Origin of the sequence: Pseudomonas proteolytica (genome assembly GCF_007858275.1) — a bacterium.
Lineage (GTDB): Bacteria > Pseudomonadota > Gammaproteobacteria > Pseudomonadales > Pseudomonadaceae > Aquipseudomonas > Aquipseudomonas proteolytica.
On the sequence record NZ_VFEV01000027.1, the window covers coordinates 1 to 56,451 of the forward strand.

The window sequence follows — 56,451 nt, forward strand, 5'->3', positions numbered from 1 at the left end:
CAACATTTCCATGCTGATCACCCTGTGTTCTCCTGCTCAAAAAGTGAGCAGAAGCAGTTGAACACCTGGGTCAGTTTTCAGTCGGCAGAACAGCCTCTACTGGGTCAGTTTTCGGTCAGCGGCAACATTGCATTTGCGCCCCTTACATTCCATCGTTGACCTGATGACGCGGAGAAGCCCGAGCGCCACGGTCGCAATCTACCTAAACCGCCTCCATCCGCCGTATCAGACCGGTCGGCGCAGGCGAAGCACGCGGCTGACTCTACGCGATGAAACATGTTTAGGCGATTATCTGCTCAGCGTGTGCGCCCTGGGACTCCTCCCAATCAGCCACATCTACCCGAGGGCCCATCAAGTCAGGGCCTCCAGCCGCCAAGGAGTGACGAATGACCGGCATCGAGAAGGAACTAGCAGACATAAGAAAGTTGACCAGGATCACCCTCCCGGAAAGCGACAGTTACTTGTATCGCCTATGCGAGCCCTGATTCAGTAGCATCTCAGTGGTATATCGATCTGCTTTGCGCAGATGGGTGGTAACTGAGATCCTGCCCAGCCGGGCGTGATAAGCGTCCACGCGGGGGCCATCGGAGACGGAGATTGTGGCCGTAGAGCAGCGTCCGCTCGAACGCATCCTGCGAATAATATGGATGCTCAAACTGTTGCGCTGTCAACCCAATGTAGAGAACAGTCCATGTATAGAAAAGCTATTGTTACATTTCTAGACGTATTAGGCTTTCGAAGCCTGATAAAAAATGAAACCTGTGACTCCATAGATTCTATTTTGGAGAAGATGAGTAAATACGCCGCACCCATAGCCGACCCTGACGATGATCCTTACCATCCGGTCACCACTGCATTTTCCGACTGTGTCATGCGTATTAGCTTCACAGACTCTAAAGCAAACTCCGACTATCAAATAGGTCTACTATTCTACGAATTACTTGCGTTGGTACATGCGCAGAGTGAGTTGATAGACAACGATGTGATCGTGCGCGGCGCTGTTGCCTTCGGAGATATCTCCTATAAAAATGAGCGTGTGTTCGGGCCAGCGATGGTTGACGCGTATGAGCTTGAATCAAGCAAAGCTGTATTTCCTAGGATCATCATCAGTCCTACCTGGATGGACGTCCTGAAATCTGATCGTCTCATACGCTCGAAAAATCACACATTGAAGGAAGAGCTGATCTATATCAACAAGCTGATTAGAAAGGATGAAGATGGCCTCTATTTTATCGACTACATCCGAGCTATCCGCAGCGAACTCGATGACCCAGAAGCGGGCTATATATCATTTTTAAAAAGGCATCAACGCTTAATCAAAAACAACCTAAAAAAACATGTAACCCAAGACAGGGTGCTAGAGAAATACAAGTGGCTTTCGCGTTATCATGATGAGCTAATCAATGAACTTAATGAAGATTTCTTAGAATATTATGGACACTCAAAGAAATCTTTGCTGACAGCGGATCTAGAATAAATCATTGGATTGTCGTCACGGTGGTCTTGAGCACTATCCATCAGCAACTAGAGCAGAGAGCAGCCGCCACGTACTTGACAGAAGGGGACTGCCAGATTTTTTGTGTACGGGCGGTTAACGCCCGTCACTTGACGGACACTTAGAGTTGACGCATCAGCTCTCGAACCAGTCGCTCGAACTCATCCACCGAGGAGGCCTTGGCGTCCAAAGGCCGGATGCGTATGAGCTTGGTGTTGGCCGCGCGAAAAATGGCGTCCTTCAGCTGGTCATTCGCTTGCGCCTGGGGATCATCGTGGAAGCTGCTGTCCAGCTCAATAAAGTACTTAGGCACGTAGCCACTGCCGACATCGAATACGACGCTATCGACTATCCCCCGGAAGAAGTATGACCGGGCCGGCTCCAACAGCTGTCCCTTGATGGCCTGATAATCCAGAATGCAGCTCAAGGCGACGTTAGGGTATGGGTGGTAGGTCGGGAAGACCCGCCGCACCGCCTCATAGAAATTCTCTTCCTGCTTGGACTTAAACAGTCGGATGGTCTTGGGCTCTCCTGGTGTCACTTCCGTTCCACGGACGGTCATATTCGTCCGCAGGCTCGCTGAAACCGCTTCCGGCTTGGCCCGGAGGAAGGACTGGATGATTTCTTTGGCCAGCGGGCGGTGCTGGTGCGTTTGAGCATAGTTGAGCAGGGCTGTGTGCTTGGTCTCTTGCATCAGCTTCAGTCGTTCATCAACGAAGCGATCCACAAAGCCCTGGCTGAAGCCATGCTGGTTCAGCTCAATGATCAGATTGGTGTATTCGAATTGCCTGGAGCGCTCAGCAGGTGGCAGTGGCTCAGCGAAAGTGAAGAACTCCGACTCAAAGAAGCCGGTCATTTGCGTCAAAAAGAGATCCTGCACCTTGGCTTTCTTCTTCTGGTAGATGATTTTGCCAATCGCCTCCCAGTCCTTCTGCGCCAACAACGTAAACCATTGCTCTCTGTCTTCCATGGCTGCGCTCCACGCTTGATGCCGGACATCGAGCTAGGATATGTCCGGGGTCGAAGCGCGTGCAACATCAGCGAGAGCGAAGGTTCCGTGTAGGTACTGTGCTTGCAGCCTCGCCCCCGTCTCGAACAACCTCAAATAGCCTTTAACTACACTGCTGCGCACTCAATCTTGAAATTGTCGTTACGGAGAGTTCCGCGTATGCCCCTTGATCTATTTTCCCCTCAGGTCGCCACCGCCGCGCTGCATCCGATCTTCAAAATGATGTCTGAGGAAATCTATGGCCCTGAACGCGCAGTGCTATCTCAATGGGCCGAAGGCTTCGAAGATCGTGATAGGAAGTTCGTAAAGGAGCTTCAAACCACCTTTGAATCTTCATTTTGGGAGCTGTACCTGTTCGCAGCGCTGAAGGAATGGGGGCTGCCGACTGATCCTCGTCACCATGCGCCTGATTTTGTCGTCGAGGGTGAAGTCCCATTTTGCCTAGAAGCGACAATCGCAAATCCCCCGGCTGGCGGGCAGCCAGCTTACGGCTTCTCTATGGCTCATCCCCCTAAGGACTTCACCGACTTCAACATCGAGTCCACCTTGCGAATCTGCAACAGCTTCGATGCGAAAGTCAGGAAATACAGGAACAGCTACTCAAAACTGGAGCACGTTCAAGACAAGCCCTTCGTCATCGGTATCGCATCATTCGACAGGCCGCACGCGCATTTTGCAGCTGGGCGCCCGATCATGGCTGCGCTTTACGGGCTCTATCATGATGAAGCCGCGACAAGGCCCGGGGATACTCACGTTGAGTCTTACAACGTCACAGCAGCCCCAAAAAATGCCAAAACCAACATCGAAGTGGGATTATTTTGCGATGACACTTATGCGGACGTTTCCGCTGTCGTCTACAGCAGTCTCGCGACCTGGGGGAAATTGAGGGCGTTGGCTGACAATCCTGATGCACTCTCTGCGTACTGCACGCTTTACCCCAATCCGGGCAACCTGTTACCAATCATTCGTTCCGTAATGAAGAAGGACTACAGCGAGCACCTGATGGATGGGCTGTATGTGCTCCACAATCCCTTCGCTCGGCATCCCCTGCCATCGGGACTGCTGAGCCACCCTCGCCTGTGCGAAGTCAACGTCGCTTCGGACGGTGAGCTCATCATGACTGCCCCTGACGATTTCCTACTGCTGAGAATGATCAAAACAATGAAAGTGACTGACGTTCCCGAGCAGCCGTGACCATAGCCACCGCTTCAGGGTGGCGTGACGGGCGGCTAGCCTCCCCCCGCCCGCAGAGAGGCTGCTAGTCGCGCGGGAATAGCGTGCCGGTTGTCATGATGGCAAAGCGGCACTAGATTAGGCCTTTTTCAATAGAGCTTACATATGGATATGCCTGTCAGGAGTCCGGTAGACCTCAAGATTGCGCTTGCGATTCTCTACATCAACTTCGCCACCTATAACTCACACAAGCGGATACTGAGTTCATCGCAGTTGCTCCTGTGCTGGAGAAAGGCGCCGGGGGGGATGTTCATTGATGTCCTGCACGACAGAGTCACAGGCAGCAGGGCCAAGATGGCCTTTACGCAGCTCATCCAACGAGTAGATGAGCTGAAATTGCTGACAGACGTCGTGGAAGCTAAACGGCTACTGAGCGAGGGCTACGCGTCGACGTTGTCCACGATCCGGCAACCAAGCTTCAAAGCCGCAGTCAAGCTAGTAATCAGCGTCCCTGAAGATATGGTGGAGTACGAAGAACTCATCGCCCAAGCAGACTACAGCATTGGGGCCTCGCTCAGCAGCGAACGGTTCCCCACCCACTATAGCCGAGCTCCGGTCGATCAAAAATTTACGAAATACGCCGTCCACTTCGGAACGGATCGCCTGTTGGAATCGCCAAGGACTGTGAGGTTTGGCGGGTTCCGCAGTGATGATGTCGTGTCTTATGGCATCGCAGAGGTGTCCATCCCTCACCTCCATAAGGAAGGCAAACTGGAACGGCCCGTGTTGTGGCCTTCTACCTCAAAGGGGAACCCCAACAAGCATATCGTCATCCACGAGTCTGCTCTTTTTGAGCTGGAAGAGTGGTACGACAACGCCAAGACCTATCTCGCGAAGATCAGCGAAACATCCACTAGCCATGAAGGCTTGCTATTCATCCACGGATACAACGTGAGTTTCGACGCGGCATTGTGGCGGTCGGCGCAGCTGTGCCATGACCTCAAATTCCCAGGTCTAATGCTGTGCTTTTCCTGGGCGTCGCTTGGCAGTACGACTGGCTACCCTGCCGACGAGGCGACGGTAGATTGGTCAGCAGCCCATCTGAAGGAATATCTGACGAACGTCACAGAAAACCTGGGCCTGACGTCGTTGCACATTGTCGCCCACAGCATGGGTAATCGGGCGCTTCTCGCTGTACTGGAAAACTGGGAGAACAAGCCGGGCGCTACCGCGATCAGCCAGATCATCCTTGCTGCTCCTGACGTCGACGCCAAGCGCTTCAAGCAATTTGGGCGGGTGTTTAACCTGTACGAGCAAGTAACGCTTTATGCGTCCCGCAACGATCGAGCGATCACTGCGTCTAAGCTTGTGCACAGCAATCCAAGGGCGGGCGGCGCCAATCCACCTCTGGTCATGGATCACCTGTCGACTATCGATGTCTCCAGTGCTGGTAGGGACATGTTCGGGTTAGGCCACAGCTATGTAGCCGACGTGACGAAAGTGTTCCGGGATCTGTTCTACATCGTCCGGCATCGGCACAAACCTGACCAGCGCGCAGGAATCACGAAGAAAGATGAGGGTCACTGGGAGCTGAGCTAAGCCCATAAAATCAGACCAAACGTGGCGCAGGCCTATTCGCTCCCCGCCACCACTTGAAAGCCACCGCAAGGTGGCTTTTTGTATCCGCTTGCCTTAGGGATTCTCCGAACAAGTCCGTAGATGTGCTGAAATATGCCCGTCCCCTGATCCGAGCTACCCATGAGCCAGATGAGCTTTTCCGACTTTGAATACGCAGGCAAGCGCAAGCAGACACGTCGTGAACGCTTCCTCACCGAGATGGATCAGGTCGTGCCCTGGAGCGCTTTGCTAAAGCTGATCGAACCGTATTACCCGAAGGCTGGCGGTGGTCGAAAACCCTATCCTCTGGAAACCATGCTGCGGATTCATCTGCTGCAAAACTGGTTCTCCCTGAGCGACCCGGCCATGGAAGAGGCGCTCTACGAAATCACGCCCATACGCCAGTTCGCGGGTTTGACTCTGAGTGCGCCAATCCCTGAAGACACCACGATCATGAACTTCCGGCACTTGCTGGAGAAACATAAGCTCGCGCCTGCAATCCTCGCTGTCATCAATGGCTATTTGCAGGACAAAGGCCTGTCGCTGCGCCAGGGCACCATCGTCGATGCGACCATTATTCATGCCCCCAGCTCGACAAAGAACAAGGAGGGAAAGCGCGATCCCGAGATGCATCAGACCAAGAAAGGTAATCAATATTTCTTCGGGATGAAGGCTCATATCGGTGCTGATGTCGAATCCGGTCTGGTTCATCACGTCCATGGCACCGCTGCCAATGTGGCCGATGTCACACAGGTCGCCGAGCTGTTGCATGGCGAAGAAAACGCGGTGTATGCGGATGCTGGATACACCGGTGTCGAGAAACGTAAAGAGCATGAAAATCGTAAAGTGATCTGGCAAATCGCGGCTCGCCGCAGCACCTATTCCAAGTTGAATAAACGCAGTCTGCTGTACAAGGCCAAACGCAAGATCGAGTACTGCAAAGCTCAGACGCGGGCCAAGGTCGAGCATCCTTTTCGGGTGATCAAACGGCAGTTCGGTTATATGAAAGTACGCTTTCGTGGGCTGATGAAAAACACGGCCCAGTTGACCACGCTGTTCGCCCTGTCGAACCTGTGGATGGCTCGAAAAAAACTGATGGGTATGGGCGAATTGCGCGCTTAACACCGAAAGCCGGACAAAAACGCCCTCAATACCCGATGCACTGTTCGCTTTTCAGCAAATAGCGGGGCGCTTCGGGAAAATTGCGACTGGCCGCCGGCATACGGCAAGTTGATCGGAGCATCCTTAGGGGCATAAACCAAAGCTGGGCAAACCAAATCTTGACTTACTTAGAGTTGAAGCTAGCTTTGACTTGCTCCAAGAACCCCAGCACGTGATCATTCACTTCACCACGAAATATATCTGAGTAGTCTATTTTAACAAATCCAGGTTCTACGCTGGCCGTGAATGCCTTACACAAAAAATAGAAATCATTTTCGTATTTCTTGATAAAAGGTATAGTCATGGCGCCTTTCTCAGTCTTGTAGTTTATCAGGAAGCAAAGGAAATGCCCCCTAAACCTCAACTCATCGACATCATCTTCAACCGTAGTCTCTTCATAGCGTGATATAGGCGCGATCGTGAATGTTCGGTCATTAACAGGAACATACTCATCGAAGTCCTCATCAAATTGCAATTCAACACTCCTGATTTTTAAGTCTTCCCCTTTATATTCGGACTTAATCAGACATTTTGGAAAGTCGACTTGCAACATCCCCTCAGCGTCAAGCTCTGCATCCGCAAAGGCATAAACGATGTTAGATATCTTTTGAAACCGTCCATCATAAAATGCCACTACTTCGTAACCGCCTCCAAACAGATTCGCAATCGACTCCGACTTATACTTGTTCTCAAATTCACTCTTTAAATGGCTTGCAAATTGATCGAGAGCCATGCAAGTGCCATGCACCACAATATTTTCTTCAAGAACATCAAACGCATGTGGTGGATAATCCTGATAATGCGCCTTTACATGACCCGCACCAGACCCACCAACCCAAAGCTCAAAATTTTCATTGCGATGCCCGCAATCCGCATAAACATTAGATATGTGAATTTCATCCTCTTCAACACTTAGGGCGATAATTCTGATCTTTTCACTATCAATGGTATCGTCGGCAAGTACTGCATTCGAAAAACGCTTCCCCGTCAATACGGGGTGCTCATCTACTAGCCTCTCAATAAGCCGTACAACCGCCTGAATCGATCGCACATCCCCGGCGAAAGCTATGGCGAAGTGATCGTTCACCACAAGAATTTTTTGACACAAACCAGCCACGGCGTGAGCACGCAACGCAGGGCTTCCGGCATCAGGCTTGAACGATGGGATCTGCGATGGACGCCCCCTCTTACTTGAGCTGGTAAGCAGAATGTCAGCCTGAAGGAAACCACCTTCCTTCAACTTGTAGCCCGAAATCATCGTCATGTGCAGATCCTTATGCGTGTGTGAATGACCAAGGTACAACGCCATCATAGTGACACCAAAGTCATTTCTGCGACTAAGAACTGCGAAATTGATCCGTCACCTAGGACACCGTTTGGGTGCGTACCATGGGCCGAAGCTGAGGTGTCTGCTGATGAGTGTCTACACATACCAGTATGAGATGGCGTTGTTGAACTCGGGGCTGGTGTAAGACGTAATCGGGTAATCCGGATTAGAGACCTTGGCACCTACCGGGGGTAGGATTGGGGATCTCTCTTGGGTTGGTTAGGGAGGGACAAGCGATAAAAAGGCTGGGGATATATCCTAGAGGGAGGTCAGTTGTGGCAGGAGAATGTCCTGTGCCTTGACAAGATTCCAGGGTATTTCGGTGCAAATGGCAAAACATGGAATTCGTCGAAGATCAGCAAGCCCACGCCATCGAGTGCCGGATCATCCTGCAGGCGGCGGGTGAGGATGCCTTCGGTGACCACTTCGATACGGGTGTTGGGGCCGACCTTGCTGTCCAGGCGGATACGGTAGCCAACGGTCTCCCCGACCTTCTCCCCCAGTTCACTGGCCAACCGCTCGGCGGCGGCACGGGCGGCGAGCCGGCGGGGTTCAAGCATCAGGATGGTTTGCCCGGCCAGCCAGGTTTCATTCAACAGCGCCAACGGCACCCGCGTGGTTTTACCGGCGCCGGGCGGTGCTTCGAGCACGGCTTCATGGCGCGTCGCCAAGGCTTCACGCAAGGCGGGTAAAACATCATCGATTGGCAACGAATTCATACTGGCTCCAAGGCAGAGCGGCGAGTATAACGGCGAACTGCTGGATACCGCTGGAGTGCCGCCTCCAATTGGAATGCGACTAAAAGTAGGCGCTGGCCCCCACATTAGAGGGGTGGCGCGCGGTAGATCTGCTTTATAGTCACCCCATACAAGTTCAGGAGAATCCCATGCGTATTGCTTCCCGTGTCATCGGCGGTGTTGTGGCCGTCACCCTGTTGAGCCAACTGACGGCCTGCGGTTCGATTTTCTATCCTGATCGCCGTGGCCAGATCGACGGCAAGATCGACCCGGCGATTGCCGTGCTCGATGCGGTCGGCCTGCTGTTCTACGTGATCCCCGGCCTGATAGCCTTTGGCGTGGACTTCGCCACCGGCGCGATTTACTTCGAGCCGGGCAAGAGCGCACAAGTGGCCCCCGAGAAGCTGCAAGAAGCCATCGGCGCCGACGGCAAAGTGGATAACACCAAGCTGCAAACCATCATCGAACACGAAACCGGCCGCAGCTTGCCGCTGGACGACCCACGCCTGATCCAGTTCAAAGGCAGCGTGCAACAACTCGCGTCTCTGGGCCTGCAACCTGCCGCGTAAGGATTTGACTGCCCCATGAGCACCAGCACCGAACACGCCCGCCTCTTGCGCCTGGCCACCCGCGCTTCGGTCGGCGTGGCCAGCATCCTGATTATCGGTAAAGCCGTCGCATGGTGGTTCAGTGGTTCGGTGAGCATGCTGGCCGGGCTGACCGATTCGCTGCTCGACGGCGTGACGTCGCTGCTCAACCTGCTGGCGGTGCATTACGCGCTGCGCCCGGCGGATGACGATCACCGTTATGGGCATGGCAAGGCAGAATCCCTGGCGGGCATGGCCCAGGCGCTGTTTATCGCAGGCAGTGCAGTGTTGATCGCCTTCCAGGCTTACCAGCGCTTGCAGCACCCGGAACCGGTGGGCGCGCCATGGCTGAGTATCGCGGTGATTGTGCTGTCGCTGGCGCTGACCGTGGCGCTGCTGATCTTGCAACATCGGGTGATCCGCGAAACCGGCTCGAACGCGGTGCGCGCGGACTCGCTGCACTACCGGTCGGACCTGCTGCTCAATGGCAGCATCCTCCTGGCGCTGGTGCTGGCGGCTTTTGGCTTGCATCAAGTCGATGCCTGGTTTGGCCTGGGGATCGCCGCCTACATCTTGTGGAGCGCGATCCAGATCGCCCGGGAAAGCTTTGCCGTGCTGATGGACGAGGAGCTGCCGGCCGAAGTCAGCCAGCACATGCTCGAACTGGCCCGTGGCGTGCCCGGCGTATTGGGTGCCCATGATTTACGCACGCGGATTTCCGGCAACCACTGGTTTGTGCAGTTGCATCTGGAGTTACCGGGAGAGTTGAGCCTGTCGGTGGCCCACGGCATCAGCGACCAGGCCGCCGATGCCATCCATCAGGCCTACCCACGGGCCGAGGTGCTGGTGCACGCCGACCCGCTGGAAGTGGTCACCGGCAACAAGGCTTAGTAGGTCACCTGATAGCCGCGGCTGCCCAGGCAGTTGCCCTGGGCCTGGCGGTAGGTTTGCACCACCGCTGGCGCAGGCGCGTAGGTGACGGTCTGCGGGTCGAAGCCACTCTGCTGCACCGCCCAGCGATAGCAATCGTAACCGTCCTGCTGCACCTGGGCAGGCGATTGACCGTTGGCGGGATAGGCCACCACGTCATACCCATTGCCCTGGGGCGCCGGCTGCGGCGGCAGGCTGGCCACCGGCGGTTGCACCACCACGTACTGCTGGGTACTGCTCTCGTAACTGTAATAGGCGCCAGCGGCGAGGAAAAACAGCGCGCTGCCTACCCACACTTCCCGCGCATAGTCCGGCAGGTAATGCACACGAATCCCGTAGGGTGGCGCGACCACTACATAGCGCGGGCCTTGGGGCCGATACCAATAACCACCCGAGAAGAAATAATCCTGGCCGCGATAGGGCACGCGGTAATTGCGGTCGGGGAAGCGGTCCACCGTGTAGCCCGGCCGATATTGCGGGCCGGGCCCCCAGCCATTGCCATGCCCGTCGGGGCGGCCTGGCCAGCGATTGTCATTGGGGTGGCCGTTGTAGCCTGGGCGCGAGCCGGGGCCGCCGGCTTGCCAATGCGGGTTGCCGTCGTTGCGCCTGGGAATGTCACGGTAATTGCCCTGGCGCGGCTCCTGGGTCTGGCCTACGGAATCGGGCCGGCCCTGGATTGGCAGGTTGCTACCGGCCTGGGGCGCCGGGCGTGGTGCGTCGTGGCCTTGCGGACGCGCCTGCCACTGGCCATTCTGGCCACCGCGCTCACCCTGCGGGCTTGGCTGGATGTGTTCCGGGCGCGGCGGGTTGGCTGAATGCCCTCGCTCTCGCTGCCCGTCACCGCCCTGCGGGCCTTGCCCCTGCCGTGGTGAGTTGTCTCGTTCCTCGGCCATCAACTGCGTGCCGAAGGTGACCATCAACACCCCTACACCTGCCAAACGCCAGATGCGCTTCATGCTATTCCTCACTGCGGATTAGGGCCTGTGCATGAGACTGGAAAAGCCGGGCCCGGTTCTGCAACAGGTTATCAGTCGCCAGAACAATTTTCGCCGGCAAAAGAAAAGGGGCGACCCGTCGGTCGCCCCTTGAGAACTTCGTCCTGGCTCAACGCTTATGACGTTGGCTCACCTCACGCCGTCTTGTGGACAGTGTGCAGCCCGGGGGCCGGCCCAACCCGGTGGGGTTGGCGGGCCGCAGCCGGCCTGATTGGGCGGGCTGCAGTGGACTCTATGTCCGGGCAGTGATTCTGTTGGTAATCATAGGCGTGAGGCGCCGACAGATGATTGCGAAGATTGCGTCAATAAACAGTGCTTGCGCAATTTTTAACCCTGGATAGATAATTCACAGCAATAGTTACGACAAAGGCCATCCCCATGAGCAAACTTGACCGATACGACCTGAGTATTTTGGCGGAATTACAGCGCGACGCGAGGATCTCCAACCAGGAGCTGGCCGAGCGGATCGGCCTGTCGCCGTCACCCTGCTCGCGCCGGGTCAAGCAATTGGAAGACGACGGCTATATCTCGCGCCAGGTCGCCCTGCTCGACCGCAAGATGCTTGGCCTAAGCCTCACGGCCTACGTGTTGATCGGCATGGACCGACACACCCCCGAGCGTTTCGAGAACTTCGAAGCGGCCATCCGCACCTTGCCGCAAGTACTGGAATGCAGCCTGGTCACCGGGATGGATGCCGACTATCAGTTGAAAGTGGTGGTGCCGGATATGGATCACTATCAGAAACTGCTGCTGGGCCACCTGACCCGGATTGAAGGGGTGACCAGCGTGCGCTCAAGCTTCGTGCTCAACCAGGTGCTTAACAGCACCGAGTTGCCGTTGACTCACCTGCGTACCTAAGACTCACCACTAACCCCATGTAGGAGATGGCTTGCCTGCGATAGCGGAATTTCAGTCGCTGATATGCCAGCTGACAGTCCGCTATCGCAGGCAAGCCAGCTCCCACATTTTGAGCGCGCTCAGGCAGTGACACCTGGGTGCGACGCACCGACGCAGGTCAACGTTGCACCTGCCGCCTTGCCTTATACTGCGCGCCTGCCTTTGTCGGAAACTGCCCAATGAATTCGATTGACCCCGTGCTGTTTGAAGAGTGGATGATGACCGGACTGGTCACCCTCCTAATCGTTTTCATGGGCTTTATCGTCTGGGACCTGGCGAAGAAATCCAAAGCCGGGCGCTTTGGCTCGATGATTCTGTTCTTCGTGCTGGGCCTGGGCGTGGCCGCGTTCATCATCAAGAGCGTAGTGATCGGCCTGATCGAATCCGGGGCGTTATAAGCGCGCCGGCACTTCGCGGTATTGGCCCTGGTCCAGGCCTTCAATCGACCAATCACCGATTTTCACCCGCACCAGGCGCAAGGTCGGCAAGCCCACGGCGGCGGTCATGCGCCGCACCTGGCGGTTGCGCCCCTCGCGAATCACCAGTTCCAGCCAATAGGTCGGCAGGTTTTTACGAAACCGCACCGGCGGGTTGCGCGGCCACAGTTCTGGCTCCTCCAGTCGCCGGGCCTGGGCCGGCAGGGTCATGCCGTCGTTCAACTCCACCCCCGCGCGCAGGCGTTGCAGATGCTCCTCGGTGGGCTCGCCTTCCACCTGTACCCAGTAGGTCTTTGCCAGTTTGTGCTTGGGGTCGGCAATCCGCGCCTGCAACTGGCCATCGTTGGTCAGCAGCAACAGGCCTTCACTGTCCCGATCCAGGCGCCCGGCGGGGTAGATGCCGGGGATATCAATGAAATCCTTGAGGGTCGCGCGCCCGCCTTCGTCACTGAATTGGGTCAGCACGTCGAAGGGTTTATTGAACAGGATCAACTTCGGCTCGGCCGGCGGCGCCTTGGCGACACGGCGAGCAGCGGCATGTGGCGGTTTCACGCCAGGGCGGCGCGAGTCGGGACGGGCAGGACGGGACATGGCAACGGAATATCTAACGGTCAGGACCGACCATGCTAGTGGCCTGACCGTTAAATAACCACCCTGCTATTTAGCGGAACGGCGGCTCGTCAAAGCTGCGCAGTTTGCGCGAATGCAACGAGTTGAGCTCGGTGCGCAACAAGTCCACCGCCTCGATGCCGATCTTCAAGTGCTGGCTCACGGCCCGCTCATAGAACGCGTTGGCCGAACCTGGCAACTTGATTTCACTGTGCAGCGGCTTGTCCGACACACACAGCAATGTGCCGTAAGGCACCCGCAAACGGTAGCCTTGCGCGGCGATGGTGCCGCTTTCCATATCCACCGCCACCGCACGCGACAGGTTGATCAACGGCCGTTCCTGGGCCCAGCGCAGCTCCCAGTTGCGATCGTCGTAGGTCAACACGGTGCCGGTGCGCAGGCGTTTTTTCAGCTCTTCGCCCTTCTCGCCGGTGACGTTCGCCGCCGCTTGCTGCAACGCCATCTGCACTTCGGCCAGCGCCGGGATGGGGATGTTCGGCGGCACCACGCGGTCGAGAATGCCGTCGCGCCGCATGTAAGCATGGGCCAGCACATAGTCGCCGATGGTCTGGGATTGGCGCAGGCCACCGCAGTGACCGATCATCAGCCAGCAATGGGGACGCAACACCGCCAAGTGGTCGGTGATGTTCTTGGCATTGGACGGGCCGACACCGATGTTGACCAGGGTCACGCCATGGCCATCGCTGGCCTGCAAGTGGTAGGCCGGCATCTGATAACGGTGCCAGACCACGCCTGCGGCAATGGCAGACGCTTCGCCATGGTCCATGCCTTTTTCGATGATCACGTTGCCCGGCAATACCATGCGGATAAAGCGTGGGTCGCTGCGCAATTGTTCCAGGCCATGGACGATGAACTGGTCAACGTAACGGTGGTAGTTGGTCAGCAGAATCCACGGCTGCACATGCCGCCAATCGCTGCCGGTGTAGTGCACCAGGCGGCGCAGGGAGAAATCCACGCGGGCCGCATCGAAGAGCGCCAGGGGCAGCGGATCGGTGTTCTCCCAGTCATACAGACCATCGGCGATACCATCGGTGGCGGCGGACAGATCGGTGCTCGGGAACACCCGCGCCAGGGTCGCTGCGGTCACGCCGGAGCCGGCCAACTCGTCGCCCTGCTCCACCACGTACGGGTACGGGATATTCTGCTGGCTGACGCCCACTTCTACCGTCACGGTGAAGTCGTGCATCAACGGCACCAGTTGTTCCAGCAGGTATTTGCGGAACGCCGCCGGATGGGTGACGGTGACGCTGTAGGTGCCCGGCAACTGCACCTTGGCGTAAGCGCGAGTGGTCTGTGGGACTTCGCCATGGCAGTGGTAGGTCAGGCGCAGTTCGGGGTAGCGAAAGAGCGCACGTTGTGCGGCGTCGGGCTCGACGCGATCCTTGAGGTATTGCTTGAGAGCCTGGTTGAGCGCGCCGGTGGCTCGCTCATGCAGAGCTGCCAGCCGATCCACGGCCTCTTCGGCAGTTTGGACGACAACAAAAGCTTCGGTCACGGTAAGCATCCTGTGTTCTGACGTGCAGGCCTTCATCTTGCCTGCATCGCCGCCAGACGCAAACTCTGAATTGGCATGCCTGGTTATCCACAGGCCGACCTAACCACCTCTGAATTGGAATGCGTTCAAATGTAGGAGCAGGCTTGCCTGCTCCAATTACATGGGATCGCGTTTAGGCAGGGGTTGAACGGGCGACGATGGCCTGCACATCCACACCCCGTGGCAAGGTGCCATACACCCGCCCCGACGACTCACCCAACCGACTGCCGATAAACCCATCGCTGACACTGGCGTTGCCCGCCTCCAGCAACAACTTAGCCTGCAACGCCACGGCGATATCCTCAGTCAGTTGCCGCGCCCGGTACTGGATGTCCTGGGTGTCCATAAACGCCGACTTCAATTGCTCGATATGCCGCGCCAGGCGCTTATCGCCATGCCCATCGCCCAATTCGACGAACAATGTCTCCAGCACCCCAGGCTCCTTCGACAAGGCACGCAGCACGTCCAGGCATTGCACGTTGCCAGAACCTTCCCACGTAGAATTGACCGGTGCCTCACGGTACAGGCGCGGCAAGATGCTGTCTTCGACATACCCGGCGCCGCCCATGCATTCGGCGGCTTCGTTGATCATGGCCGGCGCGCGCTTGCAGATCCAATACTTGCCCACGGCTGTCACCAACCGGGCGAACTTGGCTTCTTGCTCATCCCCCAGATGGTCCAGCGCCCGGCCCATGCGCAGGCTCAAGGCCAGGGCCGCCTCGCTTTCCAGGGCGAGATCGGCCAGGACGTTTTGCATCAAAGGTTGTTCAATGAGCACGCGGCCACCGACCGAACGATGGGCACAATGATGGCTGGCCTGGGTCAGGGCCTGGCGCATCAAGGCGCTGGAACCGACCATGCAATCGAAACGGGTCATGGCGACCATTTCGATGATGGTCGGCACGCCCCGGCCCTCTTCGCCGATCATCCAGGCCAGGGCACCCCGGAATTCCACTTCGCTGGACGCGTTTGAGCAATTGCCGAGTTTGTTTTTCAGGCGCTGGATATAGAACTGGTTACGCGTGTCATCCGGGCGGTGCCGGGGCAGCAGGAAACAGGTCAGGCCCTTGTCAGTCTGGGCCAAGGTCAGGAAGGCATCGCACATCGGCGCCGAGCAGAACCACTTGTGCCCCACCAATTCATAGGGCTGGCCAGGACCGCCAGCACCCACGGGGTAAGCGCGGGTGGTATTGGCACGCACGTCGGTGCCGCCCTGTTTCTCGGTCATGGCCATGCCGATGGTTGCGCCGGCCTTGTGGGCGATGCCGACGTTGCGCGGGTCATATTCGGTGTTGAGGATTTTTGCCAGCCAGGTGTCGGCCAGGTCCGGTTGCAGACGCAGGGCCGGCACGCAGGCGAAGGTCATGGTCAGCGGGCAGCCCGTGCCGGCTTCGGCCTGGCTGTGCAGGTAGGTCAGGGCCGCTCGGGCGACATGGGCGCCCGCCTGGGGATGGGCCCAGGGCAGCGACGGCAGGCCATGTTCAACGGCGGTGCGCATCAGTTGGTGATACGCCGGGTGGAACTCCACCAGGTCAATGCGGTGACCATAACGATCATGGCTGCTGAACACCGGCTTGTTCTGATTCGCCAGGAACCCGGCCTCCATCAGCGGCCCGCCCGCCAAGGCGCCATAGGCATCGATACGCGCCTCGGCCCAGCCCGCGCCAAAGCGCCGCGACCATTCCTGCAGGGGCAGGTCGAGGCGATACAGATTGGCGCCGTCCAGGGACGGCGGCTGATTGGTAACGTCGTGGGTTTCGGCGAACTGGTGCAGATTCATGACGGGCCTCCTGATAAAAGGCCACGCTGATTGAGGCCTTGAATTCAGTTAAGCATCGTCACTGCGCTTAAAAAAGTGGCATATGCGCCTAACTGCCGGCGCTTTCGCCCTCTAGCGGGCACAGCAGGCGCCGCTGTAATACGGCCTGCAACAGCTCAAAACGTACTGGTTTGAGCAACTGCTCGGAAAGGCCAATGCCATGACAATGCTGACGTGCGCCGCCCAGGGAGTCACTCAGGCCGATCACCGGCAGTTCAGCGCAGCCGGGCAAGGCCCGGATCTGGCAGCACAGGGAGAAGCCATCCTCGGGCACATCCAGCAACACCGCATCAAACGCCCCATCCTGCAGCATGGCCAGGGCCACGGGGCCGCTGTCCGCCACTTTTACCCGGTAACCGAGCTTGAGCAACATGCCGCGCAAGACCAATTGCGTGACGCTGTTGTCGTCCACCAGCAGTACTGTGCAATCCTGGGGTGCGCGGTGCAGATCCACGGCCCGGGCCGGCTCCGGTGGCACCGCAATGACGGCCACCTCCAACTGGAAACGGCTGCCTTTGCGCGGCTCGGAATGATGGGTCAGGCGCCCGCCGAGCAATTCGATCAACTGCCGGCAGATCGCCAGGCCAATGCCCAGGCCGCCATATTCACGAGTGGTCGAGCCATCCACTTGGAAGAAGCGCTGATACAGGGTCGCTTCATCCAGGTGCGCAAAACCGATTCCGGAGTCGGTGACGATAAAGGTCAGATCCAGATGACCATCAGGCCGGGGCACACCCACTACCCGCAGGCGCACGGCGCCTTCATGGGTGAACTTGAACGCGTTATCCAGCAGGCATTCCAGGCACTGCATCAGCTTGCCTGCGTCGCCCTCCAGGCGATCGGGCAACTGCCCCGCCACATCGATGGAGAACTCCAGGCCCTTACCTTGGGCATTACCCTGGAATTGCTGGCGCAAGGTATCGAGCACCCCACGCAGGCTGAACACTTGCGCCTGCGCGCTGAGGCGGCCGGCTTGCAATTCGGTGAGGGTGAGGATGCCATTGACCATGCGCATCATGTCCCGTGCCGAGCCGGCGGCGGTGTGCTGGTATTGCGCCAGGTCCCCGGCCAGGGGCACGGTCTGCATCAACTCCAATGAACCGATCACCCCATTCATCGGCGTGCGCAGTTCATGGGTCAGGGTCGCGAGGAATTCGTCTTTCAACTGGTTGCTGTGGGCCAGTTGCTGGTTGAGCACTTCCAGTTTCTGGCTGGCATCAAACAGGATTTGCGCCTGCTGTTCGCGCATCGCGTTGATCCGGTCAGCCAGGGCCAGGGACAACAGGGCGACTTCGATGGCCGAGCCGATCTGGCTCGCATACATGGTGAGAAACACATTGGGCAGGTAGCCCAGCACCATCATCGTGTTCACCACCCCGCCGATCAGGAACGCCGACCAGGCGATGATGAAATACCGCGCCACGCGCTGGCCGCAGCACCAGGCCTTGATCCCGGCGACAAAGATGGTCACGGTGAAAACCAGGGCCAGCGCGGTCGCCAGGCGCAGGGCCAGGGCGTAGCTGGTCATGAGCGACAACAACATCACCACCGCCCCCGTGCCCACCAGCACCAGCAGCAACCGGTCCAGCCAACGACTATAGAGGGCGGTGTGCAAGAAGCTGCGGGCAAACAGGCTGCCGAACAACGCTGACGCGCCGATCAGGAACGGCGTCGCCGCATTCGCCCACCAGGGGTTGTCAGGCCAGAAATACTCGACCGCCGCGCCATTCACCGAGAGCTGGTACATGCCGAACGAGGCGATATAGAGGATGTAATAGAGGTAACTGGTGTCGCGCACGCTGAGGTAAATGAACAGGTTGTACACCAGCATGCCCAGCAGCACGCCATAGATCAGGCCCAGCACATAGAGGCGCAGCGGCTGGTCTTCCAGGTACGCAGTGCTCGACCACAGCGTCAATGGCGCCTGGATCGAACCTTCGCTTTGCAGGCGCAGATAGAGTGTTTTCTGTTCACCCGCCTTGAAGTCGACAGTGAACAGGTAGTTGTTCTGGCGAATCTCACGGCTGGCAAAGGGCAATGCATCCCCGGTGCGCCCGGCCAGGCGATAGCCACCGGCATCGTCAGGGACGTACAGCTCCAGATGATCAAGGGGCGGATAGGCCAGCTCCAGTAGCCAGGTGCGCTGGGCCTGGGGATCCTTGGGCAGGTAATGCAGGTCGACCTTGAGCCAGAACGCCGAGCGTGAATAGCCGGCATTGAGGGTGTCTTTATCATGGCGGGTGTAACGAGTGGCCATTAGCGCAGAACGGGCATCGGCAATGGTGACGCTACCACTTGGGTCTTCGAGTACTTGCATGACCCGGCCCAAGGGAAGGCTTCGGGTGGCCTCGTTGAACTCGACGGCGCCGGCCAGCAGCGGCAGCCCACACAAGAGAAACATCAGCAAATAGCGCATAGAGCCCCAGCGTGGCCTGTCCGGTTATGTCAAAAGCCCCCCATTCCTTTTGAGAAGACGTACACCGGCGATACATTAAGTTGTTTGGATCCACTTTAGCATAGCCGGTAAAGGCCAAAAGACACCATTGAAATAATTTTCCGGATGGCTCTAGGACGGGACTTTCAGAGCATAAATTGCTGAAAATGAATGATAGCCCGTAGCCATCTTTCCAAGTATTTCCCCATGAAATACAGGCGCCGCCCGACAGCCACGCAAAAAGCGTTTGGTGGTAAGCTCGCGCACCATGAATATCTACAGCTCTCGTCCCGTTGTCCTCTGTCTCTCCGGCCATGATCCCAGTGGTGGCGCCGGCTTGCAGGCAGATATCGAAGCCTTGCTCGCCCAAGGCTGTCACGCGGCCCCGGCCGTGACCGCGCTGACCGTGCAGAACACCGTGAATGTCAGTGACTTCCGCGTGCTCGATCGTGAGTGGGTATTGGCCCAGGCCAACGCCGTGCTTGGCGACTCCGAAGTCGCGGCGGTCAAGCTGGGCATGCTCGGTTCTACGGTGATGGTTGATACCGTGGTCGAACTGCTACAGCAGCACCCGCACCTGCCGGTGGTCTGCGATCCGGTGCTGCGCGCCGGTGGCGGCGGCAGCCTGGGCAAGGATGAAGTCGGCTATGCGATGCGCGAGCGGCTGTTGCCGTTATCGCTGATTGCCACGCCCAACCTGCCTGAAGCACGCATCCTCGCCGAACTGCCCGATGGCACGGCAGACGAATGCGCCGAGAAACTACTGCCGTTCATCAAGCACTTGTTGATCACCGGCGGCCACGGCGACGAGCATGAGGTGCACAATCGCCTGTACAGCCGCGACGGCACGCGCCGCACTTTCACCTGCCAGCGCCTGCCCGGCAGCTATCACGGCTCCGGCTGCACCCTGGCCAGCGCCCTCGCCGGCCGCCTGGCCCAGGGCGAAGGCCTGGCCAGCGCCGTGGAGTCGGCACTCAATTACACCTGGCGCACCCTGCGGGACGCCGAACAACTGGGCCAGGGGCAGTTTGTGCCGCGTCGCCTGCCACTGGATTTCTGTTCGTAATATCAAGGGGCCTGCTCGATGAAACTATGTGGCCTGTATGCCATTACCGACAGCCAACTATTGGCCGGTAAGTTCCTGTCCTACGTCGAGGCTGCGCTGGAAGGCGGCGTGACCTTGCTGCAGTACCGCGATAAAAGCAGCGACGAGGCCCGCCGCCTGCGCGAAGCCGAGGCCCTGCGTGAACTGTGCTCGCGCTACAAGACCCAGTTGATCATCAATGACGATGCCGAGCTGGCCGCGCGCCTGGGCGTCGGCGTCCACCTCGGCCAGACCGACGGCCCGTTGACCCCGGCCCGGGCGTTGCTGGGGCGCAATGCAATCATCGGCTCCACCTGTCATAGCCAGATCGAACTGGCTGAACAGGCCGCGCGCGAAGGCGCCAGCTATGTCGCCTTTGGCCGCTTCTTCAATTCCAGCACCAAACCCGGCGCCCCGGCAGCCACCCTCGAAATGCTGGCCCAGGCCCGCGCCCGCTTGCAGGTGCCGATCTGCGTGATCGGCGGCATCTCCCTGGAGAATGCTGCGCCTCTGGTGGAGCACGGCGCCGACCTGCTGGCCGTGGTCCACGGCCTGTTCGGTGCCGACAGCCCCCAGGAAGTGACGCGCCGCGCCCGCGCCTTCAACGAACTCCTTAAATCCTGAATTCAGAGAGCCTGCCCATGTCTCGTTCCGAAACCCTGTTTGCCAATGCCCAGAAACACATCCCCGGCGGTGTGAACTCCCCCGTGCGTGCGTTCAAGAGCGTTGGCGGCACCCCGCTGTTCTTCAAGCACGCCGAAGGCGCCTACGTCACCGACGAAGATGACAAGCGCTATGTGGACTACGTGGGTTCCTGGGGCCCGATGATTCTCGGCCACAGCCACCCCGACGTGCTGGACGCGGTGCGCAAGCAACTGGAGCACGGCCTGTCCTATGGCGCGCCAACCGCCATGGAAACCGAGATGGCGGACCTGGTGTGCTCGATCGTGCCGTCGATGGAGATGGTGCGCATGGTCAGCTCCGGCACCGAGGCGACCATGAGCGCAATCCGCCTGGCCCGTGGTTTCACCGGCCGCGACAGCATCATCAAGTTCGAAGGCTGCTACCACGGGCACTCCGACAGCCTGTTGGTAAAAGCCGGCTCCGGCCTGCTGACCCAGGGCGTACCGAGTTCGGCCGGCGTGCCGGCAGCGTTTGCCAAGCACACCCTGACCCTGCCGTTCAACGACATCGCTGCTGTCGAAAAAATGCTCAGCGAAGTCGGCCAGGACGTAGCGTGCATCATCGTCGAGCCGGTCGCCGGCAACATGAACTGCGTGCCACCGGCGCCGGGGTTCCTCGAAGGCCTGCGCGAGCAGTGCGACAAGCATGGCGTGGTGTTGATTTTCGATGAAGTGATGACCGGTTTCCGTGTTGCCCTCGGCGGTGCCCAGGCTTACTACGGTGTCACACCGGACCTGAGCACCTTCGGCAAGATCATCGGCGGCGGCATGCCTGTAGGCTGCTTCGGCGGCAAGCGCGAAATCATGCAGCACATCGCGCCACTGGGCCCGGTCTACCAGGCCGGCACCCTGTCCGGTAACCCGCTGGCCATGGCCGCCGGCCTGACTACCCTGCGCCTGATCAGCCGCCCGGGCTTCCACGCCGAGCTGACCGACTACACCACGCGCCTGCTGGACGGCCTGCAACAACGCGCCGATGCGGCGGGCATCCCGTTCGTCACGACCCAGGCCGGCGGTATGTTCGGCCTGTATTTCAGTGGCGCCGACGACATCGTGACCTTTGACGATGTGATGGGCAGCGATGCCAACCTGTTCAAGCGCTTCTTCCACCTTATGCTCGAAGGCGGTGTGTACCTGGCACCGAGTGCCTTTGAGGCCGGTTTCACCTCCATCGCCCATGGCGACGCCGAGCTGAAGCTGACTCTGGACGCCGCCGAACGTGCCTTTGCCGCACTGAAGTAAGCCAGCCACAACCTGACGTCGCCCGTGGCGGCGTCAGATTTGCTACCTTGCTTACAGAAATTTCCTTCTTTTTTCGAGAAATCACCTGCAATCCGGCAGATAACTTGCCCACGCAGCAGAAAAACGAGTAAAGACTTTGTAAGCAGAGGTCTGCTTATTTCATAATGCGCGCTTATTGGATCCCCACGTGGCTCCACGCGCCCCGTCAGAGGTAAGTCGATTCCCATGAAACGCACCGGCCGCACCCTGGTTCTGGGCTGCCTGTTGCTCCTTCAACCGCTGCTTGCACTTGCACAAGCGGGCGGCAACTCGTTGTTGATCCCAGCGATGGGTCGCTGCACCCTCAATACTCAGCCAGAAAGCCAGGCCGAGGCGCTGAGCGCCTGCCAGACGCTGGCCGACGGTGGGGATGCGCAGGCGCAATACGAGTTGGGCGAATTCTTCTATGACGACAAAAACCCTGCCCGCGACCTGAACAAGGCCTTGAGCTTCTTCGAGAAAGCCTCGTTGCAGGGCCATGCCCAGGCGCAATTCAAGCTGGGCAGCATGTTCTTCCATGGCGAAGGCGTGCCGGCCAATAACGTGCAGGCGTACATCGTGCTGAAAATGGCCGCGGTCAACGGCGCCGAAGACGCGCTGGACACTGCCGACGAAGTCGCCGAACACATGCAGCGCGATGAACTGGAAGTAGCAACCCAGGTGCTGGGCCAGATTTTCCGCAACTACCTGCAGGAATTGCAGAGTGCGGATGGGCGTTCGCCTTTCTCGCCACTGCCCTGACATTATCTAAACCCTTCTGACGCCATCGCAGGCAAGCCAGCTCCCACATTTGAATGTGTTCACAAATCAAAATGTGGGAGCTGGCTTGCCTGCGATGGGCGCGATGCGGTCTAGAAGACTACTTCTCAGGCATCGGCATCGGAAACGGCATGACATTGCTCATGCCCCGGGCCTCGCTGATTTTTGGCGTGCCCAGGCGCTCGACTTCATCGATGCGCACGATCGAATGCATCGGCACAAAACTGCGCACCACGCCTTCGAACTGGGCCTTGAGCTTTTCCTCGCCCGGATCGACGACCAGTTGCGTGCGCTCGCCAAAGACGAACTCTTCCACTTCCAGGAAGCCCCACAGATCACTTTGATAGATCTGCTTGGCGTACATTTCGAACACCTGGCCCTGGTTAAGGAAAATCACCTTGTAGATTGGAGCTTCACGTTTGGTCATGGGGGGTGGGCAGCACATCGGCGGATATAAATGAGGGCGCGAACTATAGCATGGCACCCGATGCACAGTGCTAGGAACCAATGGGCATGCCCCCTATAATGCGCGGTTCTTTACCACCAGTTGACGATTCCCATGGCCAAGAAGCTTTACATCGAAACCCACGGTTGCCAGATGAACGAGTACGACAGCTCGCGCATGGTCGATCTGCTGGGTGAACATCAGGCCCTGGAAGTCACGGCTCGCGCCGAAGATGCCGACGTGATCCTGCTCAATACCTGCTCGATCCGCGAACGGGCCCAGGACCGGGTCTACTCGCAGCTGGGCCGCTGGCGCGAACTGAAACTGGCCAACCCGGAGATGGTGATCGCCGTCGGCGGTTGCGTGGCCAGCCAGGAAGGCGCCGCCATTCGCGACCGCGCGCCCTATGTCGACGTGGTCTTCGGCCCGCAGACCCTGCACCGCCTGCCAGAAATGATCGACGCCGCGCGCATTACCAAGCTGCCGCAGGTGGACGTCTCGTTCCCGGAAATCGAAAAATTCGACCACTTGCCCGAACCACGCATCGACGGCCCGAGTGCTTATGTGTCGGTGATGGAAGGTTGCAGCAAGTACTGCACCTTCTGCGTGGTGCCTTATACCCGTGGTGAAGAGGTCAGCCGCCCGTTCGACGACGTGCTGGCGGAAATCATCCACCTGGCCGAAAACGGCGTGCGCGAAGTGACCCTGCTGGGGCAGAACGTCAACGGCTACCGGGGCCAGACCCATGACGGGCGCCTGGCGGACCTGGCCGAGCTGATTCGCGTGGTCGCGGCGGTGGACGGTATCGAGCGCATCCGCTACACCACCTCGCACCCGCTGGAATTCTCCGACAGCCTGATCCAGGCACACGCCGAAGTGCCAGAGTTGGTCAAACACCTGCACTTGCCGGTGCAATCGGGCTCGGACCGCATCCTGTCGGCGATGAAGCGCAACCACACGACCCTGGAATACAAGTCCAAACTACGCAAACTGCGCGCCGCCGTGCCGGGCATCTGCATCAGTTCGGACTTTATCGTTGGCTTCCCCGGCGAGACCGAGAAAGATTTCCAGCAGACCATGAAGCTGATTGAAGACGTCGGTTTCGACTTCTCCTACTCCTTCGTCTACAGCCAGCGCCCCGGCACCCCGGCTGCCGACTTGGCGGACGAGACCCCGGAAGCGCTGAAAAAGGAGCGCCTGAACGCCCTGCAACATCGCCTTAACCAACAGGGTTTCGAGATCAGCCGACAAATGGTCGGTTCGACCCAGCGCATTCTGGTTACCGATTACTCGAAGAAAGACCCGGGCGAATTGCAGGGGCGTACCGAGAATAATCGGATCGTGAACTTCCGCTGCGACAACCCGACGCTGATTGGCCAGTTCGCCGACGTGCACATCGACGCGGCGCAACCGCACTCGCTGCGCGGCTCGTTGATCAACTGACGGAGCAGATCCGAAGGCAAATGCAGATCAAATGTGGGAGCTGGCTTGCCTGCGATAGCGATGTAACAGGCAGTATCTCTTTCGAACGGGGCGGCCCTATCGCAGGCAAGCCAGCTCCCACAGTGGATCTTCGTTGTTCCTGAGAGCCAAGCCCGTCCATTTAAGTGCTTTCGCACACCGGCGGCTGGCGTTATCCTCTATTTCACCTAAACAGCCAAAGGGCGGCTAAAAGCAACCTTGAACGCACCCATAGCAGAACCCCATCGTTTCCTCCTCGAGCCGTTTGAGGCTCGTCGTTTCGCCAATCTGTGCGGACAGTTCGACGAGCACCTGCGCCTGATCGAACAACGCCTGAGCATCGAGATCCGCAATCGCGGCAATCAGTTCGAGCTCATTGGTGAACCCCAGCACACTACGTCTGCAGAAAACCTGCTGCGTCGCCTCTACCGCGAAACCAAGGGTAGCGAGCTGTCGCCGGAGACGGTGCACCTGTACCTGCAGGAATCAGCCGTGGAAGACCTGGCCAACAACCCGGTGGCCGAAGCCAGCGTGGCGCTGCGTACCAAAAAAGGCATGATTCGCCCACGCGGCTTGAATCAGCAGCGCTACGTCAAGGAAATCCTCGGCAACGACATCAACTTCGGCATCGGCCCGGCCGGTACGGGCAAGACCTACCTGGCCGTGGCCTGTGCGGTGGATGCCCTGGAGCGCGAACAGGTGCGACGCATCCTGTTGGTGCGCCCGGCAGTGGAAGCGGGCGAGAAGCTGGGCTTTCTACCCGGCGACCTGGCCCAGAAGATCGACCCGTACCTGCGCCCGCTGTACGACGCACTGTATGAAATGCTCGGCTTCGAATACGTGGCCAAGCTGATCGAGCGCCAGGTGATCGAGATCGCCCCACTGGCCTATATGCGCGGCCGCACCTTGAACAACAGCTTCATCATCCTCGACGAAAGCCAGAACACCACGGTCGAGCAGATGAAGATGTTCCTGACCCGTATCGGGTTCGGCTCAACGGCAGTGATCACCGGTGATATCACCCAGGTCGACCTGCCCAAGGGCACCAAGTCGGGCCTGGGCCAGGTCATCGAAGTGCTCAAGGACGTACCGGGGATCAGCTTTACCCATTTCATGCCCAAGGACGTGGTGCGTCACCCGCTGGTGCAGCGCATTGTCGAGGCCTACGAGCGCTTCGAACACCGCGACGATGGCCTGTCGAAGGACAACCGTCGCGATGCTTGAGCTTGACCTGCAACTGGCCACCCAAGCGCCAGCCCCCAGCGAAGCACAGTTCCGCCAATGGTGCGCACTGGCCCTGCGCCAGCGTACCGCCGACTCGGAACTGACCATCCGCCTGGTGGATGAGCCTGAAGGCCGCGAGCTGAATCACACCTGGCGCCAGAAAGACTACGCAACCAACGTGCTGTCGTTCCCCGCCGATGTACCGGATGAATTGCTGGATATCCCGCTGCTGGGTGACCTGGTGATCTGCGTCGAGGTGGTGGAGCGCGAGGCAAAGGAACAAGGCAAGGCCCTGGAGGCCCACTGGGCCCACCTGGTCATGCACGGCTGCTTGCATCTATTGGGTTACGACCATATAGATGATGAAGAAGCCGAAGAAATGGAAGCACTGGAACGAACGTTGCTTGCAGAGTTGGGTCATCCTGATCCCTATGCGGACGACGAACACTAATCGACACTCAACTGAAACAATCAAGGATTTAGAGTAATCGCTATGAGCGAAGACCGATCGAGCAACGGGCAAAAGTCATGGCTGGGTAAACTGACCCAGGCTTTTGCCCACGAGCCGAAAAACCGCCAGGAGCTGCTGGAGCTGCTGCGCGAAGCCCATCAAAACAAGTTGCTGGACAGCGAAGCGCTGGCCATCGTCGAAGGCGCCATCCAGGTGGCTGACCTGCAAGTCCGGGACATCATGGTCCCGCGCTCGCAGATGATCAGCATCAAGGCGACCCAGACCCCACGGGAATTCCTCCCGGCCGTGATCGACTCGGCGCACTCGCGCTACCCGGTGATCGGCGAAAGCCATGACGACGTCATGGGTGTCCTGCTGGCCAAGGACTTGCTGCCGCTGATCCTCAAGGAAAACGGCGACAGCTTCAACATCAAGGACCTGCTGCGCCCTGCGACCTTCGTGCCTGAGTCCAAGCGCCTGAATGTGCTGCTGCGCGAATTTCGCGCCAACCACAATCACATGGCCATCGTCATTGACGAGTACGGCGGCGTCGCCGGCCTGGTGACTATCGAAGACGTGCTGGAACAGATCGTCGGCGATATCGAAGACGAACACGACGTCGAAGAAGACAGCTACATCAAGCCGCTGCCCAGCGGGGATTTCCTGGTCAAGGCGCTGACGCCGATCGAGAACTTCAATGAGTTCTTCGATAGCGAATTCTCCGACGACGAATTCGACACCGTCGGCGGCCTGGTGATGAGTGCGTTTGGCCACCTGCCCAAGCGCAACGAAACCACCGAGATCGGCGCCTACCGCTTCCGCATCCTGAATGCCGATAGCCGTCGCATCCACCTGATCCGCCTGACACCTATTGCCCGCTAAGGACTGATATGCGCCGTCTCACCGCACCCGGCTGGCCCGGTAACCTGCTGGCCGTGGTGGCCGGTGCTATCACCACCCTGGCGCTGGCGCCGTTCGATATCTGGCCGCTGGCACTGGTGGCGGTCGGGGTGTTCTATGCCGGCATGCGCCAACTGACACCACGCCAGGCCTTCGGGCGTGGCTGGTGTTTCGGTTTTGGCCTGTTTGGGGCGGGCACCAGCTGGATCTACTACAGCATCCATCACTTTGGTGGCGCTTCGGTGTTGCTGGCCGGGTTGTTGATGCTCGCGTTCACCGCAGCGATCGCCCTGTTCTTTGCCCTGCCCGCCTGGCTCTGGGCGCGGTGGCTGCGCCGCAACGAAGCGCCCCTGGCCGATGCCTTGGCGTTTGCCGCGCTGTGGGTGGGCCAGGAAGCGTTTCGCGGCTGGTTCCTCACCGGTTTCCCCTGGTTGTACTCCGGTTACAGCCAACTCGACGGGCCGCTGGCCGGGCTCGCGCCGCTGGGCGGGGTGTGGCTGATTTCGTTTGCCCTGGCCCTGAGCGCTGCGCTGATCGTCAACCTGCCCCGCATGCTGGCGGCCCGCCGCAACGTGTTTGTCGGCGCCGGCCTGGTACTGCTGGTCGCACCGTGGGCCATTGGCCTGGCACTCAAGCACCATGCCTGGACCAGCCCCGCAGGCGAGCCGCTGACCGTCGCCGCGATTCAGGGCAATGTCGAACAGAGCATGAAGTGGGACCCGGCGCAGCTCAACGAGCAACTGGCGCTGTATCGCGACATGAGTTTTGCGTCCAAGCGCGTCGACCTGCTGATCTGGCCGGAAACCGCCGTGCCAGTGCTCAAGGAGTCCGTCGAGGGCTACCTGGGGATGATGGGCAAGTTCGCCGCTGACCGAAACGGCGCAATGATCACCGGCGTGCCGATTCGCCAGGAAGTGCGCCATGAAAAGCGCTACTTCAATGGCATCACCGTGGTCGGCCAGGGCGATGGCACCTATCTGAAGCAGAAGCTGGTGCCCTTTGGCGAATACGTACCGCTGCAGGATGTATTACGCGGCCTGATTGCGTTCTTCGACCTGCCGATGTCGGACTTTGCCCGCGGCCCTGAAGACCAGGCGCTGCTGCAAGCCAAGGGCTATCAGATCGCGCCGTACATCTGCTACGAAGTGGTCTACCCCGAGTTCGCCGCCAGCCTCGCCGCCCGCAGCGACTTGCTGCTGACCATCAGCAATGACACCTGGTTCGGCACCTCCATCGGCCCCTTGCAGCACCTGCAAATGGCCCAGATGCGCGCCCTTGAGGCTGGCCGCTGGATGATTCGCGCCACCAACAACGGCGTGACCGGCCTGATCAACCCGTACGGGCAGATCACCGAGCAGATCCCGCAGTTCCAGCGGGGCATCCTCTACGGTGAAGTGGTACCGATGCACAACCTGACGCCGTACCTGCAATGGCGCTCGTGGCCGCTGATCATCCTGTGCCTGGGGCTGTTTGGCTGGGCGTTGCTGGCCGGGCGCATGGCCAAGACGGTCTAGGCAGAAAAACACAAAACCCAATGTGGGAGCGGGCTTGCTCCCGAAAGCGGTGGGTCAGTCAAATATCCAATAACTGACCCACCGCTTTCGCGAGCAAGCCCGCTCCCACACAAGCCCACTCCCACATTTTGATTTGCGGCGTTAACGGTAGAACAGCCGGTAACCTACCTGCCCCACCGCCTCATTGATCAACTGCCCGCTCTGCCAGATCGACTTGAACTCCGGCATCCAGCCACCCAGCGGCCGGGCATTGTCCACACCCAGGAAGCCGACCGGCGCCGGCACTACGGTAAAGCCGGCCTTCTCGAAGCTCCACACCGAACGGGGCATATGCCAGGCCTGGGTCACGAGCACCACGCGCTTGACGCCCTGGGGCAGCAGGATTTCGGCACTCATCTGCGCATTTTCCCAGGTCGTGCGGCTGCGTTCTTCCTTCCAGCGCACGGCTACGCCAAAGTCTTGTTGCATCGACACCGCCATCAACTCCGCCTCGCTGGGCGGCGTGCCATAGTGCAGGCCGCCGGTGGTCAGCACCGGCAACCCCGACGCCTTGGCCAAGCGCGCCGCATACCGCTGGCGTTCAAGGCCGACACCGGTCGGTTGGTCTGCGCCCCAGGCCGGATCGCCCCGCTCGCGACCCGAGCCCAACACCACAATGGCATCGGCCCGTTGCGCCAGGCTGGCCCAGTCGTCCACGGCCAATGGTGGTTCGGTTTCCAGCGCCCGTGCGCCCCACTCCCCCATCACCGGCAGGCTGATCAGCCAAATCCCGCCAAACCCCAAGGCAAAGCACAGCCCGGCCAAGCGCGGGCGGCTGCGACGAAACCACCAGGCAAGGGCCAGCAGCAGCAAGAGAATGCCGGGCGGCAGCAATAATTGTTTGATGAAATAACGAATAGGCATCGAGCATCTCCAAAGATGCCCGAAGCCTAAGGTGTAACGGGGTTTAGCGACAATCTTTACACGCGGTGGATAACGCTGATCAGGTTACTTGAATCGTGCAGACCGCAGCTTTTCCGGGCCACGGCTGGCCGACAAGTCCTTGAGCCATACCACCTTGGACGATCGCACCGCCTCCCTGGCTGGCACAGGAGCCACCCATTGCGGGATTGGGCGCGCGTTCAAGTCCAGGTAGGCCTTGATCACTTCAAACTCTGCGGGGCTCAAGCCTCGCAGTTCCAGCTCATCAGGCCGTTCGTCACGCAATCGGCCAGCGGTTCTGGCTGCGTCCAGTGCTCGACCCAAACGGTCGATCAGTCCTTCATACACGTCAGGTTTCGTTCTCATTCGCTGCGAATCAACCATCCCCTCACCTCATTAAAGATAAGTCTCACTCCCCAATAAACAGCGTAGCTGCGCTGACGCAACCAACCGCGCGCCGCGACCAACGGCCTGTGCTGCGCAATCAGGGTTTCCCTCGATAGAGTGGGGTCATGTATGCTACGGCGCTTCCTGTAACTCCACTTCCCGCAGGGTTTGGGCACGGACGCGCCGCTTTTTGGTGTCGATCAACCCGGACAATGCACCGAAGAGGATTAGGCCACCCCTATTCAGTTCAAAAGTAGCCATGCACGAACAATATCAGCCCCGTGAAATAGAAAATGCCGCCCAAACTTTCTGGGATGAGCAAAAGTCCTTTGAAGTCAGTGAACAGCCAGGCAAGGAGACTTACTACTGCCTATCGATGTTCCCTTACCCCAGCGGCAAACTACACATGGGGCACGTGCGTAACTACACCATCGGCGACGTGATTTCCCGCTATCAGCGCATGCTCGGCAAGAATGTCCTGCAACCTATGGGTTGGGACGCCTTCGGCATGCCTGCGGAAAACGCCGCGATGAAAAACAACGTAGCGCCCGCCAAGTGGACCTACGAAAACATCGCCTACATGAAGTCCCAGCTGCGCAGCCTGGGCCTGGCCGTGGACTGGTCCCGCGAAGTGACCACCTGCAAGCCGGACTACTACCGCTGGGAACAATGGCTGTTCACTCGCCTGTTCGAAAAAGGCGTGATCTACAAAAAAAGCGGCACCGTGAACTGGGACCCGGTCGACCAGACCGTCCTGGCCAACGAGCAAGTGATCGACGGTCGCGGCTGGCGTTCCGGCGCGCTGATCGAGAAGCGCGAAATCCCGATGTACTACTTCAAGATCACCGCCTACGCGGATGAACTCTTGTCGAGCCTCGACGACCTGCCGGGCTGGCCTGAACAGGTCAAGACCATGCAACGCAACTGGATCGGCAAGTCCAAGGGCATGGAAGTGCAGTTCCCGTACAACGTCGATTCCATCGGCGCCGAGGGCGCACTGAAAGTCTTCACTACCCGTCCGGACACCCTGATGGGCGCGACCTACGTCGCCGTGGCCGCGGAACACCCGCTGGCCACCCTGGCCGCCAAGAACAATCCTGAGCTGCAGGCTTTTATCGCCGAATGCAAAGGCGGCAGCGTGGCCGAAGCCGACGTCGCCACCCAGGAGAAAAAAGGCCTGCCGACCGGCCTGTTCGTCGAGCACCCGCTGACCGGTGAAAAACTGCCGGTGTGGGTCGCCAACTACGTGCTCATGCACTACGGCGATGGCGCAGTAATGGCCGTACCGGCCCACGATGAGCGCGACTTCGAATTCGCCACCAAGTACAACCTGCCGATCAAGTCGGTGGTACGTACCAGCTCCGGCGACAGCAACCCGGCCCCGTGGCAAGACGCCTACGGCGAGCACGGCACCCTGATCAACTCCGGCGAGTTCGACGGCCTGGACTTCGCAGGCGCTTTCGACGCCATGGAAGTCGCCCTGATCAAGAAAAACCTTGGTGCCTCGCGCACCCAGTTCCGCCTGCGCGACTGGGGTATCAGCCGCCAGCGCTACTGGGGCTGCCCGATCCCGATCATCCACTGCGAAAGCTGTGGCGATGTGCCAGTGCCGGAAGACCAACTGCCGGTGGTACTGCCAGAAGACGTGGTGCCAGACGGCGCCGGCTCGCCGCTGGCGCGCATGCCCGAGTTCTACGAGTGCACCTGCCCCAAATGCGGCCAGCCTGCCAAGCGTGAAACCGACACCATGGACACCTTCGTCGAGTCCTCGTGGTACTACGCCCGCTACGCCTCGCCGCACTATGAAGGCGGCCTGGTGGAAAAATCCGCAGCCGACCACTGGTTGCCGGTGGATCAGTACATCGGCGGTATCGAACACGCGATTCTGCACCTGCTCTACGCGCGCTTCTTCCACAAGCTGATGCGCGACGAAGGCCTGGTGAGCTCCGACGAGCCGTTCAAGAACCTGCTGACCCAAGGCATGGTGATCGCCGACACTTACTATCGCCGCGAAGCCAATGGCGCCTACACCTGGTTCAACCCGGCGGACGTCGAGTTGGAGCGCGACAGCAAGGCCAAGGTGATCAGCGCCAAGTTGAAATCCGACGGCCTGCCGGTGGAAATCGGCGGCACTGAGAAAATGGCCAAGTCGAAGAACAACGGCGTTGACCCACAGTCGATGATCGATCAGTTCGGCGCCGATACCTGCCGCCTGTTCATGATGTTCGCCTCGCCGCCCGATATGAGCGCCGAATGGTCGGACTCCGGCGTCGAAGGCTCGCACCGCTTCCTCAAGCGCGTCTGGCGCCTGGCCCATGCCCATGTCAGCCAGGGCTTGCCGGGCAAACTGGACGTGGCGTCGCTGAACGATGAGCAAAAACTGATTCGCCGCAGCACTCACCTGGCCATCAAGCAAGCCAGCCAGGACGTGGGCCAGCATCACAAGTTCAACACCGCTATCGCCCAGGTGATGACGCTGATGAACGTGCTGGAAAAAGCCCCGCAGGTCACCGAGCAGGACCGCGCGCTGGTACAGGAAGGCCTGGAAACCGTCGTGCTGCTGCTGGCGCCGATTACTCCGCACATCAGCCACGACCTGTGGAGCCAGCTGGGCCACAGCGTCGCGGTGATCGACGCTACATGGCCGGTCGCGGATGACAGCGCCCTGGTACAGGACACGCTGCAACTGGTGATTCAGGTCAACGGCAAACTGCGCGGCCAGATCGACATGCCCGCCAGCGCCAGCCGTGAAGAAGTCGAAGCCGCTGCTCGCTGCAATGAGAACGTGCTGCGCTTCACCGAAGGCCTGACGATCCGCAAAGTGATCGTGGTGCCCGGCAAACTGGTCAATATCGTCGCTAGCTAATCGGATCGGGCGCCGGGGCAAGAACCCTGGCGCCGAACAAAACCTCCAGGGCCTCGATAAGGCCCACATGGTTTCAAGGGGAGCAATAAAATGATCAAACGCAACCTGCTGGTTATGGGCCTTGCCGTATTGCTGAGCGCTTGCGGCTTCCAGCTGCGCGGCACCGGCACCACGGAACTGGCGATCAAGGAACTGGATGTCAGCGCACGCAACGCCTATGGCGAAACCGTGACCCAACTGCGCCAAACCCTGGAAAACAGCGGCGTAAAAGTCTATCCCGGTGCGGCTTACAAGCTGGTGCTGACTGACGAGAAAGAAACCCAGCGTAATCTCAGCTACGCTAGTGCCGGCCGCTCTTCGGACATCGAGCTGAGCAACATTCTCATGTTCCAGATCCAGGGCCACGACCAACTGCCGCTGATCAGCGACAAGTTGCAAGTGCAGAAGGTCGTGACTCATGACGGCAACAATCTGGTCGGCTCGGACACCGAGGTCAATCAGGTGCGCACTGAAATGCGTCGTGACCTGGTCCAGCGTATGGTGCTACGCCTGCAAATGATCAGCCCGGCCCAACTGGATGCCCTGCAGCAGACTGCCGACGCCAAGGCCAAGGCGGACGCCGAAGCGCTGAAAGCCGCGCAAGACTATGAAAACAGCATCCCCAAGCAATCGCCTGTTGAAGTCCCAGCCGAGTAAACCAGACGGGGCGCGTCAAGCGCCCCGTTCACCCTGCCTATGAAACTCGCTCCCGCCCAACTCGCCAAACACTTGCAAGGCAACCTCGCGCCTGTATACATCGTCAGTGGCGATGATCCGCTGCTGTGCCAGGAAGCCGCCGACACCATTCGCCAGGCTGCGCGCCAGCAAGGCTTTGATGAACGCCAAGTGTTCAGCGCCGATGCCAGCTTCGACTGGGGCACCCTGCTCCAGGCCGGGGCCAGCATGTCGCTGTTTGCCGAAAAACGCTTGCTGGAGTTGCGCCTGCCCTCGGGCAAGCCTGGGGATAAAGGCGCGGCAGCCCTGATGGAATACTGTTCACGCCCCGCCGAGGACACGCTGTTACTGATCAGCCTGCCCAAGCTCGATGGCAGCGCGCAGAAAACCAAATGGGGCAAGGCCTTGGTGGAAGGGGCGCAAACCCAGTTCATCCAGATCTGGCCGGTCGACAGCAGCCAGTTGCCGCAATGGATTCGCCAGCGCTTGTCGCAAGCCGGGCTGTCTGCCACCCAAGATGCTGTCGAGCTGATTGCGGCTCGGGTCGAAGGCAACCTGCTGGCCGCCGCCCAGGAAATCGAAAAGCTCAAGCTGATGGCCGAAGACGGGCAGATCACCGTCGAAACCGTGCAAGGTGCGGTGGCCGACAGTGCAAGGTTTGACGTATTCGGGCTGGTGGACGCGATCCTCAATGGCGAACCGGCGCATGCCCTGCGCATGCTCGAAGGGCTGCGCGGCGAAGGTGTGGAGCCGCCAGTGATTCTCTGGGCCCTGGCCCGCGAACTGCGCGTGCTGGCCAATATTGCCCTGCAATACAGCCAGGGCACGCCACTGGACAAGTGTTTCAGCCAGGCCCGCCCGCCGGTCTGGGACAAACGCAAGCCCCTGATGAGCAAGGCACTGCAACGGCACTCGGCGCAACGCTGGGCGCAATTGTTGCTCGAAGCCCAGCGCATCGATGCGCAGATCAAGGGCCAGGCTGCCGGGTCGCCGTGGATGAGTTTGAGTCGTTTGTCGCTGCTTATGTCCGGCCAACGCCTGACACTGCCTGCCGAATAATAAATCCTCCAGAGCAACACAAAACCAATGTGGGAGCGGCATTTCACATTCAGATCGAGGCCATGTCCTACATCGCGCCGGGCTGGACAGCCGGCCAACTTCGGCAGATGATTTGTACCGCATTACCCACCCCATCGGAGAGTCCCGATCATGAGCAAAAAGCCATCCAAGCATGGCCCCAACAAGGCCAAATCCATCATCGCCCAGCCGTTGTTCCGCAGTCGCCAGGAACGAGCCGGCAAAGGCAAAGGCAGCTACCGCCGCGAAGCCTTCCAGTCTAATAGCTGGGAGGCTTCTTACTTTCTGGCTGCCTGAAGGCAAGTGCCCCTCTGGCATGATAAGGTCTGCACCTGATTCGTATTTCCTGGACCTGTGCATGCCCTCTAGTCTTTCCCGTCGTTGGCACCTTCGCCAATTGATTGCTGCCTCCAGCCTGATCCTGTTAGTCGCCTGCGCCGAAAAACCCACCGCCGCCGACGCTCAGCCCCTGCCCACACTCCAGACCGCACCGGTTGCTGCACCCGCCGTAGTTGCGCCCCTGGCCGTGACCAATCTCGATATCCAACCGACCCAGACCTTCGCCGAATGGCAGGCGGGTTTTCGCGTCGAAGCCCTGAAGGCCGGCATTACGCCTGCAGTGTTCGACAGCGCCTTCGCCAACGTCACCCCTGACATGGCGATCATCCGTGCCGACCGCAGCCAACCGGAGTTCTCCCGGCCGGTGTGGGAATACCTCAACGGAGCCCTGTCGGCGTTGCGCGTGCGCAATGGCCAGGCATTGCTGATCAAGCATGCCGATATCCTGCAAAGCATCGAACAACGCTACGGCGTGGATCGCCAGGTGCTGGTCTCGGTGTGGGGCATGGAAAGCAACTTCGGCTCCTTCCAGGGCAACAACTCGGTGATCCGCTCCCTGGCGACCCTGGCCTACGAAGGCCGCCGCCCGGCATTCGCCCAGGCGCAATTGCTGGCTGCGCTGCAAATCATCCAGCATGGTGATATCCCGGCCGAACAGATGCGCGGTTCCTGGGCCGGTGCCATGGGCCAGACTCAGTTCATTCCGACCACCTATAACACCCACGCGGTGGACTTCGATGGCGACGGTCGCCGCGATATCTGGAATAGCTCGGCCGACGCCCTCGCCTCCACCGCGCACTACCTGCAGAGCTCGGGCTGGCAGAAAGGCCAGCCGTGGGGCTTTGAAGTGCAGCAATTGCCAACGAATTTCGACTACGCCCTGGCCGATGGCGTGGTGCGCAAGCCGGTGGGCGAATGGTTGAAACTCGGGCTGCAGGTGCCGGCCGGCGCCAGCGTGCCGCCCAACGTAGACACCCTGTCCGCTGCCCTGCTACTGCCGGCAGGCCACCGTGGCCCGGCATTCCTGGTGCTGGATAACTTCCGCGCGATCCTCAAGTACAACAACTCGTCGTCCTACGCCCTGGCAGTCGGCCTGTTGTCCGAGCGTTTTGGCGGGGGCGGCGTGATTCGCGGGGATTGGCCAACGGACGAACTGCCACTGACCCGCTCCCAGCGTATCGAGTTGCAGACGGTGTTGAGTGCCAAGGGTTATGAGGCGGGCAACCCGGATGGGATCATCGGCGCCAATACGCGCAAGGCGATTCGTGCGGCGCAGCAGTCGTTGGGCTGGCCGGCGGATGGGTACCCGACGGTGAAGTTGCTGGAATCCTTGCAGAGCCGCTAGAACTGCGTAAAGCGGCCGCCTTCGCGAGCAAGCCCGCTCCACAGGGGCAAATGCGGGCTTGCTGGCGATAACGGCCTGACAGACGACTAAATACTCAGGCTTTGAGCACCACTTCCTGCTCCAGCACCAACCGCTGTTCCCCCGCATCCAGGCGCACCAAGGCGCCCATCGGCAAGGTCAGGTTCGGGTCGCAATGACCGCTGCGCCAGCCCGCCAGGACCGGGATGCACAACGGCTCGAAGGTCTGCTTCAACAGCCGCTCCAGTGCAACGCCATCCACCCCCGCCACATCCCCCACCAGCACACCGCGAACCTGCGCCAACTTGCCCGCCAGGCGCAAATGCGTCAGTAGGCGGTCGATGCGGTAGATCGGTTCGTTGACGTCCTCGATAAACAGGATGATGCCCTCGGCATCGATTTCGAACGGCGTGCCCATCACGGCCGCAATCATTGACAGGTTGCCCCCCAGCAGGCGCCCACTGGCGATGCCTGGCTCAACGGTGGTCAACGGGTAGGCCACCGGGTGCGCCAGCACACTGCCAGCCCCCAGTTGCCCACGCAGCAGGCTGAACAGCGATGATTCGGTGGGTTGTTGCTTGTCACCGAGCAGGTCGGCATTGAGCATCGGGCCGTGGAAGGTCACAAAACCGGCGTAGCGGCTGATCGCCAAGTGCAGCGCGGTGATATCGCTGTAGCCGACGAAGGGCTTGGGGTTGGCGGCCAGCAGGGCGAAATCCACGCCGTCGAGCAAACGTGGAGTGCCGTAGCCACCGCGCAGGCAGAAGATGGCGTCGATATCGGGGTCGGCGAAGGCTGCATGCAGGTCGCGCAGGCGTACTTTATCGCTGCCGGCCAGGTAGCCGTCGCGCTCGTACACCCCCGAGAAGATCCGCAGCTCGTAGCCGCGGGTACGCATCCATTGCCCGGCCTTTTCCACATCCAGCGCGGCAGGGCCGGCGGGGGCGATCAGGCCGATAGTGCCTTCAGCTCGCAACGCGGGTACGACGGCACTCGCTTGAGCGGTCATCCATGTTCTCCCTATCTGTAGCGCAGAACCCAATGTGGGAGCGGGCTTGCTCGCGATGCAGGCGCCTCGGTATATCAGTTGCACCGAGGTGATGCTATCGCGGGCAAGCCCGCTCCCACACAAGCCAGCACTCCACATTGATTGCGGTGCGGCTTACGAAACCAGGCTCGCCTTGACCAGCTTGGCCTGCTCGTCGGCATGGTACGACGAACGTACCAGCGGACCCGACGCGACGTTCTTGAAGCCCATCTTGTAGCCTTCTTCGGCGAACCAGGCAAAGGTGTCCGGGTGCACGAAGCGCTGTACCGGCAAGTGGCTACGCGATGGCTGCAGGTACTGGCCGAGGGTCAGCATGTCGATGTCATGTTCGCGCATGCGCTTCATGACTTCGATCACTTCATCGTCGGTTTCTCCCAGGCCCAGCATCAGGCCGGACTTGGTCGGGATGTGCGGCATCATCTGCTTGAATTTCTGCAGCAGGGTCAGCGACCACTGGTAGTCCGAACCCGGGCGCGCAGCCTTGTACAGGCGTGGCACGGTTTCCAGGTTGTGGTTGAACACATCTGGCGGCTCGGCAGCGGTGATTTCCAGGGCGACATCCATGCGGCCGCGGTAGTCCGGGACCAGGGTCTCAAGCATCACGTTCGGCGACAGCTTGCGGATTTCGCGGATGCAGTCGGCAAAGTGCTGGGCACCGCCGTCACGCAGGTCGTCGCGGTCTACCGAGGTGATGACCACGTACTTGAGCTTCAGGTCGGCAATGGCGATGGCCAGGCTTTCTGGCTCGTTGACGTCCAGTGGCTTCGGCCGGCCATGGCCTACGTCGCAGAACGGGCAACGACGGGTGCAGATATCACCCATGATCATGAAGGTGGCGGTGCCACCGGAGAAGCACTCACCCAGGTTCGGGCAGGAGGCTTCTTCACACACGCTGTGCAGCTTGTGTTTACGCAGCAGCGCCTTGATACGGTCGACTTCCGGCGAAACCGGGATGCGGACGCGGATCCAGTCGGGCTTTTTCGGCAGTTCGGTGGTCGGAATGATCTTCACCGGGATGCGTGCAACCTTCTCGGCGCCGCGCAGCTTGACGCCGGCTTCCACCTTGGCACGCGGAGCCGGGGCCGGACGGTCGGTAATGTCCAGCGTCGGGATCATGGTTTGCACAACATCAGTAGTCATATCAGTCGATTCCGCCCGTCAGGGTCGTCTGCTCAGCATAGTCGAGGTGTTTGACGAGCTGCGCGCGCAGCCGGGCACTAACCTCGGCAAATTCTATGGGTGTTGCGTGATCGCTCAACTGGGTCATGGCCAAACCGGCGTAACCACAGGGATTGATCCGGCGAAACGGCGCCAGGTCCATGTCCACGTTCAGGGCCAGGCCATGAAAGGAACAACCATGGCGGATGCGCAGGCCCAGGGAGGCGATTTTCGCGCCGTCGACATACACACCGGGTGCATCGGGCTTGGCCGCTGCCGTTACGCCGTAGCTGGCCAAGAGTTCGATCAGGCAGTTTTCCATGCGACTGACCAGCTCGCGCACGCCATAACCCAGCTTGCGCACATCCAGCAGCAGATAGGCCACCAGTTGCCCGGGCCCATGGTAAGTCACTTGGCCACCTCGGTCGACCTGCACCACCGGAATATCACCCGGAAGTAGTAGATGTTCGGCCTTGCCAGCCTGGCCCTGGGTGAACACTGGCGGGTGTTCCACCAGCCAGATTTCATCAGGAGCCGAAGTGCCGCGCTCGTTGGTGAACCGTTGCATCGCATGCCAAACCGGCTCGTAGGCCATCTGGCCGAGCTCGCGAAAGCCCAGGACCTGTGACATCACAACACCATGTGCACGAAGCCGGTGGCCCGCAGTTCACTGTTGATGTTGTAGAGCTGGTCTTGATCAGTCGCAACGATGTGCAACTGGATCGTGGTGTATTTGCCGGTAGAGCTGGAGCGCTCATCCACGCGCTGATCGTTGATCGTAGCGTGCTTGCGCACGATTTCGAGGATCAGGTCTTTACGGCCTACACCGGTATCGCTGATCACCTTGATGGGATAGTCCTCCACCGGGAATTCGATCTTTGGCGCCTTTACTTCTTTATCGGTCATGGCGTAACGGCCTCGTAAGCGGTAAGCCGTGGCGACGGGCAAAGCCCCGCGTCGGATCAACGCGGGGCTTTGCGGGTGCACACAATCAGTTGAACAAGCCGTAGAAGAATAGACGGATGCTATCCCACACGCGGCGGAAGATACCACCTTCCTCAACGGCGTCGAGCGCGATCAGATCGGCGCTGTGTACGACTTTGTCGTCCAGCTTCACTTCGACTTTACCGATCACATCGCCCTTGGCGATAGGCGCGGTCAGTTGTGGGTTCATGGTCATGCTGGCAGCCAGTTTCTTCAGCTGGCCTTTAGGCATGGTCAGGGTCAGGTCATCAGCCAGGCCGGCCTTGACTTGACGCTCGGTGCCTTTCCAGACCGGAGCCTGGGCCAGTTCAGCGCCCTTCTGGTAGAAGGTCTGGGTTTCGAAGAAGCGGAAACCGTAGGTCAGCAGCTTCTGGGTTTCAGCCGCACGAGCCTGCTCGCTGTTGGTGCCGAACACTACGGCGATCAAGCGCTGGCCATCACGTACAGCCGAGGACACCATGCAGTAGCCGGCTTCGTCGGTGTGGCCGGTTTTCAGGCCATCCACAGTCTTGTCACGCCACAGCAGCAGGTTGCGGTTAGGCTGCTTGATGTTGTTCCAGAAGAACTCTTTCTGGGAGTAGATGGCGTAGTGCACCGGGTCGACACGAATGATCGCGCGCGCCAGGATCGCCATGTCATGGGCCGACGAGTAGTGGTCTGGGTTCGGCAGGCCGGTCGGGTTCATGAAGTGGCTGTTGGTCATGCCCAGGTCAGTCACGGTTTTGTTCATCATGTCGGCGAATGCATCTTCGCTGCCGGCAATGTGCTCGGCCAGGGCGACGCTGGCGTCGTTACCGGACTGGATGATGATGCCGTGCAGCAGGTCGCTGACAGTCACCTGGGAGCCGACCTTGATGAACATCCGCGAACCGCCGGTACGCCAGGCGTTTTCGCTGACGGTCACCGGATCGTTTTCACCGATCTGGCCACGACGGATTTCCAGGGTCGCGATGTAGGCGGTCATCAGTTTGGTCAGGCTGGCCGGCGGCAGGCGCTGGTCACCATTGTTTTCGACCAGCACGTTGCCGCTGGCAGCATCCATGAGCACGTAGGACTTGGCAGCCAGTTGCGGTGGCGCTGGCATCATTTCGACGGCCCAGGCAGCGGGCGCGATGATCAGCGGGACAAGCAGGCACAGGCGTTTGGCTAAGGTGGTGATGTTCATCCGTCTCTCGAAATTGCTTATGGAAACTTGCCCTCGCGGGCAAAACTATTCAGACAACCCGTTGCCAGGCTGTCGCGTATTCAGTTGCCAGCTCAACCCTTGCCTTCGGGTTTTTATTATTCGACGAGCCTGCAACCAGGGCCCCGGCACGCAAGCGCACCAGCACCCTAGATCCGCTACTGCTTATTCGGCGCTGACCACGCTGGGCTGACCCAGGTTGGCCAGTCGCACGCTGTTCTGCACCTGGGCAATCTCGCCCGCCGAGCCGATGGGGCCCAGGCGTACACGGTGCAGGGTCTGCTGGTTACGCACGATGGAGCTGATAAACACCGGCGCGCTGACCATCCCGCTGAGCTTGGACCTTAACAGTTCTGCCGCATCCGGGTTGGCGAAAGCGCCGACTTGCAGGTATTGCCCGCCCGCCGCACTACCCGGCGCCGCCTGTGGCACGGCCACGACTGGCGCGGCGTGTTGCTGGGGCGGCGGCGTCCACTGCTCGACCTTGCCCGCCGAGGCGGTGATCTGCGGTTGCGCGCTTTGTGGCTCGTTAAGCATCAATGGCGCCGGCTTGCCGCGCTGCGCCCAATACTGGGCAGGGTCGATGCCTTCAACCTTGACCCGCGCCGTGCCGGTTTCGGCATAGCCGAGTTTTTTCGCGGCGGCGTAGGACAAGTCGATGATTCGGTCGGAATAGAACGGTCCACGGTCGTTGACCCGCAGGATCACCGTGCGGTTGTTGTCCAGGTTGGTCACGCGCACATAGGCAGGCAGCGGCAGGGTCTTGTGCGCCGCGCTCATGCCGTACAGGTCATACACCTCGCCGTTGGCGGTGTTCTGGCCGTGGAACTTGGTGCCGTACCAGGACGCCGTGCCCGACTGCACGTAGTTCTTGGACTCTTGCAGCGGGAAGTAGGTCTTGCCCAACACCGTGTAGGGGTTGGCTTTGTAGTTGCCGGTATGCAGGGTTGGCGTGGCATCCGGGATACGCGAGACGTCGACGTCCCACCACGGCGCGCCGTCCTTGTGGGCACGGTTGATGTCCAGCCCCGGCTGCGCGCGGACTACCGGGCCACCGGCCTTCTGCACCGGCGCTCGGCTGGTGGAGCAACTGACAACCAGCAAGGACAATGCTGCCAGCGCCACCAGCTTGAGCGGTTTATTGATCGGCGATACCCGCATTACTTGACGCCCCGTGCTTGAACCAGCATGTCTGACAGCTGATGCACGGCCATGGCGTACATCACACTGCGGTTATAACGCGTGATTGCGTAAAAATTCTTCAGGCCCATCCAATATTCCGGGCCGTCTGCACCTTCCAGGCGGAAGGCGGTAACCGGCATATCATCGCGCAGCGCATCATGACTTGACCAGCCCAGCGCCCGCAACTCCCCGACGGTTTTCACCGGCTCGATGCCCTGGGTCAGGCCCTCATCGGCGCGATCGCCCGTGACGTCCGCACGGATCACCACCGGTTCGCCACCTACCCAGCCATGACGCTTGAAGTAACTGGCAACACTGCCAATGGCATCATCGGGATTGCTCCAGATATTGATATGGCCATCACCGTCAAAATCCACGGCGTAGGCGCGAAAGCTGCTGGGCATGAACTGTGGCAGGCCCATGGCGCCGGCGTAGGAGCCTTTGAGGGTCAACGGGTCGACCTGCTCCTCGCGGGCCAGCAGCAGGAACTCACGCAGTTCCTTGCGGAAGAACTCGGCACGGGGCGGGTAATCGAAGCCCAGGGTCGACAAGGCGTCGATCACCCGGTAACTGCCGGTATTGCGCCCGTAAAAGGTTTCAACGCCGATGATCGACACGATCACCTGGGCCGGCACGCCATATTCCTGCTCGGCGCGGGCCAGCACGGCCTCGTGCTGCCGCCAGAAATCCACGCCCCTGGCCACGCGGGCGTCAGTCAGGAACATCGGACGATATTCCTTCCACTGCTTGACGCGCTCGGCGGGCCGGGAGATCGCGTCGAGGATCGACTGCTTGCGCTGCGCCTCGCGGAATACGCCCATCAGTTGTTCGCCGGCGAAACCATAGTCACGGGTCATCTCACCGACAAATTCGGCGACCTGGGGCGAGCCGTCGTAATCGCCGGCCAGGGCGGGCTGCGAAGCGCCAAAGGCGCCCAACAGGCCCAGACAGGACGCGTATCGAGCAGCCCAGCCGCGCATTGCTTGCATTGACATCTTCACCTTATTCAAACCTGTGCGATCCACTTGCGATGGGTATGGATCGACATCAAAACCCCAAACGCTGACAGTAATGTCACCAGCGAAGTTCCGCCGTAGCTAATGAACGGCAACGGCACCCCAACCACCGGCAGCAGGCCACTGACCATACCGATGTTGACGAAAACGTAAACAAAAAAAGTCATTGTCAGCGCACCGGCGAGCAATTTGCCGAACAACGTCTGCGCTTGTGCGGTAATCACCAGGCCGCGCCCGATCAACAACAAGTAGATCAACAGCAGTGCGCAGATACCCACCAGGCCGAACTCCTCGCCCATCACCGCAATAATAAAGTCGGTGTGGCTTTCCGGCAGGAAGTCCAGGTGGGACTGGGTGCCCAGCAACCAGCCCTTGCCAAACACACCGCCGGAACCGATCGCGGCCTTGGACTGGATGATATTCCAGCCGGTGCCCAGCGGATCGCTCTCGGGATCGAGGAAAGTCAGGACCCGCTGTTTCTGATAGTCATGCATGAAAAAGAACCACATGGCGACAGCCACCGGCACGGCCGCCACCAACACGCTGACGATCCAGCGCCAGCGCAGGCCGCCCATGAACAGCACGAACGCACCGCCGGCAAGGATCAGCAGACCGGTGCCGAGGTCCGGCTGGCGCACAATCAGGATGAAAGGAATGCCGATCAGGATCAGGCTTATCCCCACATGCTTGAGCTGCGGCGGCAAGGTGCGCTTGGCCAGGTACCAGGCGATGGTGGCCGGCATCAGGATCTTCATGAATTCCGACGGCTGGAAGCGAATCACCCCGGGGATATTGATCCAGCGGGTGGCGCCCATGGCGTTATGCCCCATGACGTCCACCACCACCAGCAACAGTACGCCGGCGACGTAGCCCAGCGGCACCCAGCGCGCCATGAAGCGCGGCTCCAGCTGGGCGATCACGACCATCGACAACAGGCCCAGGCCAAACGACGACGCCTGCTTGATCAACAGATCCCAGTTCTTGCCACTGGCCGAATACAGCACGAACAGGCTGCCGGCCGCCAGGGTCAGCAGCAGGATCAGCAAGGGGCCATCAATGTGCATGCGCTGCAACAAGGTGGCGCGGCGACGCATCACATCCTCACTGGAGAGAATGCGGTCAAAATTACTCTTCACGGGCCGTAGCCTCCGCGCTTGAAGGGTTGGCAAACTCAGGCCTGAGCTTGCCGTCCTGGTCCAGCAACCAGGCGTCCATGATCTGGCGCACCACCGGGGCGGCCACACCGGAACCGGACTCGCCGTTCTCAACCATCACCGCCACGGTAATCTTCGGGTTGTCGGCCGGGGCAAAACCGACGAACAAGGCGTGGTCGCGATGGCGTTCCTGGACCTTGGAGCGGTCGTACTTCTCGCCCTGCTTGATTGCCACCACCTGGGCGGTACCGCTCTTGCCGGCAATCCGGTACTGCGCGCCAGCGGCGGCCTTGCGCGCCGTGCCCCGGGCACCGTGCATGACTTGCTGCATACCGTGGTTGACCTTGGTCCAGTCGGACGGGTCGCGCAGGATGATGTCCGCAATCGGGTTTTCATCCACCGGCTTTTCACCCTCGATGGTCTTGGCCAGGTGCGGGCGAATCCACTTGCCCTTGCTGGCCACCAGCGCCGTGGCCTGGGCCAGTTGCAAAGGGGTGGCCTGCATGTAGCCCTGGCCGATCCCCAGGATCAGGGTCTCGCCCGGGAACCAGGCCTGGCGCCGGGTGGCGCGCTTCCACTCCCGGGAAGGCATCAGGCCCGGGGATTCTTCAAACATGTCCAGGGATACTTTCTGACCCAGGCCGAACTTGCCCATGTAGGTCGACAAACGATCAATCCCCAGCTTATGGGCCAGGTCATAGAAGTAGGTGTCGTTGGAACGCATGATCGCCGTGTCCAGGTCCACATAGCCGTCGCCGGTACGGTTCCAGTTACGGTACTTGTGATCGTAGTTGGGCAACATGTAATAGCCCGGATCGTAGACCCGGCTGGAAGCGGTGACCACACCCGCGTCCAGGCCGGCAATCGCTACCGCCGGCTTGATGGTCGAGCCCGGAGGATACAGACCGCGCAGCACCCGGTTGAACAGCGGCCGGTCAATGGAGTCGCGCAACTCGGCATAGGCCTTGAAGCTGATCCCGGTCACGAACAGGTTGGGGTCGAAACTCGGCTGGCTGACCATCGCCAGCACCTCGCCCGTGTTCGGATCCAGCGCCACCACCGCGCCACGACGCCCGCCGAGGGCCATTTCTGCGGCCTCCTGCAGCTTGATATCCAGGCTCAGGACAATGTCCTTGCCGGGAATCGGGTCGGTCCGCTTGAGCACCCGCAGCACGCGGCCGCGGGCGTTGGTCTCGACTTCCTCGTAACCCACCTGGCCGTGCAACTGCGGCTCGTAGAAACGCTCGATACCGGTTTTGCCGATATGGTGCGTACCGCTGTAATTGACCGGGTCGAGGGTTTTCAGCTCTTTCTCGTTGATCCGCCCCATGTAACCAACCGAGTGGGCAAAGTGCGCCCCTTGCGGGTAGTGGCGCACCAACTGCGCCACCACTTCCACACCCGGTAGGCGGAACTGGTTCACCGCAATCCTGGCGATCTGTTCTTCGGTCAGCTCAAACAGGATCGGCACCGGTTCGAACGGGCGCCGCCCCTGTTTCATGCGTTTTTCGAAGATCACACGGTCTTCCGGGGTCAGTTGCAGCACCTCGACGATCACATCGAGGACCTGCGGCCAATCACCGGAGCGTTCGCGGGTCATGCTCAGGCTGAAACTGGGCCGGTTATCGGCGATCACCACACCATTGCGGTCGAAAATCAGGCCACGGGTCGGCGGAATCGGTTGCACATGCACCCGGTTGTTTTCCGACAACGTGGAGTGATACTCGTACTGAATCACCTGCAGGTAATACAGACGGGCGATCAACACGCACATCAACGCCACCACCGCGATAGCGCCAAAGATCACCCGCGCGCGTACAAGGCGTGCGTCTTTCTCGTGGTCCTTGATGCGGATCGGCTGGGTCATCAGGCAGGGCGCAGACTATTTGTGGTAAGGGTGCCCGGACAGAACTGTCCAGGCGCGATACAGCTGTTCACCGATCAGGATCCGCACCAGCGGATGGGGCAACGTCAGGGGCGACAGCGACCAGCGCTGATCGGCCCGCGCGCAGACTTCCGGCGCCAGCCCCTCGGGGCCGCCGACCATGAAGTTGACCGTACGCGAATCCAGGCGCCAACGATCCAGCTCCACCGCCAACTGCTCGGTGCTCCAGGGCTTGCCGTGCACCTCAAGGGTGACGATGCGCTCGTTGGCACCGACCTTGGCCAGCATCGCCTCGCCTTCCTGACGGATAAAGCGCGCCACGTCGGCGTTCTTGCCCCGGGTGTTGAGCGGTATTTCCACCAATTCCAGCGCAAGCTCGGATGGCAGACGCTTGGCATACTCATGCCAGCCTTCTTCCACCCACTTGGGCATGCGTGAACCGACAGCAATCAGACGCAGGCGCACAGCCGTTCCTTATTCCTGGTCTTTGTTGAGCTTGTCGAAGTGCGCGTGACCGACTTCCGGGCTGTGGTGCTTGCCATCGGCGGCACGGCTCTGCTCGGCGCCTTTCCACAGACGCTCCAGGTCGTAGAACTGACGAGCGTTGCTGGTCATCATGTGTACGATCACGGTGTCCAGGTCAGCCAGCACCCAGTCGCTGTCGCCCTTGCCTTCTTCACCCAATGGCTTGACGCCCTGGGCTTTGACGGCTTCGCGAACCTTGTCCAGCATCGCGCCGATCTGGCGGTTGGAGGTACCGGTGGCGATGATCATGAAGTCGGTGATGCTTTGCTTGTCACGCACGTCCAGGACCTGAATGTCCTGGGCCTTCACGTCTTCCAGGGCCGCGACGGCCAGCGCTACCAGCGCTTCACCCTCAGGAGCCGGGACCAACAGGGCTTCCACCGGCAACGGTGCGCTCTTGAACGTGCCTTTGCGCTTAACTTTGCTTACGTCTTTGTTCGTCATATAAAACTCGTTTTGCTCAATAGTTCGGGCGCTTCAATACACGATTATTCGTGCCTTCAAGCGCGCCTTTTCAGTTCGACGCACGGTAAAGCCCGTGCGCATCGATGTAGGCCAGGACCGCGTCAGGCACCAGGAAACGTACCGACTTACCGCTGGCCAGCAGTTGACGGATCTGGGTGGCGGACACCGCAAGCGGGGTCTGCCAGACGAATGCAATATTCCCGCTCGGCCCGGTCAGGGCCTGTGGGTCACTTACCGACCGCGCTGCCAGCAGGTTGCGCAAGGCATCCGGCGGTTCGCTGTCGGCATCCGGGCGTTGCAAAACCAGGATGTGGCAATGCTGGAGCAACTCTTCCCAGCGATGCCAAGTGGGCAGTCCGCAAAATGCGTCCCAGCCCAAAAGCAGAAACAACTGGTCATCGGCGGCCAACTCGGCCCGCGTCTGTTCCAGGGTGTCGATAGTGTAGGACGGTTTATCGCGCTTGAGTTCGCGGTCGTCCACCACCAACGGGGCAATGCCGGCCACCGCACACTGCACCATCGCCAGGCGCTCCTGCGCGCTGACTTGCGGCGTGTCCCGGTGCGGCGGCCTGGCGTTGGGGATCAGCCGCAGCTCTTGCAGCCCGAGGGTATCCGCCACTTCCAGGGCGCTGCGCAAATGGCCGATGTGCACGGGGTCGAAGGTACCGCCGAACAGCCCGATGCGTTTACCCATCAAGTGCGCACATGACCGTCACCAAACACCACGTACTTCTCGCTGGTCAGGCCTTCCAGGCCAACCGGCCCACGGGCATGCAGCTTATCGGTGGAAATCCCGATCTCCGCCCCCAGGCCATACTCGAAGCCATCGGCAAAGCGTGTCGAGGCGTTGATCATCACCGAAGCGGAATCCACTTCGTTAAGGAAACGCCGGGCATCGCTGAAATGCTCGGAAACAATGGCGTCAGTATGCTTGGAGCCGTAGGTGTTGATGTGCTCGATGGCCTGGTCCAGATCGTCGACGATCCGAATCGACAGGATCGGCGCGGTGTATTCGGTGTACCAATCCTGCTCGGTCGCCTCGATCACATCGCTGCCCAACAGCGCCCGGGTACGCTCGCAACCCCGCAGTTCCACGCCCTTGTCACGGTAGATCGCAGCCAGCGGCGGCAACACGCGCTCGGCAATACCGGCGTGGACCAACAGGGTTTCCATGGTGTTGCACGGCGCATAGCGATGGGTCTTGGCGTTATCGGCAATGCGGATCGCCTTGTCGAGATCGGCCGCCACATCGATAAAGACGTGGCAGACGCCATCCAGGTGCTTGATCACTGGCACCTTGGCATCACGGCTGACGCGCTCGATCAGGCTCTTGCCACCGCGCGGCACGATCACGTCGACAAACTCAGGCATGGTGATCAACGCGCCCACGGCCGCGCGGTCGGTGGTTTCCACCACTTGCACCACTTCGGCCGGCAACTCTGCCACGGCCAGGCCCTGCTGGATGCAGGCGGCGATCGCGCGGTTGGAGTTGATGGCCTCTGAGCCGCCACGCAGGATGGTGGCGTTACCGGACTTCAGGCACAGACTAGCGGCGTCGATGGTCACGTTCGGGCGCGACTCATAGATGATGCCGATCACGCCCAGGGGCACGCGCATCTTGCCAACCTGGATGCCTGACGGCAGGTAGCGCATGTCGCGGATTTCGCCGATGGGGTCAGGCAGCTTGGCCACCTGGCGCAGCCCTTCGATCATGTCGTCGATACGTGCCGGCGTCAGCGCCAGGCGATCCAGCAATGCCGGTTCCAGACCATTGGCCCGGCCGTTGGCCAGGTCCAACTCGTTGGCGGCGGTCAACTCGGAGCGCGAGGCATCCAGAGCATCGGCGGCAGCCAGCAGGGCACGGTTCTTCTGCGCGGTGCTCGCACGGGCGATCAACCGCGAGGCCTGACGGGCAGCGCGACCCAGGCGGGTCATGTAGTCAAGAACGGACTCAGTCATGGTCTGGTGGGGTCTTGGCAAAGAGGAAAGCGGCAGATTATAGCTGTCGCGCCGTCCTACGGACAGCGGTGAGGGGCGGATGGTCGAAATGAACTGTAAAAACTCGACGTTCAGCGGTGATTAAGCCTGGAGTTGATATCATCCTGTCACATTTGGCCTGCGCAACCGCCCTTCGTTATGTCCAGTTCACCCCCCAAGTACCCCGCTAAGCCCCTGCCTGATGGGTTTTTCGACCGCGACGCACAAACGCTCGCGAAAGATTTGCTGGGCAAAGTCATCCGTCACCGTGTCGGCGATGTGTGGCTGTCGGCGCGAATTATTGAAACCGAAGCCTATTACCTGGCCGAAAAAGGCAGCCATGCGTCCCTCGGCTACACAGAAAAGCGTAAGGCTTTGTTTCTGGATGGCGGCCACATCTATATGTACTACGCCCGTGGTGGCGACTCCCTGAACTTCAGCGCCCAGGGGCCGGGCAATGCCGTGCTGATCAAGTCGGCCTACCCGTGGGTGGATGAGGTTTCAGGGCCTGCAAGCCTGGCACAGATGCTGTTGAACAATCCCGACGCCAGCGGCCGCCAGCGCCCGGCCCACAAGCTCTGCGCCGGGCAGACGTTGCTGTGCAAGGCCCTGGGTTTGAAAGTGCCGATGTGGGACGCCAAGCGCTTCGACCAGGCGCTGCTCTACGTGGAGGATGTGGGCCTGGCGCCCACGCAAATTATCCAGACCACCCGCCTGGGCATTCCCGGCGGGCGCGATGAACACCTGATGTATCGCTTCGTCGATGCTGACTTCGCACCCTATTGCACGCGGAACCCGTTGCGACGCGGCCAGGTCGAAGGCCGCGATTACGTTTTGATTTGAATATCTGAAACAACCGTTTCTGCTGGAAATGGCATCTGCAACACAGCCGATGCCCTGTAGGAGCTGGCTTGCCAGCCCCTACAAGGGTCGCCGGTGTTTTGAGAAGCGCATTCCAGGCAGCGGTTCATTGATGGAGTGATTGTATGGGCCCATGGCTCGATGGCATTACCGGCTGGCTGACCCTCAATCCGCAATGGCTGGCGGCAGCGGTGTTTATCGTCGCCTTTGTGGAATGCCTGGCCATCGCCGGGATTATCGTGCCGGGTACGGTGCTGCTGTTCGCCATTGCCGCACTGGCCGGCAGCGGCGCGCTGTCCCTGGGCGAGACCTTGCTGCTGGGCTTGCTCGGCGGGCTGCTGGGCGATGGGATTTCCTACTACCTGGGTCGGCATTTCCACCAGAACATCCGGCGCCTGCCCGGCCTGCGTCATCATCCCGAATGGATGGACGGGGCCGAGGCCTACTTTCAGAAGTACGGCATCGTCAGCCTGCTGGTAGGGCGCTTCATTGGCCCACTGCGCCCCATGCTGCCCATGGTCGCAGGGATGTGCGACATGCCATTCCCGCGCTTTGCTGCCGTCAGCGTGCTGGCCGCCGCCGGCTGGTCGGTCGCCTACCTGTTGCCTGGCTGGGCCGCAGGTGCAGCGTTCCGCCTGCCGCTGCCCGAAGGGTTCTGGCCTGAGGCTGGGGTGGTTGCCGCCTGCCTGGCCGTGTTGTTCGGTATCGCCCTCAACAGCACCCTACGCGGCCACCGCCGCGCCACTCTGTGGGTGGGCTGCGCCAGCCTGGCCTTGTTGATTGCGATGTTTATCGGTTATCCGTACCTGAACCACTTTGACCAGGGATTGATGGCCCTGGTCCAGGAGCATCGCAGCCCGACCATGGACCGGGTCATGGTGATGATCACGCAGTTGGGCGAGTTCAAGAAGATGTTCGTCGCCAGCGCCGTGCTGACCGGCCTGCTGTTCCTGGCACGGCAATGGCGCCAGGGGATCTTTGTCGGCGCCACACTGCTGGGCGCCGCGCTGATCAATACCGGGAGCAAGCTGTTCTTTGCCCGTGGCCGACCAGAAATCCTCGTCGACCCGCTGACCAGCTTCAGCATGCCCAGCGGTCACGCCTCGGGCTCGTTTGCGTTCTTCCTCGCGCTGGCGGTGCTGGCCGGTCGCGGCCAACCGATTCGCATGCGTCTGGCCTGGCTGCTGCTGGGGGCGATCCCGGCCGCCGCCATTGCACTGTCACGGGTGTATCTGGGGGCGCACTGGCCGAGCGATATCCTGGCTGGCACCTTGCTGGCAATGACGGTTTGCGCCTTCAGCCTAACGCTGAGCCAGCGCCAGAGCTCGCTACCGCCCATGGCGCCAAAGGTCTGGTGGCTGATCGTGCCGGGATGCGTGGCGGTTCTGGGGTTCTTTGCCCTGACCGGGACCTCCCACGCTTTGCTGCGCTACGCCTACTGATCTAGGCCGGACCAACCCAGTCCACGGGAGTGCTACGCCGCTCAGCACAGCGCTCCCGGCGTTCGAACAACATCTCATCGGCGATTTCGGCAGCCCGCTCGGCAATGTACTCCGGGCCACGATCGCCAGCCTGCTGAATCAATTGCGCGGTCACACTGACAAAAAAAGCATCCCAGATCGGCTGCTCCGATGGCGGCAATCGAATCATGTTCATTCCCTGATAGTAGTGGCTGAAGCTCCACTATTTCAGGCGATGGGCACCCGGCATCGAAGAAAAATCCGAACCTTGCGCGGATGAATCCGAGACAATCCGGCTCAGGGAAACAGTTCACCCTGCAACTCATCCAGCAACAATTGGATCGCATCCAGACGCTGCTGGGGGTCGTCGAGTTGCAGCAACTTGATCTTGTCTGCATCGGTGAACGGCAACAAGTAGGCCAGGCGGTTGCCCAACACCTGCTGCCCCTGCGCATCGGCGCCCATGTCCAACGAGGCGACCATCGGGTGCTCCGCCAGGGCCTCAAGCAGCGCCAACAAATCAGCATCCTCCTCGTCCAACGGGCGCTCGGGGAGGTCTTCCAGCCACTCGACATCCGCTACCAACAGTTGATCGCGCTGCACATCCGCCTCGCGTACCCGAAACCTGCGCCCACCCTCGACCCGAATCCCCAGCAAGCCATTGTCCTGCTGCTTGAAATCACGAATCAGCGCTTCGCAACCAATCACTGCATAGCCGTCGGGCGCCAGGCCGACTTCCTGGTCATCAAGGATGCAGACCACGCCGAAGCCTTCGCCCTTTTTCATGCAGCGGCCGATCATGTCCAGGTAGCGCGCCTCGAACAGTTGCAGGTCGAGGGTGCAGCCTGGAAACAGCACCGTATTGAGAGGGAACAGCGCCAGACTCATAAAGCGTTCCTTAAACCCGATTTAAATCACCAAAGACACGGCCAGTGGCAGGAACACTGCCGTGGCCACGCCCATCAAACTCATCGCCAGAGCGGCAAAGGCCCCGCACTCTTCGCTTTCCTGCAAGGCCACCGAGGTGCCGACCGCGTGGGCAGTCATGCCCAGGGCCATGCCCCGTGCCTCAGGGCTGTGCACCCCCAGGCGAGACAGGAAAGCCGGCCCGATCATCGCACCGATCACCCCGGTGATCAGCACGAACACCGCCGCCAACGCCGCGACGCCGCCGATCTGCTCGGCCACCAGCATGGCGATGGGCGAGGTCACGGACTTGGGCGCCATGGTCATCAGCACCATATGTTCGGCACCAAACCACCAGCCGAGCCACACACACAGGCCGGTGGCAAACACCCCGCCCACCATCAGCGTAGTAAAAATCGGCCAGAACAACTGGCGGATCCGCCGCAGGTTTAAATACAGCGGCACCGCCAGCGCCACGGTGGCCGGGCCCAGCAGGATGCTCATGATCTCGGTGCTTTTGCGATACTCGACATAGGTCAACCCGCACCCCAGCAGCACGCCGATCACCAGCAACATCGAGACCAGTACCGGCTGCAGGAAGATCCAGCGGGTTTTCTCGAACCCCGCCAGTACCAGTTGATAGGCGCCCAACGTGATGCCGATACCAAACAAGGGATGGTGGATCACCGCCGCCCACGCGCCCTGCCAATCGAAGGTCATTGCCTCTCCTCCCGCCGCGCCTGGCGCTTGACCAGTTTTTGCATCATCACACCAACAACGCCCATGGCGATTACCAGCGACAGGACCAACGCCCCGACGATGGCCCAGAAATCGGCGGCAATGTCCTTGGCATATACCATCACCCCCACCGCCGGCGGCACCAGCAGCAGTGGCAGGTAACGCAGCAGGCTGCTGGCCGCCAGGCTCAGCGGTTCACCGACCTCGCCGCGCCACACCAGATACGCCAGCAGCAACAGCAAGCCAACAATCGGCCCCGGCAAGATCGGCAGGAACAAGTGATTGATCGCCGTGCCCAGCAATTGAAACAACACCAGCCAAGTCAGACCGCGTAACAGCATGGGTTTTCTCCCCCCAAAAGCCCGTGGGCATTATAAGCACGCCGCTCCTATGAACAGGCATTCGCCAAAAGCATGGTGGGTTGACCGGGCCATTTGCCCATGATGATCTACATTGGTTCTCGGGAATCCACCTAAAACAATAACCCCCTATAGGAACGAGCTTGCTCGCGAAAGCCGTCGACGATAACGGGTGCACCCAGGCAGTACGCGGTGACATTGGGTTTTTCGCGAGCAAGCTCGCTCCTACAAGGGAATAGATTGATGAACCAAGGAGAGTCGCAATGCCTTTCGTACCTGTAGCGCAACTCAATGAATATGTCGGCAAGGAACTGGGACGTTCCGCATGGCTCACCATCGACCAGGAGCGTATCAACCTGTTCGCAGAAGCGACCGGCGATTTTCAGTTCATCCACGTCGATCCGGTCAAAGCTGCCCAGACCCCATTTGGCAGCACCATTGCCCATGGCTTCCTGTCGCTGTCGCTGATCCCCAAGTTGATCGAAGACATCCTGATCATGCCCGAGGGCCTGAAGATGGCGGTCAACTACGGCCTGGACAGCGTGCGCTTTATCCAGCCGGTGAAGGTCAACTCCAAGGTGCGCCTGGCAGTGACCCTCACCGACGCCACCGAGAAAAAGCCGGGGCAGTGGCTGCTCAAGGCCACCTGCACCCTGGAAATCGAGGGCGAGGAAAAACCCGCCTACATCGCCGAATCATTGTCACTGTGCTTCGTCTGATACACCTGTAGGAGCCGGCTTGCCGGCGATAGCGCCAGCAGTCGCGCCATCGCCGACAAGTCTGTATTAGCACACAGACCACTAGGTATAGCTTCCCCCGCTGCGGCATACTCGGCGCTCAATTATCCGGATCCCGCTATGCGCCCAATCGTTCCCCTTGCTCTGGCCTTGTTGCTCACCGCTTGCGGCGACGGCGAACCCCTGTTGCCGCCCGACGCACGGCTGCCGGACGGCGGGCGTTATCGCGGGGATGTGGTCGATGGGCTGTTGCAAGGCCAGGGCCGGGTGGACTACCCCAACGGCAGTTGGTACGCCGGGCAATTCGACAAGGGCCAGTGGCATGGCCAGGGCGAATGGCACGGCAGCAATGGCGAAGTCTATAAAGGTCAGTTCCAGCAAGGCCTGTTCGATGGCCAGGGTACCCTGACCACCGCAGCCAACACCTATGTCGGCGGCTTCAAGCAAGGCCGGCGCAACGGCGAAGGCACCCTCAGAGAGGGGCAGATGACCTATCGCGGCGAATTCAAGGACGACCAGTATTCCGGCCTCGGCCGCCTGGAGTTGGCGGACGGCAGCCAATACCAGGGGCTGTTCGCCCACGGCAAACCCAACGGTGAAGGCCAGCGCAACGACGACAGCGGCAACCAGTTCAGCGGTCACTTCGTCAATGGCCAACTGGAAGGCAACGGCACCTTCAACAGTGCCGAAGGCGACATGTACATCGGCCACTTCAAGCAGAACCAACTCAACGGCAAGGGCCGCTACGAAAACGCCGACGGCGATGTGTGGACCGGCGAGTTCCGCGAAGGCGCCCTCAGCGGCAAAGGCGAACTGACCGGTGTGGATGGCAGCCATTACATCGGGCAATTCAGTGATTGGCGCTTCACCGGTGAAGGGCGCCTGAACCTCAGCGATGGCAGTTTCTACATCGGTGGCTTCGACAACGACAGCTATCACGGGCAAGGCACCCTGGTGCTCACCGATGGCACGGTACAGGCCGGGACCTGGGCCAATGGCCTGCGCGTACGCGATGCCGATGGCAAGCTGTTGCCCGATGCCCTGGAGGTCGGGGTACTGGCCCAGGGGCGTTTGCTCGATAACGCCCTTGCCGCCGTGCCGGCGTCGACCCCGGCGGTCGAGCTGTACACCCTGGTGGTGGCCGGCGACGGCAAGCAAAGCGTATTCCTGCGCGAGGCCGACTATGTCAGCAACCTGCTGGCCAGCCGTTTCGGCGCCCGCGGGCAGATCCGCCTGGTCAACCATCGCGACCACATCGCCGACCGCCCGATGGCAACCCGCGAAAGCCTGCGCCGTGCCGTGCAGACCCTGGCCGAGCGCACCGGCCCCGAAGACCTGGTGTTTATCTACCTGACCAGCCACGGCACCCACGAACACCAACTGGTGCTCGACCAACCCCGCATGGAGCTGGCCGACCTGCCGAGCGACGAACTGGCGGCGGTGATGGCGCCGCTGAAAAACCGCGACAAGGTCATCGTGATTTCAGCCTGCTACTCCGGTGGATTTATCCCGGCGCTCAAGGATGATCACACCCTGATCATGACCGCCTCGCGCGCCGATCGTGTGTCGTTTGGCTGCTCGGAAGAAGCCGACTTCACCTACTTTGGCGATGCCTTGTTCGCCCAGGCCCTGACCCAGACCGACGATTTGCAACATGCTTTCAAGCTGGCCCAACGGCATGTGACCGAACGCGAAATGGCTGACAACTTCGAAGCCTCCGAACCACAGATCTGGGCCCCCAAGAGCGTCATCGCCCGCTGGCAATTATTACGCAAACAGCAGGCACGAAAGGCGCTGGAAAGCGTCTCTATCAATAGCAAGGAAGCAAAGAGCAACTAAGCTGAAACTGTATCAAGGGGGAAATACCATGTACTTGACGCCTCAGCATATATTGCTTGCCGGAGCCTCGGGCTTGACCGGGGAACATCTGCTGGACCGCCTGCTCAACGAGCCCACCGTCACCCGCGTATTGGCGCCCAGCCGCCGCCCGTTGGCCGAACACCCGCACCTGGAAAACCCGGTCGGCGATCCCAACGTATTGCTGCCACAACTGAGCGGCCGGGTCGACCTGGCCTTCTGCTGCCTGGGCACCACCTTGAAAAAGGCCGGCTCGGAGGAAGCCTTTCGCGCGATCGACCTGGACCTGGTGGTAGCGTTCGGCAAGCGCGCACGGGAGATGGGCGCACGGCACCTGATTGTGATCAGCGCCATTGCCGCCGATCCAAAGTCCTCGGTGTTCTACAACCGGGTCAAAGGGGAAATGGAGCAGGCGTTGCAGGCCCAGGACTGGCCGCAGTTGACCATCGTGAGGCCTTCGCTGCTGCTGGGCGAACGGCTGGAGACCCGGCTCGCGGAAAAGCTCGCGGGGCCGCTGTCGCGGCTGATTCCCGGTAAATATCGCGGCATTGAAGTGTGTGAACTGGCCCGGGCCATGTGGCGCCTGGCGCTGGAAGAGCAGGATGGAGTGCGGATCGTCGAGTCGGACGAGTTGCGCAAGCTCGGCAAGTGAGTCTGCTCAACGGTTTTGCACCGGCCCAATGTGGGAGCGGGCTTGCTCGCGAA

At 60.3% G+C, this 56,451-nt stretch carries 54 protein-coding genes and 1 pseudogene; 27 read left to right on the forward strand and 28 right to left on the reverse strand.

The annotated features are described in order from the left end of the window. Positions 1-691 precede the first annotated feature (691 nt). Complete coding sequence (locus tag FIV38_RS19050; protein ID WP_070996356.1) at positions 692-1,477, forward strand: hypothetical protein; 786 nt, start codon at positions 692-694, stop codon at positions 1,475-1,477. 139 nt (positions 1,478-1,616) lie between these two features. Here the strand turns inward: FIV38_RS19050 and FIV38_RS19055 are convergent, their stop codons facing one another. Then, positions 1,617-2,465 (reverse strand): DUF2726 domain-containing protein, encoded by an 849-nt coding sequence (locus tag FIV38_RS19055; RefSeq protein ID WP_092230611.1) that lies wholly within the window; start codon positions 2,463-2,465, stop codon positions 1,617-1,619. Between the two features lie 198 nt (positions 2,466-2,663). Between FIV38_RS19055 and FIV38_RS19060 the strand changes: the two genes are divergently transcribed. From FIV38_RS19060 to FIV38_RS19070, 3 genes are all read left to right on the forward strand, one after another. Further along, the gene (locus FIV38_RS19060) at positions 2,664-3,698 is read left to right on the forward strand and encodes a glycosaminoglycan attachment site (protein ID WP_167362616.1); all 1,035 of its coding nucleotides are present in this window, start codon (positions 2,664-2,666) and stop codon (positions 3,696-3,698) included. Between the two features lie 144 nt (positions 3,699-3,842). Then, positions 3,843-5,276, forward strand: coding sequence for an alpha/beta hydrolase (locus FIV38_RS19065; RefSeq protein WP_092230617.1), 1,434 nt, complete (start codon positions 3,843-3,845; stop codon positions 5,274-5,276). A 159-nt stretch (positions 5,277-5,435) separates the two neighbouring features. Further along, positions 5,436-6,416 carry an IS5 family transposase gene (locus FIV38_RS19070; protein ID WP_092230619.1) on the forward strand — a complete coding sequence of 327 codons (981 nt, stop codon included), beginning with the start codon at positions 5,436-5,438 and terminating at the stop codon, positions 6,414-6,416. Positions 6,417-6,579: 163 nt separating this feature from the next. On the opposite strand, the gene FIV38_RS19075 is transcribed toward FIV38_RS19070, so the two are convergent. Beyond that, the gene (locus FIV38_RS19075) at positions 6,580-7,719 is read right to left on the reverse strand and encodes an Ntn hydrolase family protein (protein WP_092230622.1); all 1,140 of its coding nucleotides are present in this window, start codon (positions 7,717-7,719) and stop codon (positions 6,580-6,582) included. A 401-nt stretch (positions 7,720-8,120) separates the two neighbouring features. Further along, a pseudogene (locus tag FIV38_RS19080) lies at positions 8,121-8,501 on the reverse strand (DEAD/DEAH box helicase); the annotation flags it as partial. Positions 8,502-8,668: 167 nt separating this feature from the next. Between FIV38_RS19080 and FIV38_RS19085 the strand changes: the two are divergent. Then, a complete protein-coding gene (locus tag FIV38_RS19085) occupies positions 8,669-9,088 on the forward strand; it encodes a polyribonucleotide nucleotidyltransferase (RefSeq protein WP_092230628.1) in 420 nt (139 codons plus the stop codon). Positions 9,089-9,103: 15 nt separating this feature from the next. Further along, positions 9,104-9,997, forward strand: coding sequence for a cation diffusion facilitator family transporter (locus FIV38_RS19090; protein ID WP_029292204.1), 894 nt, complete (start codon positions 9,104-9,106; stop codon positions 9,995-9,997). Here FIV38_RS19090 and FIV38_RS19095 read toward each other — a convergent pair. Continuing rightward, positions 9,994-10,992, reverse strand: a complete 999-nt coding sequence (locus FIV38_RS19095; protein WP_092230631.1) for a DUF6515 family protein — start codon at positions 10,990-10,992, stop codon at positions 9,994-9,996. The two genes, FIV38_RS19090 and FIV38_RS19095, sit on opposite strands and share 4 nt — an antisense overlap. Before the next feature lie 417 nt (positions 10,993-11,409). On the opposite strand from FIV38_RS19095, the gene FIV38_RS19100 reads away from it, so the two are divergent. Then, positions 11,410-11,889 carry an Lrp/AsnC family transcriptional regulator gene (locus FIV38_RS19100; RefSeq protein ID WP_003176264.1) on the forward strand — a complete coding sequence of 160 codons (480 nt, stop codon included), beginning with the start codon at positions 11,410-11,412 and terminating at the stop codon, positions 11,887-11,889. A 227-nt stretch (positions 11,890-12,116) separates the two neighbouring features. Next, positions 12,117-12,326 (forward strand): DUF2788 domain-containing protein, encoded by a 210-nt coding sequence (locus FIV38_RS19105; RefSeq protein ID WP_029292208.1) that lies wholly within the window; start codon positions 12,117-12,119, stop codon positions 12,324-12,326. Here the strand turns inward: FIV38_RS19105 and FIV38_RS19110 are convergent. From FIV38_RS19110 to FIV38_RS19125, 4 genes are all read right to left on the reverse strand, one after another. Then, positions 12,321-12,956, reverse strand: coding sequence for a pseudouridine synthase (locus FIV38_RS19110; RefSeq protein WP_029292210.1), 636 nt, complete (start codon positions 12,954-12,956; stop codon positions 12,321-12,323). The two genes, FIV38_RS19105 and FIV38_RS19110, sit on opposite strands and share 6 nt — an antisense overlap. 70 nt (positions 12,957-13,026) lie before the next feature. Further along, positions 13,027-14,526, reverse strand: coding sequence for an AMP nucleosidase (gene amn, locus FIV38_RS19115; protein WP_169851182.1), 1,500 nt, complete (start codon positions 14,524-14,526; stop codon positions 13,027-13,029). Between the two features lie 136 nt (positions 14,527-14,662). Next, a complete protein-coding gene (locus FIV38_RS19120; protein ID WP_092230634.1) occupies positions 14,663-16,309 on the reverse strand; it encodes an acyl-CoA dehydrogenase family protein in 1,647 nt (548 codons plus the stop codon). A gap of 88 nt (positions 16,310-16,397) precedes the next feature. Then, positions 16,398-18,764: a hybrid sensor histidine kinase/response regulator gene (locus tag FIV38_RS19125; protein ID WP_029292215.1), complete on the reverse strand. Its 2,367-nt coding sequence runs from the start codon at positions 18,762-18,764 to the stop codon at positions 16,398-16,400. 286 nt (positions 18,765-19,050) lie between these two features. Between FIV38_RS19125 and FIV38_RS19130 the strand changes: the two genes are divergently transcribed. The 4 genes from FIV38_RS19130 to FIV38_RS19145 all read left to right on the forward strand — a co-directional run bounded on the left by FIV38_RS19130 (position 19,051) and on the right by FIV38_RS19145 (position 22,571). Further along, positions 19,051-19,848 (forward strand): hydroxymethylpyrimidine/phosphomethylpyrimidine kinase, encoded by a 798-nt coding sequence (locus FIV38_RS19130; protein WP_038443553.1) that lies wholly within the window; start codon positions 19,051-19,053, stop codon positions 19,846-19,848. An 18-nt stretch (positions 19,849-19,866) separates the two neighbouring features. Continuing rightward, complete coding sequence (gene thiE / locus FIV38_RS19135) at positions 19,867-20,490, forward strand: thiamine phosphate synthase (RefSeq protein WP_092230637.1); 624 nt, start codon at positions 19,867-19,869, stop codon at positions 20,488-20,490. Positions 20,491-20,507: 17 nt separating this feature from the next. Next, a complete protein-coding gene (gene hemL, locus FIV38_RS19140; RefSeq protein ID WP_029292220.1) occupies positions 20,508-21,791 on the forward strand; it encodes a glutamate-1-semialdehyde 2,1-aminomutase in 1,284 nt (427 codons plus the stop codon). 225 nt (positions 21,792-22,016) lie between these two features. Beyond that, positions 22,017-22,571: a tetratricopeptide repeat protein gene (locus tag FIV38_RS19145; RefSeq protein WP_029292222.1), complete on the forward strand. Its 555-nt coding sequence runs from the start codon at positions 22,017-22,019 to the stop codon at positions 22,569-22,571. A 118-nt stretch (positions 22,572-22,689) separates the two neighbouring features. Here the strand turns inward: FIV38_RS19145 and FIV38_RS19150 are convergent, their stop codons facing one another. Beyond that, on the reverse strand, positions 22,690-23,016 hold the full coding sequence (locus tag FIV38_RS19150; protein WP_003215457.1) for a DUF1820 family protein: 327 nt from the start codon (positions 23,014-23,016) through the stop codon (positions 22,690-22,692). A 132-nt stretch (positions 23,017-23,148) separates the two neighbouring features. Here FIV38_RS19150 and miaB point away from each other — a divergent pair, with 132 nt between their 5' ends. The 5 genes from miaB to lnt all read left to right on the forward strand — a co-directional run bounded on the left by miaB (position 23,149) and on the right by lnt (position 28,584). Next, positions 23,149-24,477, forward strand: coding sequence for a tRNA (N6-isopentenyl adenosine(37)-C2)-methylthiotransferase MiaB (miaB, locus tag FIV38_RS19155; RefSeq protein ID WP_092230642.1), 1,329 nt, complete (start codon positions 23,149-23,151; stop codon positions 24,475-24,477). Between the two features lie 237 nt (positions 24,478-24,714). Beyond that, entirely contained in the window at positions 24,715-25,719 is a 1,005-nt protein-coding gene (locus FIV38_RS19160) for a PhoH family protein (protein ID WP_029292238.1), read from the forward strand. Beyond that, a complete protein-coding gene (gene ybeY / locus FIV38_RS19165; RefSeq protein WP_029292240.1) occupies positions 25,712-26,170 on the forward strand; it encodes an rRNA maturation RNase YbeY in 459 nt (152 codons plus the stop codon). The genes FIV38_RS19160 and ybeY overlap by 8 nt, the downstream gene beginning before the upstream one ends. Before the next feature lie 42 nt (positions 26,171-26,212). After that, positions 26,213-27,052: an HlyC/CorC family transporter gene (locus FIV38_RS19170; RefSeq protein ID WP_005791724.1), complete on the forward strand. Its 840-nt coding sequence runs from the start codon at positions 26,213-26,215 to the stop codon at positions 27,050-27,052. Between the two features lie 8 nt (positions 27,053-27,060). Next, the gene (lnt, locus tag FIV38_RS19175) at positions 27,061-28,584 is read left to right on the forward strand and encodes an apolipoprotein N-acyltransferase (protein ID WP_092230644.1); all 1,524 of its coding nucleotides are present in this window, start codon (positions 27,061-27,063) and stop codon (positions 28,582-28,584) included. 141 nt (positions 28,585-28,725) lie between these two features. On the opposite strand, the gene FIV38_RS19180 is transcribed toward lnt, so the two are convergent. Then, a complete protein-coding gene (locus FIV38_RS19180) occupies positions 28,726-29,487 on the reverse strand; it encodes a YdcF family protein (protein ID WP_092230647.1) in 762 nt (253 codons plus the stop codon). Positions 29,488-29,571: 84 nt separating this feature from the next. Then, positions 29,572-29,889 carry a hypothetical protein gene (locus FIV38_RS19185; protein ID WP_092230650.1) on the reverse strand — a complete coding sequence of 106 codons (318 nt, stop codon included), beginning with the start codon at positions 29,887-29,889 and terminating at the stop codon, positions 29,572-29,574. Positions 29,890-30,151: 262 nt separating this feature from the next. On the opposite strand from FIV38_RS19185, the gene leuS reads away from it, so the two are divergent. From leuS to FIV38_RS19210, 5 genes are all read left to right on the forward strand, one after another. Then, positions 30,152-32,758 carry a leucine--tRNA ligase gene (leuS, locus tag FIV38_RS19190; RefSeq protein ID WP_092230654.1) on the forward strand — a complete coding sequence of 869 codons (2,607 nt, stop codon included), beginning with the start codon at positions 30,152-30,154 and terminating at the stop codon, positions 32,756-32,758. Between the two features lie 90 nt (positions 32,759-32,848). Further along, positions 32,849-33,454 (forward strand): LPS-assembly lipoprotein LptE, encoded by a 606-nt coding sequence (locus FIV38_RS19195; protein WP_092230657.1) that lies wholly within the window; start codon positions 32,849-32,851, stop codon positions 33,452-33,454. Between the two features lie 39 nt (positions 33,455-33,493). Continuing rightward, on the forward strand, positions 33,494-34,531 hold the full coding sequence (gene holA, locus FIV38_RS19200; RefSeq protein WP_029292250.1) for a DNA polymerase III subunit delta: 1,038 nt from the start codon (positions 33,494-33,496) through the stop codon (positions 34,529-34,531). 150 nt (positions 34,532-34,681) lie between these two features. Further along, a complete protein-coding gene (gene arfA / locus FIV38_RS19205) occupies positions 34,682-34,846 on the forward strand; it encodes an alternative ribosome rescue factor ArfA (RefSeq protein WP_003176285.1) in 165 nt (54 codons plus the stop codon). Positions 34,847-34,907: 61 nt separating this feature from the next. Next, positions 34,908-36,233: a lytic murein transglycosylase gene (locus FIV38_RS19210; protein WP_092230658.1), complete on the forward strand. Its 1,326-nt coding sequence runs from the start codon at positions 34,908-34,910 to the stop codon at positions 36,231-36,233. A gap of 94 nt (positions 36,234-36,327) precedes the next feature. Here FIV38_RS19210 and FIV38_RS19215 read toward each other — a convergent pair whose 3' ends face one another. The 13 genes from FIV38_RS19215 to FIV38_RS19275 form a co-directional block, all read right to left on the reverse strand. Beyond that, positions 36,328-37,260: a S66 peptidase family protein gene (locus tag FIV38_RS19215; RefSeq protein ID WP_092230661.1), complete on the reverse strand. Its 933-nt coding sequence runs from the start codon at positions 37,258-37,260 to the stop codon at positions 36,328-36,330. 153 nt (positions 37,261-37,413) lie between these two features. Next, the gene (lipA, locus tag FIV38_RS19220; RefSeq protein WP_166647861.1) at positions 37,414-38,415 is read right to left on the reverse strand and encodes a lipoyl synthase; all 1,002 of its coding nucleotides are present in this window, start codon (positions 38,413-38,415) and stop codon (positions 37,414-37,416) included. A gap of 25 nt (positions 38,416-38,440) precedes the next feature. Next, entirely contained in the window at positions 38,441-39,088 is a 648-nt protein-coding gene (gene lipB / locus FIV38_RS19225; protein ID WP_029292255.1) for a lipoyl(octanoyl) transferase LipB, read from the reverse strand. Beyond that, positions 39,088-39,363: a DUF493 domain-containing protein gene (locus FIV38_RS19230; protein WP_092230664.1), complete on the reverse strand. Its 276-nt coding sequence runs from the start codon at positions 39,361-39,363 to the stop codon at positions 39,088-39,090. Before FIV38_RS19230 ends, lipB begins: the two co-directional genes overlap by 1 nt. An 85-nt stretch (positions 39,364-39,448) precedes the next feature. Then, positions 39,449-40,606, reverse strand: a complete 1,158-nt coding sequence (locus tag FIV38_RS19235; RefSeq protein WP_029292257.1) for a D-alanyl-D-alanine carboxypeptidase family protein — start codon at positions 40,604-40,606, stop codon at positions 39,449-39,451. A gap of 183 nt (positions 40,607-40,789) precedes the next feature. Next, on the reverse strand, positions 40,790-41,785 hold the full coding sequence (locus tag FIV38_RS19240; protein WP_029292258.1) for a septal ring lytic transglycosylase RlpA family protein: 996 nt from the start codon (positions 41,783-41,785) through the stop codon (positions 40,790-40,792). Next, positions 41,785-42,795 (reverse strand): lytic murein transglycosylase B, encoded by a 1,011-nt coding sequence (gene mltB / locus FIV38_RS19245; RefSeq protein ID WP_092230667.1) that lies wholly within the window; start codon positions 42,793-42,795, stop codon positions 41,785-41,787. The genes FIV38_RS19240 and mltB overlap by 1 nt, the downstream gene beginning before the upstream one ends. Positions 42,796-42,812: 17 nt before the next feature. After that, entirely contained in the window at positions 42,813-43,916 is a 1,104-nt protein-coding gene (gene rodA / locus FIV38_RS19250) for a rod shape-determining protein RodA (protein ID WP_050492738.1), read from the reverse strand. Positions 43,917-43,947: 31 nt separating this feature from the next. Next, positions 43,948-45,843, reverse strand: coding sequence for a penicillin-binding protein 2 (gene mrdA / locus FIV38_RS19255; RefSeq protein ID WP_029292261.1), 1,896 nt, complete (start codon positions 45,841-45,843; stop codon positions 43,948-43,950). A gap of 15 nt (positions 45,844-45,858) precedes the next feature. After that, a complete protein-coding gene (gene rlmH / locus FIV38_RS19260) occupies positions 45,859-46,326 on the reverse strand; it encodes a 23S rRNA (pseudouridine(1915)-N(3))-methyltransferase RlmH (RefSeq protein ID WP_029292262.1) in 468 nt (155 codons plus the stop codon). A gap of 9 nt (positions 46,327-46,335) precedes the next feature. Beyond that, positions 46,336-46,830, reverse strand: coding sequence for a ribosome silencing factor (rsfS, locus tag FIV38_RS19265; protein ID WP_032861691.1), 495 nt, complete (start codon positions 46,828-46,830; stop codon positions 46,336-46,338). A 70-nt stretch (positions 46,831-46,900) separates the two neighbouring features. Then, entirely contained in the window at positions 46,901-47,545 is a 645-nt protein-coding gene (nadD, locus tag FIV38_RS19270; protein ID WP_029292264.1) for a nicotinate-nucleotide adenylyltransferase, read from the reverse strand. Next, positions 47,545-48,810, reverse strand: a complete 1,266-nt coding sequence (locus tag FIV38_RS19275; protein ID WP_029292265.1) for a glutamate-5-semialdehyde dehydrogenase — start codon at positions 48,808-48,810, stop codon at positions 47,545-47,547. The genes nadD and FIV38_RS19275 overlap by 1 nt, the downstream gene beginning before the upstream one ends. A 177-nt stretch (positions 48,811-48,987) precedes the next feature. On the opposite strand from FIV38_RS19275, the gene FIV38_RS19280 reads away from it, so the two are divergent. Further along, the gene (locus FIV38_RS19280) at positions 48,988-49,671 is read left to right on the forward strand and encodes a DNA-3-methyladenine glycosylase (protein ID WP_092230670.1); all 684 of its coding nucleotides are present in this window, start codon (positions 48,988-48,990) and stop codon (positions 49,669-49,671) included. 143 nt (positions 49,672-49,814) lie between these two features. Beyond that, a complete protein-coding gene (locus tag FIV38_RS19285; protein ID WP_029292267.1) occupies positions 49,815-51,131 on the forward strand; it encodes a bifunctional DedA family/phosphatase PAP2 family protein in 1,317 nt (438 codons plus the stop codon). 1 nt (position 51,132) lies between these two features. Here FIV38_RS19285 and FIV38_RS19290 read toward each other — a convergent pair whose 3' ends face one another. The 4 genes from FIV38_RS19290 to FIV38_RS19305 all read right to left on the reverse strand — a co-directional run bounded on the left by FIV38_RS19290 (position 51,133) and on the right by FIV38_RS19305 (position 53,134). Continuing rightward, positions 51,133-51,339, reverse strand: coding sequence for a hypothetical protein (locus FIV38_RS19290; RefSeq protein ID WP_029292268.1), 207 nt, complete (start codon positions 51,337-51,339; stop codon positions 51,133-51,135). 107 nt (positions 51,340-51,446) lie between these two features. After that, the gene (locus tag FIV38_RS19295) at positions 51,447-52,037 is read right to left on the reverse strand and encodes an LON peptidase substrate-binding domain-containing protein (RefSeq protein ID WP_092230673.1); all 591 of its coding nucleotides are present in this window, start codon (positions 52,035-52,037) and stop codon (positions 51,447-51,449) included. A 21-nt stretch (positions 52,038-52,058) separates the two neighbouring features. Then, entirely contained in the window at positions 52,059-52,775 is a 717-nt protein-coding gene (locus tag FIV38_RS19300; protein WP_029292270.1) for an LrgB family protein, read from the reverse strand. Further along, the gene (locus tag FIV38_RS19305; RefSeq protein ID WP_092230676.1) at positions 52,772-53,134 is read right to left on the reverse strand and encodes a CidA/LrgA family protein; all 363 of its coding nucleotides are present in this window, start codon (positions 53,132-53,134) and stop codon (positions 52,772-52,774) included. Before FIV38_RS19305 ends, FIV38_RS19300 begins: the two co-directional genes overlap by 4 nt. Positions 53,135-53,415: 281 nt before the next feature. On the opposite strand from FIV38_RS19305, the gene FIV38_RS19310 reads away from it, so the two are divergent. From FIV38_RS19310 to FIV38_RS19320, 3 genes are all read left to right on the forward strand, one after another. Beyond that, positions 53,416-53,871, forward strand: a complete 456-nt coding sequence (locus FIV38_RS19310) for a MaoC family dehydratase (protein WP_092230680.1) — start codon at positions 53,416-53,418, stop codon at positions 53,869-53,871. A 138-nt stretch (positions 53,872-54,009) separates the two neighbouring features. After that, entirely contained in the window at positions 54,010-55,728 is a 1,719-nt protein-coding gene (locus FIV38_RS19315; protein WP_092230683.1) for a C13 family peptidase, read from the forward strand. Positions 55,729-55,756: 28 nt separating this feature from the next. Then, a complete protein-coding gene (locus tag FIV38_RS19320; protein ID WP_029292274.1) occupies positions 55,757-56,398 on the forward strand; it encodes an oxidoreductase in 642 nt (213 codons plus the stop codon). Positions 56,399-56,451: the final 53 nt, after the last annotated feature.

Coding starts and splice junctions, on each gene's coding strand:
- FIV38_RS19195 (WP_092230657.1), top strand. CDS start 32,849: ATGATCAAACGCAACCTGCTGGTTATGGGCCTTGCCGTATTGCTGAGC.
- FIV38_RS19230 (WP_092230664.1), bottom strand. CDS start 39,363: ATGACCGATAAAGAAGTAAAGGCGCCAAAGATCGAATTCCCGGTGGAG.
- FIV38_RS19320 (WP_029292274.1), top strand. CDS start 55,757: ATGTACTTGACGCCTCAGCATATATTGCTTGCCGGAGCCTCGGGCTTG.
- FIV38_RS19315 (WP_092230683.1), top strand. CDS start 54,010: ATGCGCCCAATCGTTCCCCTTGCTCTGGCCTTGTTGCTCACCGCTTGC.
- FIV38_RS19275 (WP_029292265.1), bottom strand. CDS start 48,810: ATGACTGAGTCCGTTCTTGACTACATGACCCGCCTGGGTCGCGCTGCC.
- holA (WP_029292250.1), top strand. CDS start 33,494: ATGAAACTCGCTCCCGCCCAACTCGCCAAACACTTGCAAGGCAACCTC.
- FIV38_RS19285 (WP_029292267.1), top strand. CDS start 49,815: ATGGGCCCATGGCTCGATGGCATTACCGGCTGGCTGACCCTCAATCCG.
- FIV38_RS19075 (WP_092230622.1), bottom strand. CDS start 7,719: ATGACGATGATTTCGGGCTACAAGTTGAAGGAAGGTGGTTTCCTTCAG.
- FIV38_RS19310 (WP_092230680.1), top strand. CDS start 53,416: ATGCCTTTCGTACCTGTAGCGCAACTCAATGAATATGTCGGCAAGGAA.
- rsfS (WP_032861691.1), bottom strand. CDS start 46,830: ATGACGAACAAAGACGTAAGCAAAGTTAAGCGCAAAGGCACGTTCAAG.
- FIV38_RS19095 (WP_092230631.1), bottom strand. CDS start 10,992: ATGAAGCGCATCTGGCGTTTGGCAGGTGTAGGGGTGTTGATGGTCACC.
- lnt (WP_092230644.1), top strand. CDS start 27,061: ATGCGCCGTCTCACCGCACCCGGCTGGCCCGGTAACCTGCTGGCCGTG.
- FIV38_RS19050 (WP_070996356.1), top strand. CDS start 692: ATGTATAGAAAAGCTATTGTTACATTTCTAGACGTATTAGGCTTTCGA.
- FIV38_RS19235 (WP_029292257.1), bottom strand. CDS start 40,606: ATGAACATCACCACCTTAGCCAAACGCCTGTGCCTGCTTGTCCCGCTG.
- FIV38_RS19065 (WP_092230617.1), top strand. CDS start 3,843: ATGGATATGCCTGTCAGGAGTCCGGTAGACCTCAAGATTGCGCTTGCG.
- FIV38_RS19125 (WP_029292215.1), bottom strand. CDS start 18,764: ATGCGCTATTTGCTGATGTTTCTCTTGTGTGGGCTGCCGCTGCTGGCC.
- miaB (WP_092230642.1), top strand. CDS start 23,149: ATGGCCAAGAAGCTTTACATCGAAACCCACGGTTGCCAGATGAACGAG.
- FIV38_RS19300 (WP_029292270.1), bottom strand. CDS start 52,775: ATGACCTTCGATTGGCAGGGCGCGTGGGCGGCGGTGATCCACCATCCC.
- FIV38_RS19145 (WP_029292222.1), top strand. CDS start 22,017: ATGAAACGCACCGGCCGCACCCTGGTTCTGGGCTGCCTGTTGCTCCTT.
- rodA (WP_050492738.1), bottom strand. CDS start 43,916: ATGCGTCGCCGCGCCACCTTGTTGCAGCGCATGCACATTGATGGCCCC.
- FIV38_RS19210 (WP_092230658.1), top strand. CDS start 34,908: ATGCCCTCTAGTCTTTCCCGTCGTTGGCACCTTCGCCAATTGATTGCT.
- FIV38_RS19110 (WP_029292210.1), bottom strand. CDS start 12,956: ATGTCCCGTCCTGCCCGTCCCGACTCGCGCCGCCCTGGCGTGAAACCG.
- mrdA (WP_029292261.1), bottom strand. CDS start 45,843: ATGACCCAGCCGATCCGCATCAAGGACCACGAGAAAGACGCACGCCTT.
- FIV38_RS19305 (WP_092230676.1), bottom strand. CDS start 53,134: ATGCTGTTACGCGGTCTGACTTGGCTGGTGTTGTTTCAATTGCTGGGC.
- amn (WP_169851182.1), bottom strand. CDS start 14,526: ATGAAGGCCTGCACGTCAGAACACAGGATGCTTACCGTGACCGAAGCT.
- FIV38_RS19130 (WP_038443553.1), top strand. CDS start 19,051: ATGAATATCTACAGCTCTCGTCCCGTTGTCCTCTGTCTCTCCGGCCAT.
- nadD (WP_029292264.1), bottom strand. CDS start 47,545: ATGGGTAAACGCATCGGGCTGTTCGGCGGTACCTTCGACCCCGTGCAC.
- FIV38_RS19290 (WP_029292268.1), bottom strand. CDS start 51,339: ATGATTCGATTGCCGCCATCGGAGCAGCCGATCTGGGATGCTTTTTTT.
- leuS (WP_092230654.1), top strand. CDS start 30,152: ATGCACGAACAATATCAGCCCCGTGAAATAGAAAATGCCGCCCAAACT.
- FIV38_RS19185 (WP_092230650.1), bottom strand. CDS start 29,889: ATGGTTGATTCGCAGCGAATGAGAACGAAACCTGACGTGTATGAAGGA.
- thiE (WP_092230637.1), top strand. CDS start 19,867: ATGAAACTATGTGGCCTGTATGCCATTACCGACAGCCAACTATTGGCC.
- FIV38_RS19070 (WP_092230619.1), top strand. CDS start 5,436: ATGAGCCAGATGAGCTTTTCCGACTTTGAATACGCAGGCAAGCGCAAG.
- FIV38_RS19240 (WP_029292258.1), bottom strand. CDS start 41,785: ATGCGGGTATCGCCGATCAATAAACCGCTCAAGCTGGTGGCGCTGGCA.
- ybeY (WP_029292240.1), top strand. CDS start 25,712: ATGCTTGAGCTTGACCTGCAACTGGCCACCCAAGCGCCAGCCCCCAGC.
- FIV38_RS19170 (WP_005791724.1), top strand. CDS start 26,213: ATGAGCGAAGACCGATCGAGCAACGGGCAAAAGTCATGGCTGGGTAAA.
- FIV38_RS19090 (WP_029292204.1), top strand. CDS start 9,104: ATGAGCACCAGCACCGAACACGCCCGCCTCTTGCGCCTGGCCACCCGC.
- mltB (WP_092230667.1), bottom strand. CDS start 42,795: ATGCAAGCAATGCGCGGCTGGGCTGCTCGATACGCGTCCTGTCTGGGC.
- arfA (WP_003176285.1), top strand. CDS start 34,682: ATGAGCAAAAAGCCATCCAAGCATGGCCCCAACAAGGCCAAATCCATC.
- lipB (WP_029292255.1), bottom strand. CDS start 39,088: ATGTCACAGGTCCTGGGCTTTCGCGAGCTCGGCCAGATGGCCTACGAG.
- FIV38_RS19280 (WP_092230670.1), top strand. CDS start 48,988: ATGTCCAGTTCACCCCCCAAGTACCCCGCTAAGCCCCTGCCTGATGGG.
- lipA (WP_166647861.1), bottom strand. CDS start 38,415: ATGATCCCGACGCTGGACATTACCGACCGTCCGGCCCCGGCTCCGCGT.
- FIV38_RS19215 (WP_092230661.1), bottom strand. CDS start 37,260: ATGACCGCTCAAGCGAGTGCCGTCGTACCCGCGTTGCGAGCTGAAGGC.
- FIV38_RS19055 (WP_092230611.1), bottom strand. CDS start 2,465: ATGGAAGACAGAGAGCAATGGTTTACGTTGTTGGCGCAGAAGGACTGG.
- hemL (WP_029292220.1), top strand. CDS start 20,508: ATGTCTCGTTCCGAAACCCTGTTTGCCAATGCCCAGAAACACATCCCC.
- FIV38_RS19180 (WP_092230647.1), bottom strand. CDS start 29,487: ATGCCTATTCGTTATTTCATCAAACAATTATTGCTGCCGCCCGGCATT.
- FIV38_RS19085 (WP_092230628.1), top strand. CDS start 8,669: ATGCGTATTGCTTCCCGTGTCATCGGCGGTGTTGTGGCCGTCACCCTG.
- FIV38_RS19295 (WP_092230673.1), bottom strand. CDS start 52,037: ATGAGTCTGGCGCTGTTCCCTCTCAATACGGTGCTGTTTCCAGGCTGC.
- FIV38_RS19100 (WP_003176264.1), top strand. CDS start 11,410: ATGAGCAAACTTGACCGATACGACCTGAGTATTTTGGCGGAATTACAG.
- FIV38_RS19060 (WP_167362616.1), top strand. CDS start 2,664: ATGCCCCTTGATCTATTTTCCCCTCAGGTCGCCACCGCCGCGCTGCAT.
- FIV38_RS19120 (WP_092230634.1), bottom strand. CDS start 16,309: ATGAATCTGCACCAGTTCGCCGAAACCCACGACGTTACCAATCAGCCG.
- FIV38_RS19150 (WP_003215457.1), bottom strand. CDS start 23,016: ATGACCAAACGTGAAGCTCCAATCTACAAGGTGATTTTCCTTAACCAG.